The sequence below is a fragment of the Pseudocitrobacter vendiensis genome (assembly GCF_943590815.1).
Lineage (GTDB): Bacteria > Pseudomonadota > Gammaproteobacteria > Enterobacterales > Enterobacteriaceae > Pseudocitrobacter > Pseudocitrobacter vendiensis.
On the sequence record NZ_CALSBS010000001.1, the window covers coordinates 172,806 to 229,478 of the forward strand.

At 53.3% G+C, this 56,673-nt stretch carries 54 protein-coding genes, 7 tRNA genes and 1 other RNA gene (2 of these 62 running past the window's edge); 45 read left to right on the top strand and 17 right to left on the bottom strand.

Annotated elements, in window-relative coordinates; genetic code table 11:
* The 3 genes from NMC31_RS00800 to phrB all read left to right on the top strand — a co-directional run.
* Positions 1-72, top strand: the 3' portion of a protein-coding gene (locus NMC31_RS00800; protein ID WP_149464416.1) for a YbfA family protein. The gene continues 135 nt to the left of window position 1, outside the view; only the last 72 of its 207 coding nucleotides appear in the window; its start codon lies off the left edge, out of view; it ends in the stop codon at positions 70-72.
* Between the two features lie 108 nt (positions 73-180).
* The gene (locus tag NMC31_RS00805) at positions 181-1,137 is read left to right on the top strand and encodes a YbgA family protein (RefSeq protein ID WP_253896643.1); all 957 of its coding nucleotides are present in this window, start codon (positions 181-183) and stop codon (positions 1,135-1,137) included.
* Between the two features lie 12 nt (positions 1,138-1,149).
* Complete coding sequence (gene phrB, locus NMC31_RS00810) at positions 1,150-2,568, top strand: deoxyribodipyrimidine photo-lyase (RefSeq protein WP_253896644.1); 1,419 nt, start codon at positions 1,150-1,152, stop codon at positions 2,566-2,568.
* A gap of 142 nt (positions 2,569-2,710) precedes the next feature.
* Here phrB and dtpD read toward each other — a convergent pair whose 3' ends face one another.
* On the bottom strand, positions 2,711-4,186 hold the full coding sequence (dtpD, locus tag NMC31_RS00815) for a dipeptide permease DtpD (RefSeq protein WP_253896645.1): 1,476 nt from the start codon (positions 4,184-4,186) through the stop codon (positions 2,711-2,713).
* A gap of 278 nt (positions 4,187-4,464) precedes the next feature.
* On the opposite strand from dtpD, the gene NMC31_RS00820 reads away from it, so the two are divergent.
* From NMC31_RS00820 to nei, 8 genes are read left to right on the top strand one after another with little or no spacing between them, the layout of a single operon-like run.
* Positions 4,465-5,208, top strand: a complete 744-nt coding sequence (locus NMC31_RS00820) for a type 2 GTP cyclohydrolase I (protein WP_149464557.1) — start codon at positions 4,465-4,467, stop codon at positions 5,206-5,208.
* Positions 5,209-5,224: 16 nt separating this feature from the next.
* A complete protein-coding gene (gene pxpB, locus NMC31_RS00825; protein ID WP_253896646.1) occupies positions 5,225-5,881 on the top strand; it encodes a 5-oxoprolinase subunit PxpB in 657 nt (218 codons plus the stop codon).
* Positions 5,875-6,807 (top strand): 5-oxoprolinase subunit PxpC, encoded by a 933-nt coding sequence (gene pxpC, locus NMC31_RS00830; RefSeq protein WP_253896647.1) that lies wholly within the window; start codon positions 5,875-5,877, stop codon positions 6,805-6,807. Before pxpB ends, pxpC begins: the two co-directional genes overlap by 7 nt.
* A complete protein-coding gene (gene pxpA / locus NMC31_RS00835; protein ID WP_253896648.1) occupies positions 6,797-7,531 on the top strand; it encodes a 5-oxoprolinase subunit PxpA in 735 nt (244 codons plus the stop codon). The genes pxpC and pxpA overlap by 11 nt, the downstream gene beginning before the upstream one ends.
* A 57-nt stretch (positions 7,532-7,588) precedes the next feature.
* The gene (locus tag NMC31_RS00840; RefSeq protein WP_149464423.1) at positions 7,589-8,311 is read left to right on the top strand and encodes a DUF969 domain-containing protein; all 723 of its coding nucleotides are present in this window, start codon (positions 7,589-7,591) and stop codon (positions 8,309-8,311) included.
* Positions 8,311-9,306 (top strand): DUF979 domain-containing protein, encoded by a 996-nt coding sequence (locus NMC31_RS00845; protein ID WP_015965326.1) that lies wholly within the window; start codon positions 8,311-8,313, stop codon positions 9,304-9,306. The genes NMC31_RS00840 and NMC31_RS00845 overlap by 1 nt, the downstream gene beginning before the upstream one ends.
* Before the next feature lie 9 nt (positions 9,307-9,315).
* A complete protein-coding gene (gene pcp / locus NMC31_RS00850) occupies positions 9,316-9,960 on the top strand; it encodes a pyroglutamyl-peptidase I (RefSeq protein WP_253896649.1) in 645 nt (214 codons plus the stop codon).
* Between the two features lie 14 nt (positions 9,961-9,974).
* A complete protein-coding gene (gene nei / locus NMC31_RS00855) occupies positions 9,975-10,766 on the top strand; it encodes an endonuclease VIII (protein ID WP_149464425.1) in 792 nt (263 codons plus the stop codon).
* A gap of 55 nt (positions 10,767-10,821) precedes the next feature.
* On the opposite strand, the gene NMC31_RS00860 is transcribed toward nei, so the two are convergent.
* The 5 genes from NMC31_RS00860 to NMC31_RS26245 all read right to left on the bottom strand — a co-directional run bounded on the left by NMC31_RS00860 (position 10,822) and on the right by NMC31_RS26245 (position 15,056).
* Positions 10,822-11,100 (bottom strand): bacteriocin immunity protein, encoded by a 279-nt coding sequence (locus NMC31_RS00860; RefSeq protein WP_253896650.1) that lies wholly within the window; start codon positions 11,098-11,100, stop codon positions 10,822-10,824.
* 98 nt (positions 11,101-11,198) lie between these two features.
* The gene (locus tag NMC31_RS00865; RefSeq protein ID WP_253896651.1) at positions 11,199-11,477 is read right to left on the bottom strand and encodes a bacteriocin immunity protein; all 279 of its coding nucleotides are present in this window, start codon (positions 11,475-11,477) and stop codon (positions 11,199-11,201) included.
* An 11-nt stretch (positions 11,478-11,488) separates the two neighbouring features.
* Positions 11,489-13,249 carry a type VI secretion system tube protein TssD gene (gene tssD, locus NMC31_RS00870; protein WP_253896652.1) on the bottom strand — a complete coding sequence of 587 codons (1,761 nt, stop codon included), beginning with the start codon at positions 13,247-13,249 and terminating at the stop codon, positions 11,489-11,491.
* Between the two features lie 210 nt (positions 13,250-13,459).
* Positions 13,460-14,743: a citrate synthase gene (locus NMC31_RS00875; RefSeq protein ID WP_149464427.1), complete on the bottom strand. Its 1,284-nt coding sequence runs from the start codon at positions 14,741-14,743 to the stop codon at positions 13,460-13,462.
* 172 nt (positions 14,744-14,915) lie between these two features.
* Positions 14,916-15,056 (bottom strand): hypothetical protein, encoded by a 141-nt coding sequence (locus NMC31_RS26245; protein ID WP_436649128.1) that lies wholly within the window; start codon positions 15,054-15,056, stop codon positions 14,916-14,918.
* 326 nt (positions 15,057-15,382) lie between these two features.
* On the opposite strand from NMC31_RS26245, the gene sdhC reads away from it, so the two are divergent.
* The 10 genes from sdhC to NMC31_RS00925 all read left to right on the top strand — a co-directional run bounded on the left by sdhC (position 15,383) and on the right by NMC31_RS00925 (position 26,534).
* The gene (sdhC, locus tag NMC31_RS00880; protein ID WP_015965319.1) at positions 15,383-15,787 is read left to right on the top strand and encodes a succinate dehydrogenase cytochrome b556 subunit; all 405 of its coding nucleotides are present in this window, start codon (positions 15,383-15,385) and stop codon (positions 15,785-15,787) included.
* Positions 15,781-16,128 (top strand): succinate dehydrogenase membrane anchor subunit, encoded by a 348-nt coding sequence (gene sdhD / locus NMC31_RS00885; RefSeq protein WP_015965318.1) that lies wholly within the window; start codon positions 15,781-15,783, stop codon positions 16,126-16,128. The genes sdhC and sdhD overlap by 7 nt, the downstream gene beginning before the upstream one ends.
* Complete coding sequence (gene sdhA, locus NMC31_RS00890; RefSeq protein ID WP_149464429.1) at positions 16,128-17,894, top strand: succinate dehydrogenase flavoprotein subunit; 1,767 nt, start codon at positions 16,128-16,130, stop codon at positions 17,892-17,894. Before sdhD ends, sdhA begins: the two co-directional genes overlap by 1 nt.
* Before the next feature lie 15 nt (positions 17,895-17,909).
* Entirely contained in the window at positions 17,910-18,626 is a 717-nt protein-coding gene (sdhB, locus tag NMC31_RS00895) for a succinate dehydrogenase iron-sulfur subunit SdhB (protein ID WP_015965316.1), read from the top strand.
* A gap of 282 nt (positions 18,627-18,908) precedes the next feature.
* Positions 18,909-21,710 carry a 2-oxoglutarate dehydrogenase E1 component gene (gene sucA / locus NMC31_RS00900; protein WP_253896653.1) on the top strand — a complete coding sequence of 934 codons (2,802 nt, stop codon included), beginning with the start codon at positions 18,909-18,911 and terminating at the stop codon, positions 21,708-21,710.
* Positions 21,711-21,724: 14 nt separating this feature from the next.
* The gene (gene odhB, locus NMC31_RS00905) at positions 21,725-22,939 is read left to right on the top strand and encodes a 2-oxoglutarate dehydrogenase complex dihydrolipoyllysine-residue succinyltransferase (RefSeq protein WP_253896654.1); all 1,215 of its coding nucleotides are present in this window, start codon (positions 21,725-21,727) and stop codon (positions 22,937-22,939) included.
* Between the two features lie 133 nt (positions 22,940-23,072).
* Positions 23,073-24,239 (top strand): ADP-forming succinate--CoA ligase subunit beta, encoded by a 1,167-nt coding sequence (gene sucC, locus NMC31_RS00910; protein WP_108473876.1) that lies wholly within the window; start codon positions 23,073-23,075, stop codon positions 24,237-24,239.
* Positions 24,239-25,108 carry a succinate--CoA ligase subunit alpha gene (gene sucD, locus NMC31_RS00915; protein ID WP_015965312.1) on the top strand — a complete coding sequence of 290 codons (870 nt, stop codon included), beginning with the start codon at positions 24,239-24,241 and terminating at the stop codon, positions 25,106-25,108. Before sucC ends, sucD begins: the two co-directional genes overlap by 1 nt.
* A 55-nt stretch (positions 25,109-25,163) precedes the next feature.
* Positions 25,164-25,316 (top strand): hypothetical protein, encoded by a 153-nt coding sequence (locus tag NMC31_RS00920; protein ID WP_253896655.1) that lies wholly within the window; start codon positions 25,164-25,166, stop codon positions 25,314-25,316.
* A gap of 12 nt (positions 25,317-25,328) precedes the next feature.
* Entirely contained in the window at positions 25,329-26,534 is a 1,206-nt protein-coding gene (locus NMC31_RS00925) for a tetratricopeptide repeat protein (protein ID WP_253896656.1), read from the top strand.
* A gap of 77 nt (positions 26,535-26,611) precedes the next feature.
* Here NMC31_RS00925 and NMC31_RS00930 read toward each other — a convergent pair whose 3' ends face one another.
* Together NMC31_RS00930 and NMC31_RS00935 are read right to left on the bottom strand one after the other, a co-directional pair.
* Positions 26,612-27,385, bottom strand: coding sequence for a hypothetical protein (locus tag NMC31_RS00930; protein ID WP_253896657.1), 774 nt, complete (start codon positions 27,383-27,385; stop codon positions 26,612-26,614).
* Between the two features lie 196 nt (positions 27,386-27,581).
* A complete protein-coding gene (locus NMC31_RS00935; RefSeq protein WP_253896658.1) occupies positions 27,582-28,298 on the bottom strand; it encodes a GntR family transcriptional regulator in 717 nt (238 codons plus the stop codon).
* Between the two features lie 201 nt (positions 28,299-28,499).
* Between NMC31_RS00935 and mngA the strand changes: the two genes are divergently transcribed.
* The 23 genes from mngA (at position 28,500) to pnuC (ending at position 46,127) form a co-directional block, all read left to right on the top strand.
* Complete coding sequence (gene mngA / locus NMC31_RS00940) at positions 28,500-30,413, top strand: PTS 2-O-a-mannosyl-D-glycerate transporter subunit IIABC (protein WP_253896810.1); 1,914 nt, start codon at positions 28,500-28,502, stop codon at positions 30,411-30,413.
* A gap of 26 nt (positions 30,414-30,439) precedes the next feature.
* A complete protein-coding gene (gene mngB / locus NMC31_RS00945; RefSeq protein WP_253896659.1) occupies positions 30,440-33,082 on the top strand; it encodes a mannosylglycerate hydrolase in 2,643 nt (880 codons plus the stop codon).
* Positions 33,083-33,762: 680 nt separating this feature from the next.
* On the top strand, positions 33,763-35,331 hold the full coding sequence (gene cydA, locus NMC31_RS00950) for a cytochrome ubiquinol oxidase subunit I (protein ID WP_149464558.1): 1,569 nt from the start codon (positions 33,763-33,765) through the stop codon (positions 35,329-35,331).
* Positions 35,332-35,346: 15 nt separating this feature from the next.
* Complete coding sequence (cydB, locus tag NMC31_RS00955; RefSeq protein WP_149464437.1) at positions 35,347-36,486, top strand: cytochrome d ubiquinol oxidase subunit II; 1,140 nt, start codon at positions 35,347-35,349, stop codon at positions 36,484-36,486.
* A gap of 14 nt (positions 36,487-36,500) precedes the next feature.
* Positions 36,501-36,611, top strand: coding sequence for a cytochrome bd-I oxidase subunit CydX (gene cydX, locus NMC31_RS00960; RefSeq protein ID WP_015965304.1), 111 nt, complete (start codon positions 36,501-36,503; stop codon positions 36,609-36,611).
* Positions 36,612-36,613: 2 nt separating this feature from the next.
* Positions 36,614-36,904: a cyd operon protein YbgE gene (ybgE, locus tag NMC31_RS00965; RefSeq protein WP_108473870.1), complete on the top strand. Its 291-nt coding sequence runs from the start codon at positions 36,614-36,616 to the stop codon at positions 36,902-36,904.
* 272 nt (positions 36,905-37,176) lie between these two features.
* Positions 37,177-37,581: a tol-pal system-associated acyl-CoA thioesterase gene (ybgC, locus tag NMC31_RS00970; protein ID WP_015965302.1), complete on the top strand. Its 405-nt coding sequence runs from the start codon at positions 37,177-37,179 to the stop codon at positions 37,579-37,581.
* Positions 37,578-38,270, top strand: a complete 693-nt coding sequence (gene tolQ / locus NMC31_RS00975; protein ID WP_015965301.1) for a Tol-Pal system protein TolQ — start codon at positions 37,578-37,580, stop codon at positions 38,268-38,270. The genes ybgC and tolQ overlap by 4 nt, the downstream gene beginning before the upstream one ends.
* A gap of 3 nt (positions 38,271-38,273) precedes the next feature.
* The gene (gene tolR, locus NMC31_RS00980; protein WP_149464438.1) at positions 38,274-38,702 is read left to right on the top strand and encodes a colicin uptake protein TolR; all 429 of its coding nucleotides are present in this window, start codon (positions 38,274-38,276) and stop codon (positions 38,700-38,702) included.
* Between the two features lie 82 nt (positions 38,703-38,784).
* Positions 38,785-40,071 carry a cell envelope integrity protein TolA gene (tolA, locus tag NMC31_RS00985; protein WP_253896660.1) on the top strand — a complete coding sequence of 429 codons (1,287 nt, stop codon included), beginning with the start codon at positions 38,785-38,787 and terminating at the stop codon, positions 40,069-40,071.
* Positions 40,072-40,203: 132 nt separating this feature from the next.
* Positions 40,204-41,496 (top strand): Tol-Pal system beta propeller repeat protein TolB, encoded by a 1,293-nt coding sequence (gene tolB / locus NMC31_RS00990; RefSeq protein ID WP_253896811.1) that lies wholly within the window; start codon positions 40,204-40,206, stop codon positions 41,494-41,496.
* Between the two features lie 35 nt (positions 41,497-41,531).
* The gene (gene pal, locus NMC31_RS00995; protein ID WP_015965297.1) at positions 41,532-42,056 is read left to right on the top strand and encodes a peptidoglycan-associated lipoprotein Pal; all 525 of its coding nucleotides are present in this window, start codon (positions 41,532-41,534) and stop codon (positions 42,054-42,056) included.
* A gap of 9 nt (positions 42,057-42,065) precedes the next feature.
* Positions 42,066-42,860 (top strand): cell division protein CpoB, encoded by a 795-nt coding sequence (gene cpoB, locus NMC31_RS01000; protein WP_253896661.1) that lies wholly within the window; start codon positions 42,066-42,068, stop codon positions 42,858-42,860.
* A gap of 164 nt (positions 42,861-43,024) precedes the next feature.
* Positions 43,025-43,100, top strand: a tRNA-Lys gene (locus NMC31_RS01005).
* Between the two features lie 36 nt (positions 43,101-43,136).
* Positions 43,137-43,212 (top strand) — tRNA-Val (locus NMC31_RS01010).
* Positions 43,213-43,214: 2 nt separating this feature from the next.
* Positions 43,215-43,290: transfer RNA gene (locus tag NMC31_RS01015), tRNA-Lys, on the top strand.
* A 139-nt stretch (positions 43,291-43,429) separates the two neighbouring features.
* Positions 43,430-43,505 (top strand) — tRNA-Val (locus tag NMC31_RS01020).
* 3 nt (positions 43,506-43,508) lie between these two features.
* Positions 43,509-43,584: transfer RNA gene (locus NMC31_RS01025), tRNA-Lys, on the top strand.
* Between the two features lie 47 nt (positions 43,585-43,631).
* Positions 43,632-43,707: transfer RNA gene (locus NMC31_RS01030), tRNA-Lys, on the top strand.
* A 132-nt stretch (positions 43,708-43,839) separates the two neighbouring features.
* Positions 43,840-43,915, top strand: a tRNA-Lys gene (locus tag NMC31_RS01035).
* 24 nt (positions 43,916-43,939) lie between these two features.
* Positions 43,940-44,071, top strand: a non-coding RNA gene (locus NMC31_RS01040) — RtT sRNA.
* A gap of 269 nt (positions 44,072-44,340) precedes the next feature.
* Positions 44,341-45,384 carry a quinolinate synthase NadA gene (nadA, locus tag NMC31_RS01045; RefSeq protein ID WP_253896812.1) on the top strand — a complete coding sequence of 348 codons (1,044 nt, stop codon included), beginning with the start codon at positions 44,341-44,343 and terminating at the stop codon, positions 45,382-45,384.
* A 23-nt stretch (positions 45,385-45,407) separates the two neighbouring features.
* Positions 45,408-46,127: a nicotinamide riboside transporter PnuC gene (pnuC, locus tag NMC31_RS01050; protein WP_253896662.1), complete on the top strand. Its 720-nt coding sequence runs from the start codon at positions 45,408-45,410 to the stop codon at positions 46,125-46,127.
* On the opposite strand, the gene zitB is transcribed toward pnuC, so the two are convergent.
* Positions 46,124-47,068, bottom strand: a complete 945-nt coding sequence (gene zitB / locus NMC31_RS01055) for a CDF family zinc transporter ZitB (protein ID WP_149464443.1) — start codon at positions 47,066-47,068, stop codon at positions 46,124-46,126. The genes pnuC and zitB overlap by 4 nt on opposite strands.
* A 110-nt stretch (positions 47,069-47,178) precedes the next feature.
* Positions 47,179-47,559 carry a YbgS-like family protein gene (locus tag NMC31_RS01060; protein ID WP_253896663.1) on the bottom strand — a complete coding sequence of 127 codons (381 nt, stop codon included), beginning with the start codon at positions 47,557-47,559 and terminating at the stop codon, positions 47,179-47,181.
* A 317-nt stretch (positions 47,560-47,876) separates the two neighbouring features.
* Between NMC31_RS01060 and aroG the strand changes: the two genes are divergently transcribed.
* Positions 47,877-48,929 (top strand): 3-deoxy-7-phosphoheptulonate synthase AroG, encoded by a 1,053-nt coding sequence (gene aroG / locus NMC31_RS01065; RefSeq protein ID WP_253896664.1) that lies wholly within the window; start codon positions 47,877-47,879, stop codon positions 48,927-48,929.
* 147 nt (positions 48,930-49,076) lie between these two features.
* Here the strand turns inward: aroG and gpmA are convergent, their stop codons facing one another.
* The 7 genes from gpmA to modF form a co-directional block, all read right to left on the bottom strand.
* Entirely contained in the window at positions 49,077-49,829 is a 753-nt protein-coding gene (gpmA, locus tag NMC31_RS01070; RefSeq protein ID WP_015965286.1) for a 2,3-diphosphoglycerate-dependent phosphoglycerate mutase, read from the bottom strand.
* 219 nt (positions 49,830-50,048) lie between these two features.
* Positions 50,049-51,089 carry a galactose-1-epimerase gene (gene galM, locus NMC31_RS01075; protein WP_149464449.1) on the bottom strand — a complete coding sequence of 347 codons (1,041 nt, stop codon included), beginning with the start codon at positions 51,087-51,089 and terminating at the stop codon, positions 50,049-50,051.
* Entirely contained in the window at positions 51,083-52,231 is a 1,149-nt protein-coding gene (galK, locus tag NMC31_RS01080) for a galactokinase (protein WP_253896665.1), read from the bottom strand. Before galK ends, galM begins: the two co-directional genes overlap by 7 nt.
* Before the next feature lie 2 nt (positions 52,232-52,233).
* Positions 52,234-53,280, bottom strand: coding sequence for a galactose-1-phosphate uridylyltransferase (galT, locus tag NMC31_RS01085; protein ID WP_149464451.1), 1,047 nt, complete (start codon positions 53,278-53,280; stop codon positions 52,234-52,236).
* 9 nt (positions 53,281-53,289) lie between these two features.
* The gene (galE, locus tag NMC31_RS01090; RefSeq protein ID WP_149464452.1) at positions 53,290-54,306 is read right to left on the bottom strand and encodes a UDP-glucose 4-epimerase GalE; all 1,017 of its coding nucleotides are present in this window, start codon (positions 54,304-54,306) and stop codon (positions 53,290-53,292) included.
* Positions 54,307-54,556: 250 nt separating this feature from the next.
* Positions 54,557-55,474, bottom strand: a complete 918-nt coding sequence (locus tag NMC31_RS01095) for a DUF2167 domain-containing protein (RefSeq protein ID WP_149464453.1) — start codon at positions 55,472-55,474, stop codon at positions 54,557-54,559.
* Between the two features lie 166 nt (positions 55,475-55,640).
* On the bottom strand, positions 55,641-56,673 hold the 3' portion of the coding sequence (modF, locus tag NMC31_RS01100) for a molybdate ABC transporter ATP-binding protein ModF (RefSeq protein WP_253896666.1). The gene runs 437 nt beyond the window's last position; only the last 1,033 of its 1,470 coding nucleotides appear in the window; the start codon falls outside the window, past its right edge — the gene reads right to left on this strand; it ends in the stop codon at positions 55,641-55,643.

The following is a 56,673-nucleotide window of genomic DNA, read 5'->3' on the forward strand; positions in this document are numbered from 1 at the left end:
GTCTGGTCGAAAACCAGCGATAAGCCGGTGTGGATGGATCAGGCCGAAAAAGCAGCGAGCGACTTCTACTAATCGCTGCACAGCCTGTAAATAAGACTTTTCAACGAGAACCGCCGTCATTTGACGGCGGTTTTTTTATGCCAGCTGGCTACACTTACAGAAAGGATGTAAGGAGTCAGTATGCAAAAGAAAATCCCCGTTGGCATCAGCGCCTGTCTGTTAGGTGAGCCCGTCCGTTTTGACGGCGGCCATAAGCGTTTGCCCTTTGCGGTGGAAGAGTTATCGCCGTGGGTGCGTTTCGAGCCGGTTTGCCCGGAGATGGCAATAGGCTTACCTGTGCCGCGCCCGGCGTTACGGCTGGTGAAGGCGGCGCAAGACGAGGTTGCACTGCGTTTTAGTGATGGCAGGGAAGGTGATTTAACCCAGGCTATGCGCGACTTCAGCGCGCAACGCATAGAATCTTTCGATAGGCTTTGTGGCTATATCGTCTGCGCAAAATCACCCAGCTGCGGTATGGAGCGAGTGCGTATTTACGAGGCGGACGGCAAAAACAACCGTAAAGCCGGGCGCGGTATTTACACCGAAGCGCTGATGGCGCGCTTTCCGTGGCTACCCGTGGAGGAGGATGGGCGGTTGCACGATCCGGTGTTGCGCGAAAACTTTGTCGAGCGCATATACGCGCTGCATGAACTGAACAGCCTGCGCGAAGAAGGCCTCACGCGCGGCAAACTGATTGCTTATCACAGCCGCTACAAACTCTCACTGTTGGCCCATTCACAGCCTGATTACCGCGAACTGGGCCGTTTTGTCGCCACGTTACATGAGTGGGAATCGCTCGACGCGTGGTTTATTGCTTATCGCCAGCGGCTGATGAACCTGCTTTCTATTCCGGCCACCCGGCGTAATCACACCAATGTGCTGATGCACGTGCAGGGTTATTTCCGTAAACGGCTTAACAGCCGCCAGCGCCAGGAGCTTTCAAGCCTGATTGAGGGCTACCGTCTGGCCACGCAGCCGCTGCTTGCGCCCGTTACGCTGCTCAAACACTATATGGCAGAATTTCCCGATACTTATCTCGCCACACAACGCTATTTCGACCCCTGGCCGGAGGCCCTTCGTTTACGTTATGGATCTTAATGCAGGAGCGCTATGCCCACCCATCTGATGTGGTTTCGCCACGATTTACGCCTGAATGACAATCTTGCGCTATCTGCTGCCTGTCGCTCTGCCGATGCGACGGTGATAGCGCTGTATATCGCCACGCCAAAGCAGTGGCAGCAACATGCGATGTCCCCCAGACAGGCGGCATATATTCATGCCCACCTCACTGCGCTGCGCGGGTCGCTGGAAGAGAAGGGTATTCCGCTGGCGTTTGTGGAAGTCGATGACTTCGCTGCAAGCGTAGAGGCGTTAAAAGCCTTTTGCGATGAGCAAGAGGTGAGCTCTCTTTTCTACAATTATCAATATGAAGTGAACGAACGTCAGCGCGATGCCGCGGTAGAAAAAACGCTGGACGGGGTGCGTTGTCAGGGATTTGATGACAGCGTGATCCTGCCGCCGGGCGCGGTGATGACCGGCAATCATGAGATGTACAAAGTGTTCACACCGTTTAAAAAAGCGTGGCTGACGCGCCTGAATGACGGCATGCCTGAGTGCGTCGCGGCCCCCGCGAAGCGGAAAAACGCGGCGCACAACGTAACCCTTGCGCCGATTACGTTCAGCTATCCGCAGCAGGATTTTGATGCATCGCTTTTTGCCGCCGATGAAAAAAGCGCGATTCGCCAGCTACGGCAGTTCTGCCAGCAGGGCGCGGGCGAGTACGCGTCTGCACGTGATTTCCCGGCGATTGAGGGCACCAGTCGTTTGTCTGCGGCGCTTGCTATCGGGGCCATATCTCCGCGCCAGTGTCTGCATCGCCTGCTGACCGAACAGCCAAAAACACTGCATGACGGGCCGGGAAGCGTCTGGCTTAATGAGCTAATCTGGCGTGAATTTTACCGTCATCTGATGACCTATAACCCGGCGTTGTGTAAACATCGCCCGTTTATCGGCTGGACGGAACGGGTGAAATGGCGCGTCTCGCCTGAGCATCTGAAAGCCTGGCAGGAAGGGCAAACGGGCTACCCGATTGTCGATGCGGCGATGCGGCAGCTTAACGCCACGGGCTGGATGCATAACCGCCTGCGGATGATCACCGCCAGTTTTCTGGTGAAAGATCTGCTTATCGACTGGCGCGAAGGTGAACGTTACTTCATGTCGCAGTTGATTGATGGCGACCTGGCGGCGAACAACGGCGGCTGGCAGTGGGCGGCATCGACAGGGACTGACGCTGCGCCGTACTTCCGCATTTTTAACCCGACGACGCAGGGTGAGCGATTTGACAAGGCGGGCGAGTTTATTCGCCAGTGGGTGAGTGAGTTAGCGGAGGTTCCGCAAAAGGCGATTCATGAACCCTGGAAGTGGGCGGATAAACAGGGCGTTACGCTTGCGTATCCGCGCCCGATTGTCGATCACAAACAGGCGCGGAGTGAAACCCTTGCTGCCTATGAGGCGGCGCGGAAAGCGTGAGCCCATTGGGCATTTGAGAGTGATCTCAAACGCAACATTGCCTGATGCGCTACGCTTATCAGGCCTACAAGGTTTCTGCAATATATTGAATTTGCGTCATTTTGTAGGCCGGATAAGGCGTTTACGCCGCATCCGGCAGCTGTCAGGCTTCAACGGCAATCCGACGGGCGCGGAATTTCAGCGCCTGATAGAGCCAAATGACCAGCACTGCACCCACGCAGGCCAGCGCGCCCCAGGTTATCTCGCTAAAGACGTCAATATAGGCGTCTATAGCGTAGTTCACCGCCCCCGCCGCATCGAAGGCGCTTTGTGAGGTCTGGTCGGCAATCACGCCCGCCAGATAGTTGGCAATCGCCCCTGACAGCAGCATGTAGATGCCGGTCAGGACGCCGGTCACGCCGGGAATTTCAATACGCGTAATTTGCGACATGGCGACCGGGTCGATGAACAGTTCGGCAAAGCCCATTACCGCCATCCCCAGCACCATCAGCGGCAAAGAGGAGTGACCGTAGGCCGCTGACCAGCGTGCGCTGAGGGTAAGAATGCAAAAACCTGCGCTCATCAACCCTAAACCCAGGGCAAATTTGCCCCAGATACGCACGGTACGGTTGCCGCTCACCCCTTCTTTAATCAGCCACGCCAGCACCACGCCGCACAGCATTACCGCAAAGCCGTTCACCGACTGGAACATGGCGGTAGGGACTTCATATCCGAAGATATCACGGTTTACGAAGCGGTCGATGTACAGGCTAATGGAGCTGCCGCCCTGCTGCGCGAAGGCCCAGAACAGCATGCTGAAGAAGGTCAGCACCACAATCAGCCCCAGCTCTTTACGCTGTTTGCTGTTTTCCGCTTTGATGTAGATTTTTGCCAGCACGCCAAGTCCAATCACCGTGGCGACAATCAGCGCATACACCGACCACTCTTTCCAGAACAAAACGGTGATCAGCAGTGGCGTGGCAACCAGCAGTACCAGCAGCCAGCCCCAGTTTGGCAGACCAAACTGGCGTGCATGCAGCGCCGCTTTATTGACACCCGCCGTATGGGTGAAGTGGCGATTACCGCACAGGAAAATTACCAGCCCGGCCAGCATACCAATGGCCGCCAGCGCAAAGCCCATTGCCCAGCTATACTCCTGCTGCACGTAGCCGCAAGCGATGGGGGCGACAATTGAACCGATGTTTCCGGCGGCGTACAGCAGTGAGAATCCCCCGTCACGACGCGGATCTTCCGGATGATATAGCTCGCCGAGCAGGCAACTGACGTTAGATTTAAACAACCCATAACCGCAGACAATAATTGCCAGCGACAGGTAGAGGAACACCGGCGCTATTTCGCTGGCACCCAGCACCAGGTGACCGACCACCATCAGGAACGCGCCGATCATGACGGCCATACGATTTCCCAATAACTTGTCTGCGAGGAAGCCGCCGAGGATAGGGGTCACGTAAACCAGTGAACAGTAGGCGCTGAACAGTGCATAGGCGTGGTTATCGTCGTACTTAAGCTGGTTGGTGAGATACAGAATCAGCAGCGCGCGCATGCCGTAAAAGCTGAAGTATTCCCAAATTTGCAGGGCGACAACGTAGTAGATCGCTCGCGGCTGTGACGTGTTCATAGTGCTTTAACCTCGGTTCTGTCCAGCATCTCAGCGCCGGATAGATTTGTTTTCGTGATGTATTTTTGCGAAGCAGCTCAAAATATTTATGTAATATGCTGTCTGTTTGCATAAATATACAGGATATCGTTCAGGTAAAGAAAAGTAATTTGTGTGATTAAATGTTGATAGGGCTCGTTTGACGCACGATTTCGACTACAAAGAATGGGTTATCGACGTCAGGCGAAGAGGACGCTATTTTAGTCTGTGATACGACATTCGCGCACAACGGAGCGATGATGAAAAATACCGAGCTGGAACAACTGATTAACGAAAAACTCGGCAGCGCCGCCTTCAGCGACTATGCGCCAAATGGCTTACAGGTCGAGGGTCGTGAAGAGATTCAAAAAATTGTTACCGGGGTGACCGCCAGCCAGGCGTTGATTGACGAAGCAGTTCGCCAGCAGGCGGATGCTGTTATCGTTCATCACGGTTACTTCTGGAAAGGTGAATCACCGGTGATTCGTGGCATGAAGCGCAACCGCCTGAAAGCGTTGCTCAGCAATGACATTAACCTTTTTGGCTGGCATTTACCGCTGGACGCGCACCCGGAGTTGGGCAACAACGTGCAGCTGGCGCAGTTGCTGGGCATCAATGTGATGGGCGAAATCGAGCCGCTGGTGCCCTGGGGCGAGCTCTCCATGCCGGTTTCCGGGCTTGAGCTTGCTTCATGGATTGAAGCGCGTCTGGGACGCAAACCGCTGTGGAGCGGCGATACCGGACCGGATAAAGTCAGCCGCGTAGCGTGGTGCACCGGCGGTGGACAAGGCTTTATCGATAGCGCCGCCCGTTTTGGGGTGGATGCGTTTATCACCGGCGAAGTGTCCGAACAAACCATCCACTCCGCCCGTGAACAGGGGCTGCATTTTTATGCGGCAGGGCATCACGCCACTGAACGTGGCGGCATTCGCGCATTAAGCGAATGGCTGAATGAAACAACCGATCTGGATGTGACCTTTGTCGACATCCCTAACCCGGCCTGATTAAAGAGGGTAAAGAGTGCAGCGAGCGCGTTGTTATCTATTGGGGGAAACAGCGGTGGTGCTCGAACTCGAGCCGCCGGTCACCCTGACGAGCCAGAAAAGAATCTGGCGATTAACTCAGCGTCTGGCTGAGCAACCGGAAGTGGTGGAAGCCATTCCGGGTATGAATAACATTACGGTGATTTTGCGTAACCCGCAGGATCTGGCCCTTGATGCCATTGAGCGTTTACAGCGATGGTGGGAGGAGAGTGACGCGCTGGAGCCGGAATCCCGCTATATCGAAATTCCGGTGATTTACGGCGGTGAGCAGGGGCCCGATCTCAATGAGGTCGCGCAACATAGCGGTCTGACGCCAAAGCAGGTCGTTGAACTGCACTCATCGGTGGATTACGTGGTGTGGTTCCTCGGTTTCCAGCCGGGCTTCCCGTACCTTGGCGGCCTGCCGGAACAACTCGCCATGCCGCGTCGCGCCGAACCGCGTTTGTTGGTTCCGGCGGGATCGGTGGGGATCGGCGGCGCGCAAACCGGGATCTACCCGCTCGCGACGCCGGGTGGCTGGCAGCTAATTGGTCTCACCTCACAGCCGTTGTTTGATCCACATAAAGACGATCCGGTGCTGTTACGTCCCGGGGATACCTTGCGCTTTGTGCCGCAAAAGGAGGGCGTATGCTAAAACTCATTCGCGCCGGGCTTTATACCTCGGTACAGGACTGCGGGCGAGAAGGACTGAGGCAGTCGGGGATCAGCCGCTGCGGTGCGCTGGATAAACCCGCGTTGATCACTGCTAACCTGCTGGTGGGCAATGACGCCAACGCCGCGGCGCTGGAAATCACCCTCGGCCAGGTCAGCGTTGAATTTACCCGCGACGGCTGGTTTGCCTTAACCGGCGCAGGCTGCGATGCACAACTGGATGATAAACCGGTCTGGAGCGGCTGGCGACAGTGGGCAAAAGCCGGGCAGCAGTTGGTTCTTAAGCGCCCCGTTCACGGCATTCGTAGCTATCTTGCGGTAGCGGGCGGAATTGATGTCCCGCTGGTGCTGGGGTCGCGCAGTACGGATCTGAAAGTGGGCGTTGGCGGTCTGGAAGGGCGGCGATTGCAGGATGGCGATACGCTGCCGCTGGGTGAAGCGTTGCGCCCGTTCGACGGGCCGCAGGGGGTGAAACAGTTACAGCACAGCAACCGCATCCGTGCGCTGCCGGGGCCGGAATATCATGAGTTCGATAAAGCGTCACAGGACGCGTTCTGGCGTTCACCGTGGCAGTTGAGCCCACAAAGTAACCGCATGGGTTATCGCCTGCAAGGGCAACCACTGATGCGCCAGACCGATCGCGAAATGTATTCGCACGGCCTGCTGCCGGGTGTGGTGCAGGTGCCGCATAACGGCCAGCCGATTGTGCTGATGAACGACGCGCAAACCACCGGCGGCTATCCGCGCATAGCCTGTATTATCGAAGCCGATATGTATCAACTGGCGCAAATTCCCCTCGGGCAACCGATTCACTTCGTTCCCTGTACGCTGGAGGAGGCGCTAAAGGCGCGCCACGATCAGCAGCGTTATCTGGAACAACTGGCATGGCGACTCAACGATGCACATTGATTTAAATGCTGATTTAGGTGAAGGCTGCGGCAGCGATGCCGCCCTGTTACAACTGGTCTCTTCCGCCAATATCGCCTGCGGCTTCCACGCGGGCGATGCGCAAACCATGGTTGAAAGCGTGCGTGAGGCGCTGAAAAACGGCGTGGCGATTGGCGCGCATCCCAGCTTCCCTGACCGCGAAAACTTTGGCCGCACAGCAATGCAGCTGCCGCCGGAAACGGTCTACGCCCAGACGCTGTATCAAATTGGCGCGCTGGATACCATCACTCGTGCGCAGGGCGGCATTCTGCGCCATGTAAAACCGCACGGCATGCTCTATAACCAGGCGGCCAAAGATCCACAACTGGCGGATGCCATCGCCCGTGCGGTGCATGATTGCTCGTCATCGCTGATTTTAGTGGGCCTGGCGGGTAGCGAGTTGATTCGCGCAGGCGAACATTACGGGCTGGTTACGCGGCAGGAAGTGTTTGCCGACCGAGGTTATCAGGACGATGGTAGCCTGGTGCCACGCAGCCAGCCGGGCGCACTCATCAGCGATGAAGAGCAGGCGCTGGCGCAAACGCTGGAGATGGTGGAATCAGGGCAGGTGAAAAGTATTAACGGTGTCTGGACGCCGGTAATTGCACAAACGGTATGTCTGCATGGCGACGGGGAACACGCACTCCTTTTCGCGCGCCGTTTGCGTCGCGCGTTTGACGAGCGCAGTATAAAAATTAGCGCATAAGCGCATATAACTAGATGTTTTACAACAACATAACATAACGAAAACAGGGTGGAGAGTATGGGAGAGATAGTATCTCTCTGGCCGCTGATGGGTATCGCCGTCATTGTGGCTGGATTTTTATTGCGTTTTAACCCGGTACTGGTGGTGATTGCCGCTGGTATCGTCACCGGTCTGGCGGCGCATATGCCGCTGCTGACTATCCTCGAAAAGCTCGGCGAGGGCTTTCTCAACACGCGTAACCTGCCGTTTATCCTTCTGGTGCCGCTGGCGGTTATCGGCCTTCTTGAACGTCACGGGCTGAAAGAGCGCGCCCAGGCATGGATTGCCAAAATTCACAGTGCGACCGCCGGGCGCTTGCTGGTGGTCTATCTCTTTGTGCGGGAAGCCACGGCGGCACTGGGGCTGACCAGCCTCGGTGGTCATCCGCAAATGGTGCGTCCGTTGCTGGCGCCGATGGCGGAAGGCGCGGCGGAGAAGACGCACGGTGAATTGCCGGGGGCGGTGCGTTATCGCCTGCGCGCGATGTCGGCGGCGACCGATAACGTCGGGCTGTTCTTTGGTGAAGATATCTTCGTAGCCTTCGGCGCGGTGATCTTCATGCATAACTTTATGCTGGAGTCGGGCGGTATTCAGACCGAACCGCTGCACATCGCCCTGTGGGGTATCCCTACCGCATTGTGTGCGTTCCTGATCCACGGCGCCCGGATGTGGCGGCTGGATAATTACCTGCAACGCGAAGTGGCGAAAGCCCATGCTGCGGCAGCCAGGGGAGACGCATAATGCATTTTCAACAAAGTTACCTCTACTGGCTGGCGGGGATTGTGCTGCTGATTGTGGCGCTGATGTCCTGGGGCGACAAAGCTAACCCGCGTCGCCTGACGACGGGCCTTTTCTGGGGCGTCTACGGCCTGCTGTTTTTACTCGGCGACTGGGCTTATGAACTGGTTGGCGACAAACGCACGGTGCATATCGCCGTTGGCGTGGCGGTGGTACTGATGGCGCTGATTGCCGGATTCGGCGGTGTACGTTTGGGGAGCTATTCTCAGCGCACGCAGAAACAGCGTGAAGAGAGCGCCAGCCGTCTGGGAAACCGTCTTTTCTATCCGGCGCTGGCGATCCCGGTGGTGACCGTTATCGGCGTGCTGCTGTTTAACAACGTGCCGGGCTTACAGACTTCGCTGTTTGGCGAAGGCAATCACTCCACGCTGGTCACGCTTTTCTCGATGACCGTCGGCACGCTGATTGGTCTGGCAATGGCAATTAAAATGACCCACGAGCGCGTGCATCAACCGATTCAGGAGGCGCGTCGCCTGCTGGACTCCATCGGCTGGGCGTTTATTCTGCCGCAGATCCTGGCGACCCTCGGCCTGCTGTTTACCGCCGCAGGTGTGGGAGAAGGGATATCGTGGCTGACCAAAACCTATCTTGCGGTCGACAGCCGATTCATTGCCGTGGCGGTGTATACCATCGGCATGGCCTTGTTAACGATGGTGATGGGCAACGCCTTTGCGGCCTTCCCGATTGTCACGGCGGGGATAGGGATCCCGATTCTGGTGTTGCAGCACGGCGGCAACCCGGCGGTGATGGCGGCGATTGGCATGTTCTCAGGCTACTGCGGTACGCTGATGACGCCGATGGCGGCGAACTTCAACATCGTTCCGGCAGCATTGCTGGAACTGCCGGATAAAAACGCGGTGATCAAAGCGCAGGTGCCGACGGGCGTGCTGTTGCTGCTGGTTAACGTTTTCCTGCTCTATTTCCTGATGTTCCTGTAAGGAGTGAAAATGCGCACAGTGTTAATCACCGGGTTTGAACCGTTTGATGGCGAAGCGGTTAACCCTTCATGGGAAGTCGTTTCGCGTCTTGATAATGCTATCATCGGTGGGGGCCGCGTGGTGGCACGTCAGCTGCCGTGCGTCTTTGGGGAGGCGCTGATTGAACTGAACGCGGCCATCGATTCGCTCTCGCCCACGCTTGTTCTGAGCGTCGGGCAGGCCGGGGGGCGCACGGATATCAGCGTTGAGCGCGTGGCGATTAACGTTGATGACGCCCGCATTCCTGACAACCGGGGCAATCAGCCGGTCGATACGCCGATTGTGGCCAATGGCCCGGCGGCGTGGTTTAGTTCGCTGCCGATCAAAGCCATCGTCAGCGCGCTGCGTGATGCGGGTGTTCCCGCGTCAGTGTCGCAAACGGCGGGCACTTTTGTGTGTAATCACGTGATGTATGGTCTGCTGCATAAACTGAGCGGTATACCGGAAGCGAAGGGCGGTTTTATCCATATTCCGTATTTGCCGCAGCAGGCGGCGGCGCATCCTGGTGCACCGAGCATGGCGGCGGAAACCGTGCGTCAGGGACTGGAACTGGCGATTGCCACTGCCTTGCAGGTGGAAAACGACATTCCGATTACTGGCGGCGCAACGCATTAACAAAGGACGACACTATGCCTGAAGGCCCGGAGATCCGCCGTGCGGCGGATAGCCTGGAGGCAGCTGTTAAAGGCAAACCGCTCACTGAGGTGGGGTTTGCCTTCGAACAACTGAAACCTTATGAATCCCAACTGGTGGGGCAGTGCATTACCCATATCGAAACGCGCGGTAAAGCGCTTCTCACCCATTTTTCTAACGGTTTGACGCTCTACAGCCATAATCAGCTTTACGGCGTGTGGCGGGTGGTAAAGGCGAATTCCGTGCCGCAAACCACGCGTGTATTGCGCGTGAAGCTGCAAACGGCGGACAAAGCGATTCTGCTCTACAGCGCTTCAGACATCGAAATGTTGACGCCCGAGCAACTGACCACGCACCCGTTTTTACAACGCGTGGGCCCGGACGTGCTCGACCTTAAGCTGACGGAAGCCGATGTTAAAGCGCGTTTGTTGTCGCCGCGTTTTCGCAATCGTCAGTTTTCCGGATTGTTACTTGACCAGGCGTTTCTCGCCGGGTTAGGCAATTACCTGCGCGTTGAGATTCTCTGGCAGACGCAGCTTGCCCCGCAGCGTAAAGCCTCGCAGCTTTCTGATGCACAGCTTGATGCGCTGGCACAGGCGTTGCTGGCGATCCCGCGGCTGTCATACAACACGCGCGGGCGGGTGGATGAGAATAAACATCACGGCGCATTGTTCCGCTTTAAGGTTTTTCATCGCGAGGGTGAAGCTTGCGAGCGCTGTGGGGGCGTGATTGAAAAGACGAGTATGTCGTCGAGGCCGTTTTACTGGTGCCCGAATTGCCAGAAGTAGGGTGGTTTTGGCCGGATGAGGGTTTACATCATCCGGCCCTGTATAGTGGGCATATTTATTCGCTGTCTTTGAACAGCGGGAGCCCCTGGGATTTCCGCCAGCGTTTGATTTCTTTAACGATACCTTCAGGGCTATCTTCTCTATCTTTGGGTGGGTAAAACAACAGTCCATTTCCTTCCGGATGTGTTACGATTTGGTCAAAATATTCTACTAATGAATCAATGTATGACTCTCGTTCTTTGCCTTTGAGATTCTTGGGGTTTTTGAAAAATTCATTAAGGAAGTCAATGAATTCAGATTCTGTATAATCTTCAATGTATTGTTTTAGTTCCATTTATACTCTTTCAAATTGTTTTTGAACATTTTTATGATGTTATACGTCGAGCTGGATGATGGTTTTCATCGTCATCCGGCCCTACACGTTGGGAATATTTATTCGCTGTCTTTGAATAACGGAAGTCCCTGGGATTTACGCCAGCGTTTGATTTCTTGCAAAATGCCTTCAGGACTGTCTTCTCTATCATCTGGAGGGTAATAAATGAGACCGTTACCTTCGGGGTGAGTTACTATTTTATCAAAATGCTCCAATAAACAATCAATGTGTTTTTCAAACTCATCGCCTTTAAGATGCTTAGTGTTGATGAAAAATTCATTAAGAAATTCAAGAAACTCTTCTTCTGTGTAATCTTCAATAGCTGGTTTAATCAACATCTTGAAACCCTTTATTTACTGTGAATATTAATGTGATTTTCAGGCGTGTTTACGCGCATGTTATCTATGTCATAAACCTCACCTTTATTCTTTATGTAAATGACATGGTGGATCTCGAATCTTTTTCGATCACCTACCTGTTCCGAAGTCTGACAGGAAGGGGCTCGCCCATTGGAAATATTTGCCCGGTTTGCTTTATTAAACTGTAACATTAATTCTGGAAATGCTGACACAGCAAGCCAAAATTCTTCCCTGAAGTGATCAAAATCCCTGAACTCCCTTCCTCTTAACTTATCCGCCACCTGTGCAGGTATCGGTGCGCCGATTCCGGAGCTTGCCGCCTCAAGCCAGCGTACATTATCGGGGATGACTTGCCCATTTCCTGTGGCAACACCGGGTTCATCTCTGGCTGTTTTAAGATAAACATAAATGGGTTTAATTCCCGAACCAGCGGGAAAGACCAGAATGTAATCATTAAAGTCAGTGATATCCGGAACCGGATAAGGTGGTGTTGTGTAGTCGTCTTTCCCGTCAGGGATAGGCGTAACCAGTATGGTCGGCTGATCAAGCGTGGGAGCATTATTTCCGGTGTGTCCTGGTGCATTGCCATTTTCGGGATGTTCGGGCGTCCAGGTGATCAGCGGGCCATCGACGCCGTTTGCGGGGGTAAATTCGTAGCGACCCGTTGTTGTGTTCCACACCATATTGGCAACGCGCACATTTTCATAGGGCGTCCCTTCACCCGTATGTACCCCGTAGACCTGAGGATTACCGTGAATATCGTTTCGCCAGAAAAAACGCACGCGAGTGGTGGCTGTGCCGCCTATGGCGGCCTTTTGTCGGAGGATATCGTCGTACCAGTACTCATCGTGCCCGGGGACACGCGCGCTTCCTTCTCCCGCCGCTGGAATGTAGAGTGCTGATGCCAGCGCGCCTATCCATGGCACGCTTTCGGCGGCACCCAGAAGGCCTCCCAACGACTTTGAGCCCCATACCCAGTTCATTGCCACTGGCAGCGCCAGTACTATGGAAGAAGCTTCCGCGGGGACTGCAGAGTGTTTACTGGCCGGCTTATGATCATATCCGCAACAATCATCGACGTCAGTTCTGGCGAAAATCGCCATTTCGCCGAAATGTTCTGCGGGCTCTTCAGTATCCCCCGCATCCGTGCATCCCGTTTCTTTCAGACAGGATTTCGCGTATACCGGTGTGACTTTTTCCGGGGTAGGAGATGGGGTTTTAACCTCATTATTCTTGAGAGGGACTTTAGGAGAAGCCGTTTTAGGTTGGGGAAAAAATAGGTTGTTATATTCAGCCGGAATATTTAAATAGCTATATTCAGTGTTAGTAATGAGATGCTTGCAGAGAATGTAGTCATAAATAACAGAAATGTGTTCGTAAGGAAGACGCTTGATATTAATGTCTATATCAATTTTTGTTACGGAAGCATTCCTTAGCTGAATATAATAATAGCGTTCCCAGTGACCGGTGCGGTTTATGCGATAAAAATCAATTTCGATAAATAATCGTTCATTGTTATTGATAGCATTGCTGAGTAATGGGCTGCTTTTATCGATAGTTTTTGTGAATTCCAGCGCTTGAAAGTGACATCCTCTACCGATATTGGCTACGTCGTGTCGAAGTGAAAATGCGAATATTTCGTCCGTATGATTCTGTTGCCAGCGGTTACCGATTGACGCCTCACTCCCGCAATCAGCGGAAATATTACCCTGCTGCTCACCTGTAATTCTCAGATAAATAATATTGCTCATTCCATTAGCATCTTTATTTTAAAGTATGTAATTAGATGCTGAGCAAAAAGAGTGCGCAAGTCTGAGATAAGCAATTCGTGCGGAGGGCGTCAGTTAGGGGGGGTATTTAGAAGAAATAAATAGAAATGATAAATAAATACACAAAGAAATATTGAAAAAGAAAATGATTTAAAGAGAGGGAAGCTGCCGGTTTCCCGGCAGCCTGGCAGATTAATGCTTCAGGTCTGATTTAAAATCGCGTTTTTCGTAGCCGGTGTACAGCTGACGAGGACGGGCGATTTTCATGCCTTCGCTGTGCATTTCATTCCAGTGCGCAATCCAGCCCACGGTACGCGCCATCGCGAAGATAACGGTAAACATGGAAGACGGAATGCCCATCGCTTTCAGAATGATGCCGGAGTAGAAGTCTACGTTCGGGTAGAGCTTCTTCTCGATGAAGTACGGGTCGTTCAGCGCGATGTGTTCCAGCTCCATCGCCACTTCCAGCAGGTCATCTTTGGTGCCCAGCTCTTTCAGCACTTCATGGCAGGTCTCACGCATCACCGTCGCGCGCGGGTCATAGTTTTTATAAACACGGTGACCGAAGCCCATCAGGCGGAAAGAATCATTCTTGTCTTTCGCACGACGCACGAATTCCGGAATGTGTTCAACAGAGCTGATCTCTTCCAGCATCTTCAGGGCAGCTTCGTTGGCGCCGCCGTGTGCCGGCCCCCACAGGGATGCAATACCGGCCGCGATGCAGGCAAACGGGTTCGCGCCGGAGGAGCCTGCGGTACGCACGGTAGAGGTCGAGGCGTTCTGTTCGTGGTCAGCGTGCAGGATCAGAATACGGTCCATTGCGCGTTCCAGAATCGGGTTCACTTCGTACGGTTCGCACGGCGTGGAGAACATCATGTTCAGGAAGTTGCCCGCGTAGGAGAGGTCATTGCGCGGGTAAACAAACGGCTGGCCGATAGAATATTTGTAACACATCGCCGCCATGGTCGGCATTTTAGACAGCAGGCGGAATGCAGCGATATCGCGATGACGCGGGTTATTCACATCCAGCGAGTCGTGGTAGAACGCCGCTAAGGCACCGGTGATCCCGCACATTACCGCCATTGGGTGAGAATCGCGGCGGAACGCGTGGAACAGACGAGTGATCTGCTCGTGAATCATGGTGTGGCGGGTAACGGTGGTTTTGAATTCGTCATACTCTGCCTGCGTTGGTTTTTCACCGTGCAGCAGGATGTAGCACACTTCGAGGTAGTTAGATTCAGTGGCTAACTGGTCAATCGGGAAACCGCGGTGCAGCAGGATGCCTTCATCACCATCAATAAATGTGATTTTGGATTCGCAGGATGCGGTAGAGGTGAAACCAGGGTCAAAAGTAAAAATGCCTTTCGAACCCAAACTACGGATATCAATAACATCCTCACCGAGCGTGCCTTTTAGCACATCCAGTTCAATAGGAGTGTCACCACCGAGGGTGATTTTTGCCTTTGTATCAGCCATTTACGGTCTCCTTAGCGCCTTATTGCTTAAGGCTGCCGGCTACCTGGTTTGCATTCAAATGATAGTTTAACGTGACCAGTTTGTTATTTGGCTCAAGGCTCTGCTGCAGAGGTGATACCAGGGTACAGAGCAAATGGCGCTTGACGGTACGCGTTTAATCTACAGTGAAACATCAGCAAATCAGGACATTAGCAGCCCGAATAGTCAAAACCTGTCTATCACTAATATCTTTCCTGATAACTTTGGTCAATAGCAGGACACTGTTACATAACTTATTATCAGGTGAAAGAGTGACCCCATAACTTTTGCGCATTATATGCTTTTTCAGGTGATGGTTGTAACAATAATGTTTAATATTTGTCAAATCACGTGATTAATTTTTAAAATATTGTTGTAATCGTGATGTTGATCACTGTTCAGCATAAAACCCGACAAACTATATGTAGGTTAATTGTAATGATTTTGTGAACAGCCTATACTGCCGCCAGGTCTCCGGAACACCCTGCAATCCCGAGCCACCCAGCGTTGTAACGTGTCGTTTTAGCATCTGGAAGCAGAGTTTTATATGACGCGAAGTTATAGATAAGGACGCTGTCTGACCCGCAAGCAGACCGGAGGAAAGGAAACAATAAGAACAGCATGTGGGCGTTATTCATGATAAGAAATGTGAAAAAACAAAGACCTGTCAACCTGGATCTGCAAACGATCCGGTTCCCAATCACGGCGATAGCGTCCATTCTCCATCGCGTCTCCGGAGTCATAACGTTTGTGGCTGTCGGTATTCTGCTTTGGTTGCTGGGCACCAGTCTCTCCTCTCCGGAAGGCTTCCTTTATGCGTCCTCCATCATGGGCAGCTTCTTCGTTAAATTTATTATGTGGGGCATTCTCACCGCGCTGGCGTATCACGCCATCGTAGGGATCCGCCATCTGCTGATGGATTTTGGCTATCTGGAAGAAACCCTCGAAGCAGGTAAGCGCTCCGCCAAAATTTCTTTTGTTATTACTGTCGTGCTTTCAATTCTTGCAGGAGTCCTCGTATGGTAAGCAACGCCTCAGCATTAGGACGCAACGGCGTACATGACTTCATCCTGGTACGTGCCACCGCCATCGTCCTGACTCTGTACATTATCTACATGGTTGGTTTTTTCGCGACGAGCGGCGACCTCACCTGGGAAGTCTGGAGTGGTTTCTTCTCCTCTGCGTTCACCAAAGTGTTCACCTTGTTGGCCCTGTTTTCTATCCTGATTCATGCCTGGATTGGCATGTGGCAGGTGCTGACCGACTACGTTAAACCGCTGGCACTGCGCATGGTGCTGCAACTGGCAATCGTTGTTGCGCTGGTGGTTTACGTCATTTATGGATTTGTTGTGGTGTGGGGTGTGTAATGAAACTGCCAGTAAGAGAATTTGATGCTGTTGTGATTGGTGCCGGTGGCGCGGGTATGCGTGCGGCACTGCAAATTTCCCAGAGCGGCCAGACCTGTGCGCTGCTCTCTAAAGTTTTCCCAACCCGTTCGCACACCGTTTCCGCGCAGGGCGGTATTACCGTCGCGCTGGGTAACACCCATGAAGATAACTGGGAATGGCACATGTACGACACCGTAAAAGGGTCGGACTACATTGGTGACCAGGACGCTATCGAATATATGTGTAAAACCGGCCCGGAAGCGATTCTGGAGCTGGAACACATGGGCCTGCCGTTCTCCCGTCTGGATGATGGTCGTATCTATCAACGTCCGTTTGGCGGCCAGTCGAAAAACTTCGGCGGCGAGCAGGCGGCACGTACTGCGGCGGCGGCTGACCGTACCGGTCACGCATTGCTGCACACCCTTTATCAGCAGAACCTGAAAAACCACACCACTATTTTCTCTGAGTGGTACGCGTTGGATCTGGTGAAAAACGCCGATGGCGCAGTGGTCGGTTGTACCGCCCTGTGTATCGAAACCGGTGAAGTCGTTTACTTCAAAGCTAACGCCACCGTGTTGGCGACCGGTGGCGCAGGCCGTATTTATCAGTCCACCACTAACGCGCATATCAACACCGGTGACGGCGTCGGTATGGCCCTGCGTGCCGGTGTGCCGGTGCAGGATATGGAAATGTGGCAGTTCCACCCAACCGGTATCGCCGGTGCGGGCGTGCTGGTGACAGAAGGCTGCCGTGGTGAAGGTGGTTACTTGCTGAATAAACACGGCGAGCGCTTCATGGAGCGTTATGCGCCGAATGCGAAAGACCTGGCGGGTCGTGACGTGGTGGCGCGTTCCATCATGATCGAAATCCGTGAAGGTCGTGGCTGTGACGGTCCCTGGGGCCCACACGCGAAACTGAAACTCGACCACCTGGGTAAAGAAGTTCTTGAATCCCGTCTGCCGGGCATCCTGGAGCTTTCTCGCACCTTCGCCCACGTCGACCCGGTAAAAGAGCCGATTCCGGTCATTCCTACCTGCCACTACATGATGGGCGGCATCCCGACCAAAGTAACCGGCCAGGCGCTGACCGTAAACGAGCAGGGCGAAGATGTGGTGATTCCGGGGCTGTTTGCGGTAGGCGAAATCGCCTGCGTATCGGTTCACGGCGCCAACCGTCTGGGCGGCAACTCGCTGCTGGATCTGGTGGTATTTGGCCGTGCGGCGGGCTTGCATCTGCAGGAATCTATCGCTGAGCAGGGCGCACTGCGCGATGCCACCGAAGAAGAGATTGACGCTTCTCTGGAACGTCTGAATCGCTGGAACGGTAACCGTGACGGTGAAGATCCGGTCGAAATTCGTAAAGCGCTTCAGGAATGTATGCAGCACAACTTCTCGGTATTCCGTGAAGGTGATGCGATGGCGAAAGGTCTTGAGCAACTGAAAGCCATTCGTGAGCGTCTGAAAAATGCCCGTCTGGACGACACTTCCAGCGAATTTAACACCCAGCGCGTTGAGTGCCTGGAGCTGGATAACCTGATGGAAACCGCTTACGCGACTGCTGTTTCCGCGAACTTCCGCACCGAGAGCCGTGGCGCGCATAGCCGCTTCGACTATCCGGATCGTGATGACGCAAACTGGCTGTGCCACTCCCTGTATCTGCCAGAGTCTGAGTCCATGACGCGTCGTAGCGTCAATATGGAACCAAAACTGCGTCCGGCGTTCCCGCCGAAGATTCGTACTTATTAATGCGGAGACAGGTCAATGAAACTCGAATTTTCAATTTATCGTTATAACCCGGATGTCGATGACGCTCCGCGCATGCAGGAATATACCCTGGAAGGCGAAGAAGGGCGCGACATGATGCTGCTGGATGCCCTCATCCAGTTGAAAGAGAAAGACCCAAGTCTGTCGTTCCGCCGCTCCTGCCGTGAAGGGGTATGTGGTTCCGATGGCCTGAACATGAACGGCAAAAACGGTCTGGCCTGCATCACGCCCATTTCGGCGCTGGGCAATGGCAAGCAGAAGATTGTCATCCGTCCGCTGCCTGGTTTACCGGTCATTCGTGATTTGGTGGTAGACATGGGGCAATTCTATGCACAATATGAGAAGATTAAGCCTTACTTGTTGAATAATGGGCAAAATCCTCCTGCTCGTGAGCACCTCCAGGGGCCAGAGCAGCGTGAAAAACTCGATGGGTTGTACGAGTGTATCCTGTGTGCATGTTGCTCGACGTCCTGCCCATCATTCTGGTGGAACCCGGATAAGTTTATCGGCCCGGCAGGTCTGTTGGCAGCGTACCGCTTCCTGATTGACAGCCGTGATACCGAAACCGACAGCCGCCTTGATGGCCTGAGTGACGCTTTCAGCGTATTCCGCTGCCATAGCATCATGAACTGCGTCAGTGTATGTCCGAAGGGGCTGAACCCGACGCGTGCGATTGGTCATATTAAGTCGATGTTGTTACAGCGCAGCGCGTAAGTAAAAACGCCTTGTCCGGTGCACAGTGCCGGATGCGGCGTAAACGCCTTATCCGGCCTACAAGTAAGCACCCGTAGGCCTGATAAGCGAAGCGCCATCAGGCGCAACAAAGATATGCAGGAAACCTCTAAAAACTGCCCCTTATTATGTTCGACAGTTTTTAAAGGTTCCTTCGCGAGCCACTACTTAGACAAGAGCTCGCAGGTGAACCCCGGCACGTACAGCCAATGTACGTGGTAGTATCCACGGCGAAGTAAGCATAAAAATGCTTAAGGGATCACGATGCAGAACAGCGCTTTGAAAGCCTGGTTGGACTCTTCTTACCTCTCTGGCTCGAACCAGAGCTGGATAGAACAGCTCTATGAAGACTTCTTGACCGACCCTGACTCGGTAGACGCTAACTGGCGTTCGACGTTCCAGCAGTTACCTGGCACCGGAGTCAAACCGGATCAACTCCATTCCACCACGCGTGAATATTTCCGTCGTCTGGCGAAGGATGCCTCACGTTACTCTTCTTCGATTTCCGACCCTGACACCAATGCGAAGCAGGTTAAAGTCCTGCAGCTCATTAACGCTTATCGCTTCCGTGGTCACCAACAGGCCAATCTCGACCCGTTAGGACTGTGGCAGCAAGATAAAGTGGCAGACTTAGATCCGTCTTTCCACGATCTGACCGAGGCCGATTTCCAGGAAAGCTTTAACGTAGGCTCGTTTGCTATCGGCAAAGAGACGATGAAGCTGGGCGATCTGCTTGAAGCACTCAAGCAAACCTACTGTGGCTCCATCGGTGCGGAATATATGCACATCACCAGCACCGAAGAAAAACGCTGGATTCAGCAGCGCTTCGAGGCCGGGCATGCCACCTTTACGGCGGAAGAGAAAAAACGCTTCCTGAGCGAACTCACCGCGGCGGAAGGTCTGGAACGCTACCTGGGTGCGAAATTCCCGGGCGCGAAACGCTTCTCGCTGGAAGGTGGGGATGCGTTAATTCCGATGTTAAAAGAGATGATTCGTCACGCGGGTAACAACGGTACGCGTGAAGTGGTGCTGGGTATGGCGCACCGCGGTCGTCTGAACGTACTGATTAACGTGCTGGGTAAAAAATCTCAAGACCTGTTTGACGAGTTTTCCGGCAAACACAAAGAGCACCTTGGCACCGGTGACGTGAAGTATCACATGGGCTTCTCGTCTGACTTTGAAACCGACGGCGGCCTGGTACACCTGGCGCTGGCGTTTAACCCGTCACACCTGGAAATTGTCAGCCCGGTGGTTATCGGCTCCGTGCGTGCGCGTCTGGATCGTCTGGATAACCCGAGCAGCAACATGGTGCTGCCAATCACCATTCACGGTGATGCGGCGGTTGCAGGGCAGGGCGTAGTTCAGGAAACCCTGAACATGTCGAAAGCGCGTGGTTACGAAGTGGGCGGTACCGTTCGCATCGTCATTAACAACCAGGTTGGCTTTACGACTTCAAACCCGCTGGATGCGCGTTCCACACCGTACTGTACCGATATCGGTAAGATGGTGATGGCGCCGATTTTCCACGTGAATGCGGATGACCCGGAAGCGGTTGCGTTTGTCACCCGTCTGGCGCTGGACTTCCGTAACACCTTTAAACGTGATGTCTTCATCGACCTGGTATGCTACCGCCGTCACGGCCATAACGAAGCCGACGAGCCGAGCGCAACCCAGCCGCTGATGTATCAGAAAATCAAGAAACACCCGACTCCGCGTAAGATCTATGCTGACAAACTTGAGCAGCAGAAAGTCGCCACGCTGGAAGATGCCACCGAAATGGTCAACCTGTACCGTGACGCGCTGGACGCGGGCGAGTGCGTGGTGAAAGAGTGGCGTCAGATGAACCTGCACTCCTTTACCTGGTCGCCGTACCTCAACCATGAGTGGGATGAAAGCTATCCGAACAAGGTTGAGATGAAGCGCTTGCAGGAGCTGGCTAACCGTATCAGTACGGTGCCGGATGCGGTTGAAATGCAGTCTCGCGTCGCGAAGATTTATGGCGATCGTCAGTCCATGGCCGCAGGCGAGAAACTGTTCGACTGGGGTGGTGCAGAAAACCTGGCCTACGCCACGCTGGTTGATGAAGGCGTTTCCGTCCGTCTGTCTGGTGAAGACTCCGGTCGCGGGACCTTCTTCCACCGCCACGCGGTCATTCACAACCAGGCGAACGGCTCTACTTATACCCCGTTGCAGCACGTTCACAACGGTCAGGGCGAGTTCAAAGTGTGGGACTCCGTGCTGTCTGAAGAAGCGGTGCTGGCGTTTGAATACGGTTATGCCACTGCAGAGCCGCGCACGCTGACCATCTGGGAAGCGCAGTTCGGCGACTTCGCCAACGGCGCACAGGTAGTTATCGACCAGTTCATCTCCTCTGGCGAGCAGAAATGGGGGCGTATGTGTGGCCTGGTGATGCTGCTGCCGCACGGTTATGAAGGACAGGGTCCGGAGCACTCTTCTGCGCGTCTGGAACGTTACCTGCAGCTTTGTGCTGAACAAAACATGCAGGTTTGCGTACCGACCACCCCGGCACAGGTTTACCACATGCTGCGTCGTCAGGCGCTGCGCGGAATGCGTCGTCCGCTGGTTGTTATGTCACCGAAATCCCTGCTGCGCCACCCGCTGGCGGTCTCCAGCCTGGATGAACTGGCAAACGGCACCTTTATGCCGGCAATTGGCGAAATCGACGAACTGGATCCGAAAGCGGTGAAACGCGTCGTGCTCTGTTCGGGTAAAGTTTATTTCGACCTGCTTGAGCAGCGTCGTAAGAACGAGCAGAAAGATGTCGCCATCGTGCGTATTGAGCAGCTCTATCCGTTCCCGCATCAGGCGATGCAGGAAGTGCTTAAGCCGTTCGCCCACGTGCATGATTTCGTCTGGTGTCAGGAAGAGCCGCTTAACCAGGGCGCCTGGTACTGTAGCCAGCACCATTTCCGTGAAGTCATTCCCTTTGGAGCGTCTCTGCGTTACGCAGGTCGCCCGGCCTCCGCTTCACCTGCGGTAGGATACATGTCCGTTCACCAGAAACAGCAACAAGATCTGGTCAATGACGCGCTGAACGTCGATTAATTAAAGGATACACAATGAGTAGCGTAGATATTCTGGTCCCTGACCTGCCTGAATCCGTAGCAGATGCCACCGTCGCAACCTGGCATAAAAAACCTGGCGACGCGGTTGTTCGTGATGAAGTGCTGGTAGAAATCGAAACTGACAAAGTGGTACTGGAAGTACCGGCGTCGGCAGACGGCATTCTGGATGCAGTCCTGGAAGACGAAGGCACGACCGTAACCTCTCGTCAGCTGCTGGGTCGCCTGCGTGAAGGCAACAGCGCCGGGAAAGAAACCAGCGCCAAGTCTGAAGCAAAAGATTCTACTCCGGCGCAGCGTCAGCAGGCGTCTCTGGAAGAGCAAAACAACGATGCGCTCAGCCCGGCGATTCGCCGTCTGCTGGGTGAACACAACCTCGAAGCCAGCGCCATTAAAGGCACGGGCGTCGGTGGTCGCATCACCCGTGAAGACGTAGAAAAACACCTGGCGAAAGCGCCGGCTAAAGCGGAAGCGCCAGCCGCTGCTGCAGCACCGGTTGCACCGCTGGCTGGCCGTAGCGAAAAACGCGTCCCAATGACTCGCCTGCGTAAGCGTGTGGCAGAGCGTCTGCTGGAAGCGAAAAACTCCACCGCCATGCTGACCACGTTCAACGAAGTCAACATGAAACCGATTATGGATCTGCGTAAGCAGTACGGTGAAGTGTTTGAGAAGCGTCACGGTATTCGTCTGGGCTTCATGTCCTTCTACGTGAAAGCGGTTGTTGAAGCGCTGAAACGCTATCCGGAAGTGAACGCCTCTATTGATGGCGAAGATGTGGTTTATCACAACTACTTCGACGTGAGCATGGCAGTGTCTACGCCGCGCGGCCTGGTGACCCCGGTTCTGCGTGATGTCGATTCTCTGGGCATGGCTGACATCGAAAAACGCATTAAAGAGCTGGCGCTGAAAGGGCGTGATGGCAAATTGACAGTAGAAGATCTTACCGGCGGCAACTTTACCATTACAAATGGGGGTGTTTTCGGTTCTCTGATGTCTACCCCTATCATCAACCCGCCGCAGAGCGCTATCCTGGGCATGCACGCCATTAAAGATCGCCCGATGGCTGTGGATGGTAAGGTAGAAATTCTGCCGATGATGTACCTGGCTCTCTCTTACGACCACCGTCTGATCGATGGCCGTGAGTCGGTTGGTTTCCTGGTGGCGATTAAAGAGCTGCTGGAAGACCCGACTCGCCTGCTGCTGGACGTGTAGTCACTTTGTCCGGCGCGCGTCGCCGGACAGGAGCATCACCTGTAGGCCGGAGAGCGTTAGGCACTCCGGCGAAACAAAGAAAGTCAGGATGAATATAGCCTGGCGATGATTACCTGAAGGATGGATAGAACACATGAACTTACATGAATATCAGGCAAAACAACTTTTTGCCCGCTATGGCTTACCGGCTCCGGTGGGTTATGCCTGTACTACTCCGCGTGAAGCAGAAGAAGCCGCTTCAAAAATCGGTGCAGGTCCGTGGGTAGTAAAATGTCAGGTTCACGCTGGTGGCCGCGGTAAAGCGGGCGGTGTGAAAGTCGTGAAGAGCAAAGAAGAAATTCGCGCTTTTGCTGAGCACTGGCTGGGTAAACGTCTGGTGACCTACCAAACGGATGCGCACGGTCAACCGGTTAACCAGATTTTGGTTGAAGCAGCGACGGATATTGATAAAGAACTCTATCTGGGCGCGGTAGTCGATCGTTCCTCTCGTCGCGTGGTCTTCATGGCGTCTACCGAAGGCGGCGTGGAAATCGAGAAAGTGGCGGAAGAAACCCCGCACCTGATCCACAAAGTCGCACTGGATCCGCTGGCGGGCCCGATGCCGTATCAGGGGCGCGAACTGGCATTCAAACTGGGTCTGGAAGGTAAGCAGGTTCAGCAGTTCACTAAAATTTTCATGGGTCTGGCGACCATCTTCCTTGAGCGCGACCTGGCGCTGATTGAAATCAACCCGCTGGTTATCACCAAGCAGGGCGACCTGATCTGCCTCGATGGCAAACTGGGCGCTGACGGTAACGCACTGTTCCGCCAGGCTGACCTGCGCGAAATGCGTGACCAGTCTCAGGAAGATCCGCGTGAAGCGCAGGCTGCACAGTGGGAACTGAACTACGTTGCGCTGGACGGTAACATTGGTTGCATGGTTAACGGTGCGGGCCTGGCAATGGGCACCATGGACATCGTTAAACTGCACGGCGGCGAACCGGCTAACTTCCTCGATGTTGGCGGCGGCGCAACCAAAGAGCGCGTGACCGAAGCATTCAAAATCATCCTTTCCGATGACAAAGTGAAAGCCGTTCTGGTTAACATCTTCGGCGGTATCGTCCGTTGCGACCTGATCGCTGACGGCATTATCGGCGCGGTAGAAGAAGTTGGCGTAAACGTACCGGTTGTTGTTCGTCTGGAAGGTAACAACGCCGAACTCGGCGCGAAGAAACTGGCTGATAGTGGCCTGAATATTATTGCAGCGAAAGGTCTGACGGATGCAGCAGTACAAGTTGTTGCAGCAGTGGAGGGGAAATAATGTCCATTTTAATTGATAAAAACACCAAGGTTATCTGTCAGGGCTTCACCGGTAGCCAGGGGACTTTCCACTCCGAGCAGGCGATTGCTTACGGTACGCAGATGGTTGGCGGCGTAACGCCAGGTAAAGGCGGCACCACGCATCTGGGTCTGCCAGTATTTAACACCGTGCGCGAAGCTGTAGAAGCCACCGGCGCTACCGCATCGGTTATCTACGTTCCGGCACCGTTCTGCAAAGATTCCATTCTGGAAGCTATTGATGCAGGCATCAAACTGATTATCACCATCACCGAAGGTATCCCGACTCTGGATATGCTGACCGTGAAAGTGAAGCTGGACGAAGCAGGCGTGCGCATGATTGGCCCGAACTGCCCAGGCGTTATCACCCCGGGCGCGTGCAAAATCGGTATCCAGCCAGGCCACATTCATAAGCCGGGTAAAGTGGGCATCGTTTCCCGTTCCGGTACCCTGACTTATGAAGCGGTTAAACAGACCACCGACTACGGCTTTGGCCAGTCCACCTGTGTGGGCATCGGCGGTGACCCGATTCCGGGCTCTAACTTCATCGATATCCTGAAAATGTTCCAGGAAGATCCGCAGACTGAAGCGATCGTGATGATCGGTGAGATCGGCGGCAGCGCGGAAGAAGAAGCGGCGGCGTACATTAAAGATCACGTCACTAAACCGGTTGTTGGTTACATCGCGGGCGTTACTGCGCCGAAAGGCAAACGTATGGGCCATGCTGGCGCCATCATCGCGGGCGGTAAAGGTACGGCAGACGAGAAGTTTGCTGCACTGGAAGCGGCTGGCGTTCGTACCGTTCGCAGCCTGGCCGATATCGGCGAAGCGCTGAAAGTGGTACTGGGATAAAAATCCTCTCAGCTCCCCGGTAAGCTTCAAGAAATATGGAGCAGGGGAGCCTTATATGTTCGATTTCGACATGGTTGGCCATCGTATGATGGCCTTTTTTATTTATCGTAACTTCTGCCGGGCGCAATTCTCAAAATTGCCTGTCGCTCTGTTCTTTGCCTCCCTTTCCGTAATAATGCTGCCAGATTTTCTGTTCTCATATCGTTAAAAGGACTTATTGATGAAAAAAGTGGCATTGGCGATGGCATTCGCATCATTAGGGATGAGTTGTGGCATTCAGGCTTCTCCCATCAACGTCGATATATTAAGTGCAACGGTTAAGGATAAACATATCGACGGCGCATCGGTGACTTTGCAGCGCAATGGCGCGCAGTCGGTGACGGGGGTAACTAATGCATCCGGTCGCGTTGAACTGGCATCGACATTCTCTGACGATCAGGACGCGTTATTGATCGTAAAAAAAGAGGGTTATTCTAACCTGGTTGTTAAATGTCCTTGCGCTGGGATGACTTACGCCATTAGTCCGGTGATGACCAACCTTGATGGAATGCGTGTGGTACTGAACTGGGGGAATACGCCCTATGATCTTGATTCGCATCTCATGTTCCCGGGTGGACATGTCTTTTTTAGGCATAAAGAAGGCGTTGATGCGAATCTTGACGTTGATGATACGGACAGCTATGGTCCTGAAACCGTTACTATCAGCAAAAAGCATTTCGGTGATAGCTACATCTATGCGGTTCAGGACTTTAGCAATAACGCACGCCCTGAAAGCGACCGGCTTTCCGCCAGCAGTGCGAAAGTCTTTGTTTATGTAGGCAGTTCTCTGGTGCGCAGTTATAGCGTTCCCGTGGGAAAAACAGGGAATATCTGGACGGTATTTAAGCTCAATCCCAACGGCGAGTTTGAAGATATCAACACCATAACGGGTGCCAACTTTGGCGATCGCCCTCAGGGAGTAGGTGACTTACCCAACGTGTTAGCGTCTGCAACAATGGCCGCAACGTCAGCCCCTGTAGTACAACATAGTGGTGATATTACGCTGGCAAAACAGTATAACCGCGAAGGTGAGGCTATCTATAAAAATGGTCAGCTTGAGCAGGCTATTGGCTATTTCCAGCGAGCAACTGAATTAGATGGTAATTACGGCCAGGCCTTCAGTAATCTTGGGCTGGCTTATCAGAAAAATGGCCAAATTGCGGAAGCGATCTGGGCTAATCGCAAAGCTATTTCACTGGCGAGTGGGGCTAATGCGGCAACAACGCGGGCTAACTCGTATTATAACATCGCGAAAATTTATGAAAATGCCGGGCAAAATGCAGACGCATTAAGGCATTATCAACTGGCAAATGCAGAAAAAAACAAACCCACTTATGAAGAGGCGATTGCGCGCGTAAAAGCGAAAAATAGAATGCAATTTCAATGAATTGCACATATTTTGTAGGCCTGATAAGCGAAGCGCATCAGGCAATGCCTACAGCGAGCGCGTTGCCAGCAGAAGGCTTATTTCAGCATCACGCTGAACCCCGCATAAAGCGTGAACTGCGGCTGATAATCCCCTCTGTGGGCGACGGTCCACTGCGGCTCCACAAAGCTATTGACGATATACCCGCCAATCGGCATCGCACGCCCCACACCTAATCCCACCGGAACATAGTAATCATCGTTTTTGATGTTGTACGTCCAGATGCCGCTGGAGCGCATATACCAGCCCTTTGACATTTTGTAGATAACAAACGGCTGGAAGGTGGCGGTTTCAACATGGCTACGGTCATCATCGCCGGCGAAACTTTTTTGCCATTGCACCAGCGCCACTTTTAACCATTGAGGTGATGTATCGACGGCGACTGCCGCCAGCCCGGTCTGCCACTGCCCGGTCCCCAGTTCATCACTCGATGCGGCATTGGCGGTTATCAGTGGCCCGACGCCCAGCATCACGCCTTTTTGCTTGAGCAGAAAAATATCGAACAGGTTGATATCACCCAGCCCGGTGTCATAACCACCGGAAACCTGCGGGCGCGTGGCGATGGGCGCCGTTAAGCGCAGAATTTGCGGCACCGGAATGAGATTGCCTGCGGCAACAGGCATGGTGGCACGCAGTAGCGTATCGTTGGTGTGCTGATCGCTGTCGTAGAGGTTTGGGGTGTAGTAGTCCTGAACGGACAATGATGTTGCCAGATGTAGCGGGTTGTTGGCTTTATCGACGGTATCTTCGGCCCAGGCGTGCAACGTGCAGCACAGTAACGCGGGCGACAGCAGATATTTTACATGAACCATAGCGTATCCCTTCCTGAATTCCCTGTGTAAGTGCGCATAAATTGCACCCAGTTAGCGGCGCGATTATAAAAACAGCCGTGAGCCAGGGAAAATGAGAAAGATGTAATTCATTGTAAAATAAGAAAAAACTATAAATTTCGCGGAATGAAATGGCTGATATTTATTCAGTGCTCTGATTTATCGAACCGCAGCTCATTTAATGCTGACGGCGGGCAACCAGCGTAAAGCGGTAATCGTCGCTTTTAAAAGCATTGCGGCTGTATTCGAAGATCCGCCCATCGCTCAGAAAACCGCGCGAGATTTTCTCCAGGATGGGTTTACCGGGCGCAAGCTCCAGGGCATCAATTGTTTCCGCGTCAGGAAGAAGGGGGATCACTTCCTGCTCGCTGCGATCAATCACCAGCTTTTTGGTCTCTTCGATAAAATGGTACTTCGACCCTTCCATTACGCTCCAGGTGAGATCGGGAAACAGCGATAGCGGCATCCACGTCTCTTCCAGCGCCATTGGTTTTTGTTTCAGAAAACGCACGCGTTTGATGTGCCAGACTTTCTCGCCAGCCTGGAGTTGAAGTCTATCTTGCAGGAACTCATCCGCAGTAATCACTTCGAACACGCGTACTTCACTGTGTGTTTGCACATGGCGATCAGCAATTTTCTCGTAAAAGCCGGTGAGTTGATAGATATCATAATTAACCCGTTCCTCTTTTACGTAGCTGCCGCTGCCCTGAATGCTCTCAATCACCTTTTGCTCGGTGAGCTGTTTAAGCGCCTGGCGCACGGTTACCCGGCTGACGCCATATTCTGTCTGAAGAGCGGCTTCCGTAGGCAGGGCATCTCCCGCTTTTAACTCTCCGCGCTCAATTCGCTGGCGAATGGCATCGGCAATCTGACGATAGAGAGGTTTTTGACTCATAACGATTCCGTTCAGTGACAGAACAAAAATAAGATGATTTCGGCTAATTATGCGCAGTTACGGAACATTGTAAACAATACAAATTAAATACAAATTATCACTATGAAGTGAAATTGATCACATAATGGTATTAATTTCCTGGGCAAAATGCGTACTTTCTGCGCAGTGGTGCGCAGGTTTTATGACACAGGAAGGAACGTGATGAATTTATTGGCGTTGACACATCCCAGTGCAATTTGCCTTAACGCCCGGTTTAACAGCCGGGATGAGGCAATTTGCGAACTGGCGAAGCGGCTGGCTGAGCTGGGTAAAATCGATGATCCCCAAACCTATTTACAGGAAGTTTTTCATCGTGAAAGCATCGGGCCGACTGCGCTTGGTGAAGGTCTGGCGGTGCCGCATGGTAAAAGCGCTGCGGTAAAAGAAGCGGCGTTCGCCGTGGCGACGTTAGCCGAGCCATTGCAGTGGGAAGGCGTGGACGGCCCGGAGAGCGTCAATCTTATTTTTCTGCTGGCGATTCCGCCATCCGAGGCGGGCTCAACGCATATTGAAATCCTTACCCAACTTACCAGCGCGTTAGTTGATGACACTGTGCGCGCGGCGGTGATGAATGCGACGACACCGCAGGCGTTATTGTCTGCGCTCTCCCTGACCACGCCAGAGAAGACGTCCTCTCTATCTGACGATACGCCTTTGATTGTCTGCGTGACGGCTTGCCCGGCAGGGATTGTACATACCTATATGGCTGCAGAATATCTGGAAAAGGCCGGACACAAACTGGGCGTGCGTGTGGTGGTTGAAAAGCAGGGGGCGAATGGCATTGAAGGCCGATTGACTTCAGATCAACTGGCAACCGCCCAGGCGGCTATTTTCGCAGCAGAAGTCGCGATTAAAGATACAGAGCGGTTTCGCGGTATTCCTTCGCTAAGCGTACCGGTTGCCGAGCCGATTAAGCATGCGGAAAGGCTGATAAAGCAGGCGCTGGCGCTGGAACCGGTCAATGAAACGCGGACGACGGTCGTTCAGGAGACGACCCGACTCGGTTTTAAAACGGAATTAAAACAGGCGCTGCTTAGCGGCATTTCTTTTGCCGTACCCTTGATTGTCGCGGGGGGGACCGTACTGGCAGTGGCGGTGTTGCTCGCGCAGATGTTTGATTTACAGCACCTGTTTAACGAGGAGAACTCGTGGCTGTGGCTTTACCGTAAACTCGGCGGAGGCATGCTTGGGATCCTGATGGTGCCTGTGCTGGCGGCCTACACGGCGTATTCACTGGCCGATAAACCGGCGCTGGCTCCGGGATTTGCGGCAGGGCTTGCCGCCAACATGATTGGTTCAGGATTTTTAGGGGCGATTGCCGGTGGTTTGATCGCCGGCTATCTGATGCGTTGGGTGAAAAACCACATCCGCCTGAGCAGCCGCTTTAACGGTTTCCTGACGTTCTATCTCTACCCGGTCATTGGCACGCTGACTGCGGGCAGCCTGATGTTGTTTGTTATTGGTGAGCCTGTCGCCTGGATCAACAACAGCCTTACAGCCTGGTTGAATGGTTTATCGGGCAGTAATGCGTTGATGCTTGGCGCCATTATTGGCGTTATGTGCTCGTTTGACCTCGGCGGGCCGGTAAATAAAGCCGCTTATGCCTTCTGTCTCGGGGCGATGGCAAATGGTGTGTACGGCCCGTACGCCATCTTCGCTTCCGTCAAAATGGTCTCCGCGTTTACCGTCACCGCATCCACGATGATTGCTCCCCGACTATTTAAATCGTTTGAGATCGAAACAGGTAAATCCACCTGGCTGTTGGGTCTTGCAGGGATCACCGAAGGGGCGATCCCGATGGCGATTGAAGATCCGCTACGGGTGATCGGTTCGTTTGTGATCGGTTCGATGGCGACGGGCGCGATCGTCGGTGCGATGAACATCGGTCTGCAAACGCCGGGCGCGGGTATTTTCTCTCTCTTTTTATTACAGGATGGCGGGCTGGGGCGCGTGATGGCTGCGGCTGGCTGGTTCGGCGCGGCGTTGATAGGTACCGCAATTTCTACCTGCATTCTGGTGCTGTGGCGCCGTCAGGCGATTCAGGCCGGAACCTACAACACACAAGCCATTGACTAACCTTTTGACTGATTCGGGAAACGAAGATGAAAGCTGTATCTCGCGTTCACATTACACCGCATATGCACTGGGACAGAGAGTGGTACTTCACCACTGAAGAGTCGCGAATTTTACTGGTTAACAATATGGCGGAAATCCTGACCCGGCTGGAGCAGGATGATGAGTATAAATATTACGTGCTGGATGGGCAGACGGCGATTCTTGAAGATTACTTTGCTGTGGTGCCGGAAAACCGCGAGCGCGTCAAAGCGCTGGTTCAGGCGGGTAAACTGATTATCGGCCCGTGGTATACGCAAACCGATACGACCCTTGTCGCGGGGGAATCTATCGTCCGCAACCTGATGTATGGGATGCGCGACTGTCTCGCGTTTGGTGAGCCGATGAAAATCGGTTACCTGCCGGATTCCTTCGGAATGTCCGGGCAACTACCGCATATCTACAACGGTTTTGGGATTAAACGGGCGATGTTCTGGCGTGGCTGCTCGGAGCGCCATGGCAGCGATAAAACCGAATTTCTCTGGCAAAGCCAGGATGGCAGCGAAGTGGTGGCGCAGGTGTTGCCGCTGGGTTATGCCATAGGTAAGTACTTACCTGACGATGAGGCGGGGCTGCGTAAACGTCTTGATAACTACTTTACCGTTCTGGAGAACGCCTCAATCACCAAAGAGATTCTGCTGCCTAACGGTCACGATCAGATGCCGCTTCAGCAGAATATCTTTGCGGTGATGGACACACTGCGAGAAATTTATCCACAACGTGAATTTGTGATGAGCCGCTTCGAAACGGTTTTTGAACAAATCGAAGCGCAGCGCGCGCAGCTGGCGACGCAGACAGGTGAATTTAACGACGGTAAATATATGCGCGTGCATCGCACCATTGGCTCGACGCGCATGGATATCAAAATTGCGCACGCGCGTATTGAAAACAAAATCGTCAATATCCTTGAACCACTGGCCGCGATGGCCTGGTCACTGGGCTTTGACTATCACCATGGCCTGCTGGAGAAAATGTGGAAGGAGATCCTCAAAAACCACGCCCATGACAGCATTGGTTGCTGCTGTAGCGACAACGTTCATCAGGAAATTGCCGCGCGTTTCTGGCTGGCGGAAGACATGGCCGATAACCTGATTCGCTTTTATCTGCGTAAAGTTGTCGACAATATGCCCGCCTGTGAAGGTGACCGACTGGGGTTATTCAACCTGATGCCGTGGCCGCGCGATGAAGTTATCGACACCACGATTCGTCTGCGCGCCAGCCAGTTCCGGCTGGTGGATGAGCAGGGTGAGGCGGTGCCGTACTTTATTCGCGCCAGCCGTGAAATCGACCCGGGCCTGATTGACCGGCAAATTGTCCACTACGGAAATTATGAACCGTTTATGGAGTATGACATCCAGCTGCGGCGGGTGCTTCCGGCGATGGGGTACATTTCGCTGCGGGTGATTGCAGGCGAAACGGGCGAGGTGAAAAATGTCCCTCCTACGGCGAATTCGATGCTGGAAAATACGGCATGGCGTATCTCGCTCAACGCCGACGGAACGCTCAGAATGGAAGATAAAGAGAGCGGGCTGGTCTACGACCGGGCGCTGGAGTTCGAAGAGAGCGGTGATGATGGCGATGAATATGACTATTCGCCGCCGAGAGAGGACTGGGTATTAACGTCTGCTGCGTATCCGCATAACGTAGAGATCGTGCAGGAAGGCTGGCGCACCAAAGCGATTTTACGCAGTACGCTAGCCGTTCCACGCAATCTGGCCGAGCGCGCCGCACGAAAATGTAGTGGGCATGTGGAGATCGAAACCATCATTATGCTGAGCGACAACAGTAAGCGCATTGATTTTGATGTGCGGGTCGTTAATCAGGCTGACGATCATCGTCTACGTGTTCGCCTGCCTGTACCGTATCGTGCGCAAACGGTGCTGACCGATACCCAGTTTGGTTCGATGATGCGCCCGGTTAAGGATGAGGCCATGCGCGACTGGGAACAGGAAGGCTGGAAAGAAGCCCCGATACCGGTCTGGAATTTCCTTAACTATGCTGTTTTACAGCATGGGGTTAACGGTATCGCGTTATTCAGCGAAGGGCTGCGTGAGGTTGAAATCATCGGTGAAGATAACAGCGCGTTCGCATTAACGCTGTTGCGTGGCGTTGGGCTTCTGGGAAAAGAGGATCTGCTCCTGCGGCCTGGCCGCCCTTCGGGAATCAAAATGCCAGTACCGGATTCACAGCTGCGCGGCACGCTGCACTGCCGCTTCAGTCTGTGGACGTTTAGCGGAACGCCATTGAATGCGGGCGTGGCGCAACAGGCGCGAAGCTGGCTCACGCCCGTTCAGTGCTATAACAAAATTCCCTGGAATGCGATGAAGCTTAATCGCGCGGCCATTACCGTGCCGGAGCACTATAGCCTTCTCACTCTCTCGTCCGTCGGCTGTTCGCTCAGCGCGCTGAAGAAAGCAGAAGACAGGCCTGAACTGATTCTTCGGCTCTATAACCCGTCGGCGACGGAGTGCTCGGACGCGCAGATTACGTTCAATCAACATCCGGTGAAGAGTGCTGAAACGGGGATGGATGAACGACCACGTTTCGGTGCAGAGGGGGGGGATATTTGTCAAGAGTCGGTGTGGTTCCGCCCTTGTCAATCGCGCACCTTTAGCATCACGCGCGTAAAATAAGTCTGTAGAGAGGCAAAACCTGACCTGGTCGATTTTGCCTCTTTTTTTGAATAATAAAGGAGTGGTGTTAATTTTGTCGGCATTTCAAGTGAATAAAATGTAATTATTCAAAAATGGTTCAGGTTTCCTGGCAAAATACTGTGAGTCGGCTAACATTAACTATTCGGTATAACTTCGTACTTGAAATTTTCTCTTCGGTTAAAAAATCTCGTCTTTTTTTTCGCATTACCCCTTTATGAAAATTCTCCAAGATAATTTTTAAACATATGCTTAACATGCCATTCACTGATCACATCTAATAAAAACAATATTAACAAAAATAGATAATATTGATTTATATCAATACGTAAAAACTGGATATGCTCCATAAAAGTGGTTAAATTGTCCTGGATCAAAGTGGCTGCAACCCGCCTGATTAGCTATAAATTGATCACTGTCGAAAATCGTAAATCTAATACAATAAAAACCTGTTTATTGTAAGGATATTACAGAGTAATATATTTTAGGGATCAATTGAGTTGTTTTTTAACGTATTTGTAACCTTTACACACCACTGATATCGGCTAACGCGAACGGTCAGCAGTGGGGGAGGGCGCAAATAAATTTGTATTGGGGCATGTGTATGAACCCTGTCCGCAGGTTCATTCTCGGAGTCTTCATGCGATGAGCAAGGAGTCATGATGTTAGATATAGTCGAACTGTCGCGCTTACAGTTTGCCTTGACCGCGATGTACCACTTCCTTTTTGTGCCACTGACGCTCGGTATGGCGTTCCTGCTGGCCATCATGGAAACGGTTTACGTCCTTTCCGGCAAACAGATTTATAAAGATATGACCAAGTTCTGGGGCAAGTTGTTTGGTATCAACTTCGCACTGGGCGTGGCCACCGGCCTGACCATGGAGTTCCAGTTCGGGACTAACTGGTCTTACTACTCCCACTACGTGGGCGATATCTTCGGTGCGCCGCTGGCCATTGAAGGTCTGATGGCCTTCTTCCTCGAATCCACCTTTGTAGGTCTGTTCTTCTTCGGTTGGGATCGCCTGGGTAAAGTGCAGCACATGGCGGTGACCTGGCTGGTTGCGCTGGGTTCAAACCTGTCCGCATTGTGGATCCTGGTGGCAAACGGTTGGATGCAAAACCCAATCGCTTCCGACTTCAACTTTGAAACCATGCGTATGGAGATGGTGAGCTTCTCCGAGCTGGTACTGAACCCGGTAGCCCAGGTGAAATTCGTTCACACCGTGGCTTCAGGTTACGTCACCGGCGCGATGTTCGTGCTCGCTATCAGCTCCTGGTACATGCTTAAAGGTCGTGACTTCGCGTTCGCTAAGCGTTCCTTTGCTATCGCAGCAAGCTTCGGTATGGCGGCGATTCTTTCCGTTATCGTTCTGGGTGATGAATCCGGCTACGAAATGGGCGACGTACAGAAAACCAAACTGGCGGCCATCGAAGCAGAATGGGAAACTCAGCCTGCTCCGGCGTCGTTCACGCTGTTTGGTATTCCTGATCAGGATAAGCAGGAAAACCACCTTTCTATTCAGATTCCTTACGCACTGGGCATCATCGCGACCCGTTCTGTTGATAAACAGGTTACCGGTCTGAAAGATTTGATGGTGCAGCACGAAGAGCGTATCCGTAACGGGATGAAAGCTTACTCGCTGCTCGAACAGCTGCGTTCTGGCGCAACCGATCCGGCTGTGCGTGAACAGTTTAACGATGTGAAGAAAGATCTGGGTTATGGCCTGTTGCTGAAACGCTATACGCCGAACGTGGCGGATGCGACGGAAGAGCAGATTGCCAAAGCGACCAAAGACTCTATCCCACGCGTTGCGCCGCTGTACTTTGCCTTCCGTATCATGGTGGCGTGCGGTGTGCTGATGCTGCTGATTATCGGCGCCTCCTTCTGGACCGTTATTCGTAACCGTATTGGTGAGAAAAAATGGCTTCTGCGCGCGGCATTCTACGGCTTACCGCTGCCATGGATTGCTGTGGAAGCGGGCTGGTTTGTCGCCGAGTATGGTCGTCAACCGTGGGCAATTGGTGAAGTCTTGCCAACCGCTGTGGCGAACTCGTCGCTGACAGCAGGCGATCTTATCTTCTCAATGGTGCTGATTTGCGGTCTTTACACACTGTTCCTGGTGGCCGAACTGTTCCTGATGTTCAAGTTCGCACGCAAAGGGCCAAGCAGCCTGAAAACCGGTCGCTATCACTTTGAGCAGTCCTCTGCGACTACTCAGCCGGCACGCTAAGACAGGAGTCGTCAAATGATCGATTATGAAGTATTGCGTTTTATCTGGTGGCTGCTAATTGGCATCTTGCTGATTGGTTTCGCAGTCGCTGACGGCTTCGACATGGGGGTGGGCATGCTCACCCGTTTCCTCGGTCGTAATGACACCGAGCGTCGAATCATGATCAACTCCATCGCGCCACACTGGGACGGAAACCAGGTATGGCTCATCACGGCCGGCGGCGCGCTGTTTGCTGCCTGGCCGATGGTGTACGCCGCCGCGTTCTCCGGCTTCTATGTCGCGATGATTCTGGTGCTGGCGTCTTTATTCTTCCGTCCGGTGGGCTTCGACTACCGTTCGAAAATTGAAGACACCCGCTGGCGCAACATGTGGGACTGGGGCATCTTTGTGGGTAGCTTCGTTCCGCCGCTGGTGATTGGCGTAGCGTTCGGTAACCTGCTGCAGGGCGTACCGTTCCATGTTGATGAGTATCTGCGTCTTTACTACACCGGTAACTTCTTCCAGCTGCTGAACCCGTTTGGTCTGCTGGCAGGTGTGGTGAGCGTAGGGATGATCCTGACCCAGGGCGCAACTTACCTGCAAATGCGCACGGTAGGTGAACTACATCTGCGTACCCGCACCACCTCTCAGGTGGCGGCACTGGTGACGCTGGTGTGCTTCGCGCTGGCAGGCGTTTGGGTCTACTACGGCATCGACGGCTATGTGGTGAAATCGGTAATGGATCACACCGCTGCCTCTAACCCGCTGACCAAAGAAGTCGCACATGAAGCGGGCGCGTGGATGACCAACTTTAACAACATGCCTGCGCTGTGGGCGATTCCGGTACTGGGTGTGGTGCTTCCGCTGCTGACTATCCTGATGACCCGTCTGGATAAAGGCGCATGGGCGTTCCTGTTCTCCTCACTGACGCTGGCGTGCATTATCCTGACCGCCGGTATCGCCATGTTCCCGTTCATCATGCCGTCCAGCACGATGTTTAACGCGAGCCTGACCATGTGGGATGCAACGTCCAGCCAGCTGACGCTGAGCGTGATGACTTATGTCGCTGCGGTATTCGTACCTATCATTCTGCTGTACACCACCTGGTGCTACTGGAAAATGTTTGGTCGTATCACCAAAGAAGACATTGAACGCAACACCCACTCTCTGTACTAAGTAAGGAGCTTAAAATGTGGTATTTCGCATGGATTTTAGGAACGCTTCTTGCCTGTGCCTTTGGGATAATCACTGCACTGGCGCTTGAACACGTCGAAGCGACCAAAGCAGGTGAAGAAAAATAGTGATGAAAATTATCGCAACGCTGTACGCGATAATGGATAAGCGCCCCTTGAGGGCGCTTTCCCTTGTTATGGCCCTGCTGCTGGCAGGTTGCATCTTCTGGGACCCGACGCGTTTTGCGGCGAAGACCAGCGAGCTTGAAATCTGGCACGGTTTTCTGCTGATGTGGGCTGTTTGTGCAGGCGTCATTCATGGCGTGGGTTTCCGCCCTCGCGCGCTCCACTGGCAAGGGATTTTCTGCCCGCTTATCGCCGATTTAGTCCTTCTTGCAGGTCTGATTTTTTTCTTCCTGTAACCAGGAAACATCCGCAAATATTAATGGGCTTGCAATAGCCCATAAAAATTTACTCTCCGTTTACCTCTCCCCATTCCAAACCACGATTACCGCGCGTATAGTAGCGAAGTTCAAAAGCTCAAAATTTTTTGCATTACCGGGATGTAAAGTGAATACAACGCTATATACCACGTCATTCATGCTGCATCGAGGCGGCAAATCCGCGAATCCCCGGGAGCTTACACCAGTAAGTGAGCGGGGTGAGGGATGCAGCCAACGAAGAGGCAGTACGAATGAATAAGTATATATTTCGATGGCCGGTTCGGGTCTATTATGAAGACACCGACGCCGGTGGTGTGGTTTATCACGCCAGCTATGTCGCTTTCTATGAGAGAGCACGCACAGAGATGCTGCGTCATCATCATTTCAGCCAACAAGTGTTGCTGGAAGAGCGCGTCGCGTTTGTGGTGCGTAAAATGACGCTGGAGTATTTTGCGCCGGCAAGGCTCGACGATATGCTCGAAGTCCAGACGGAAATTACATCAATGCGCGGCACGTCACTCGTGTTCACGCAGCGGATTGTCAACGCTGAGAATAAAGTGCTGAACGAAGCTGAAGTACTGATTGTCTGTGTTGATCCACTCATCATGAAGCCTCGTGCGCTTCCCAAGTCTATTGTCGCGGAGTTTAAGCAGTGACTGACATGAATATCCTTGATTTGTTCCTGAAGGCGAGCCTTCTGGTTAAACTTATCATGTTGATTTTGATTGGTTTTTCAATCGCATCCTGGGCCATCATCATCCAGCGGACCCGTATTCTTAACGCGGCAGCGCGTGAAGCTGAAACGTTTGAGGATAAATTCTGGTCTGGAATCGAACTTTCTCGCCTTTATCAGGAGAGTCAGGGACGCCGCGATAGTCTGGCCGGTTCGGAACAAATCTTCTACAGCGGGTTCAAAGAGTTTGCCCGTCTGCACCGTGCGAACAGTCATGCGCCGGAAGCCGTGGTTGAAGGGGCGTCGCGTGCGATGCGTATCTCCATGAACCGCGAACTGGAAACGCTGGAAACGCATATTCCGTTCCTCGGGACCGTCGGTTCCATTAGCCCGTATATTGGGCTGTTCGGTACCGTTTGGGGGATCATGCACGCCTTTATCGCGCTGGGCGCGGTGAAACAGGCGACGCTGCAAATGGTTGCGCCGGGTATCGCAGAAGCGTTGATTGCCACGGCTATTGGTCTGTTTGCCGCCATCCCTGCGGTTATGGCTTACAACCGTCTGAACCAGCGCGTCAACAAACTGGAGCTGAACTACGACAACTTTATGGAAGAGTTCACCGCCATTCTGCACCGTCAGGCGTTTACCGTTAGCGAGAGCAACAAGGGGTAAGCCATGGCCAGAGCACGTGGACGCGGACGTCGCGAACTGAAGTCCGAAATTAACATCGTTCCGCTGCTGGATGTGTTGTTGGTGCTGTTGCTGATCTTTATGGCGACGGCGCCGATCATCACACAGAGCGTGGAGGTTGATCTGCCGGATGCAACCGAATCGCAGGCCGTTAGCAGCAACGATGATCCGCCGGTGATCATTGAAGTTTCGGGTATTGGGCAGTACAGCGTAGTGGTTGAAAAGGATCGCTCCGATCAACTGCCGCCAGAGCAGGTTATCGCTGAAGCGAGAAGCCGCCTGCAGGCCAATCCGAAAACGGTCTTCTTAATTGGGGGCGCGAAAAACGTGCCTTACGATGAAATAATTAAAGCGCTAAACCTGTTACACAGCGCCGGTGTTAAATCTGTCGGGTTAATGACCCAACCGATCTAACCTTTGCGTGTGGTCTGTAAGCGTTGCATGCATATTGGCAACGCTTACAGGCTGACGGGCGAGCAGTTTTTGGGAACCGAGAGTGTCAAAGGCAACCGAACAAAACGACAAGCTTAAACGAGCGATAATTATTTCAGCTGTGCTGCACGTTATCCTGTTTGCAGCACTCATCTGGAGTTCGTTCGATGAGCACATGGATGCTGCGGCCGGTGGCGGCGGTGGTTCGGCCATCGATGCTGTGATGGTCGACCCAGGTGCCGTGGTTGAAAATTACCAGGCGCAGAAGCAATCCAGCGCTAAACAGCAGGCCGATAACGCCGCGAAGAAAGCGCAGCAGCAGAAAGAAAAAGAAGCCAAAGAAGCTGCCGAAAAAGCAGCGGCTGAAGCGAAAGAAAAAGCAGACGCTCAGGCGAAAGAGGCTGCAAAAGAAGCCGCCGAAGCGGCGAAGAAAGCCGAAGCTGACGCGCAGAAACAGGCTGAAGAAGCCGCGAAAGCGGCAGCAGAAGCCGCGAAGAAAGCGCAAGCCGATGCAGCCAAAGCGGCGGCTGACGCGCAGAAACAAGCTGAAGCGGAAGCGGCCAAAAAAGCCGCTGCTGCTGCGAAGAAAGCGGCAGAAGCGGAAGCGGCCAAAGCGGCGGCCGCCGCGAAAAAAGTAGCCGAAGCAGAAGCGGCGAAAGCGGCAGCTGAAGCGGCGAAAAAAGCCGAAGCCGAGGCTGCGAAGAAAGCGCAAGCAGAGGCTGATAAGAAAGCCGCTGCCGCTGAAAAAGCAGCAGCGGAAAAAGCTGCCGCCGCCGAGAAAGCGGCAGCAGACAAGAAAGCTGCGGCTGAGAAAGCGGCTGCTGATAAGAAAGCAGCAGCAGAAAAAGCGGCTGCCGATAAAGCCGCTGCAGCGAAGAAAGCCGCAGCGGATAAAGCAGCTGCCGACAAAGCGGCTGCGGCAAAGAAAGCAGCAGCAGATAAAGCAGCTGCCGCTTCCGGCGTTGACGACCTGCTGGGCGATCTCAGCTCAGGTAAGAATGCGCCGAAAGGTAACACCAGTGGTACCGCTGGGGGCTCATCTCCTGCTAAAGGTAATAAGCCGGGGCAGGGTGGTGCGTCTCAGGCAGAAATCGCGTCCTATATCGCACAGGTTCAGGCCGCGATCCGTGGGCATCTCTATGACTGGGATACCTACAAAGGTAAAACCTGTACGCTACGTGTAAACCTGGCGCAGGATGGAACTGTATTGACCGTTAAACAGGAAGGCGGCGATCCGGCGTTTTGTCAGCAGATGCTGTCAGCAACCAGTCGGATGACCAAATTCCCCAAACCGCCTTCACAGGCTGTCTGGGAAACGTTCAAAAATGCACCACTGGACTTCAAACCTTAAGTTATATTTCCCCCATGCAAATGGGGAAAATAAAGGCAGTGCGGTCGCAGGGTTTTGGTAGTTTTGTGTATTTGAGTTTGTTAACATTCTGCTAAATTATCGTGGGCTTTTCGTCCAGATAAGGGAGATATGATGAAGCAGGCATTACGAGTAGCATTTGGTTTCTTAATGCTGTGGGCGGCGGTGCTGCACGCAGAAGTACGTATCGAGATCACCCAAGGGGTCGATTCGGCACGTCCAATTGGTGTGGTTCCCTTCCAGTGGGCCGGACCGGGCGCAGCACCTGAAGATATCGGCGGTATCGTCGGTGCAGATCTGCGTAACAGCGGTAAATTTAACCCGTTAGACAGAGCCAAGCTGCCGCAGCAGCCAGGCTCCGCGCAGGAAGTTCAACCTGCGGCATGGTCTGCGCTGGGTATTGATGCGGTTGTCGTCGGTCAGGTCTCGCCTAACGCTGATGGCAGCTATACTGTTGCCTACCAGTTGGTCGATACTGGCGGTGCGCCGGGTACCGTTCTGGCACAGAACTCTTACAAAGTGAACAAGCAGTGGCTGCGTTATGCGGGCCATACTGCCAGTGACGAAGTGTTCGAGAAGCTGACCAGCATCAAAGGCGCGTTCCGTACACGTATCGCCTACGTTGTGCAGACTAACGGCGGTCAGTTCCCGTATGAACTGCGCGTGTCTGACTATGATGGCTACAATCAGTTCGTGGTTCACCGTTCACCACAGCCGTTGATGTCTCCGGCGTGGTCTCCGGACGGATCTAAACTGGCTTACGTTACCTTCGAAAGCGGCCGTTCTGCGCTGGTTATCCAGACGCTGTCCAACGGTGCGGTTCGTCAGGTAGCGTCGTTCCCGCGTCACAACGGTGCACCAGCGTTCTCTCCGGATGGCAGCAAACTGGCGTTTGCCCTGTCTAAAACCGGTAGCCTGAACCTGTACGTGATGGATATCGGCTCGGGCCAGATCCGTCAGGTAACCGATGGTCGCAGCAACAACACCGAACCAACCTGGTTCCCGGACAGCCAGAATCTGGCCTTTACCTCTGACCAGGCCGGTCGTCCGCAGGTGTATAAAGTGAATGTTAACGGCGGTGCTCCGCAGCGTATCACCTGGGAAGGTTCTCAGAACCAGGATGCGGATGTGAGCAGCGACGGTAAGTTTATGGTAATGGTCAGCTCCAATAGTGGTCAGCAGCACATTGCCAAACAAGATCTGGTAGCGGGTGGCGTACAAGTGTTGTCGTCAACGTTCCTGGACGAAACGCCAAGTCTGGCACCTAACGGCACTATGGTAATCTACAGCTCTTCTCAGGGGATGGGATCCGTGCTGAATCTGGTTTCTACAGATGGGCGTTTCAAAGCGCGTCTTCCGGCAACTGATGGACAGGTCAAATTCCCTGCCTGGTCGCCGTATCTGTAATAATAAATAATTGAATTATTAAAGGAATCAAAGAAATGCAACTGAACAAAGTGCTGAAAGGACTGATGCTGGCTCTGCCGGTAATGGCGATCGCGGCGTGTTCTTCTAACAAGAATGCAAGCAACGATGGCAGCGAAGGCGGCATGCTGAACGGCGCTGGCACTGGTATGGATGCAAACGGCAGCGGCAACATGTCCTCCGAAGAGCAGGCTCGTCTGCAGATGCAACAGCTGCAGCAGAACAACATCGTATACTTCGATCTGGACAAATACGATATCCGTTCTGACTTCGCTGCAATGCTGGATGCGCACGCTAACTTCCTGCGTAGCAACCCGTCTTACAAAGTCACCGTAGAAGGTCACGCGGACGAACGTGGTACTCCTGAGTACAACATTTCCCTGGGCGAACGTCGTGCAAACGCTGTTAAAATGTACCTGCAGGGTAAAGGCGTTTCTGCTGACCAGATCTCCATCGTTTCTTACGGTAAAGAAAAACCTGCAGTACTGGGTCATGACGAAGCGGCTTACTCCAAAAACCGTCGTGCCGTACTGGTTTACTAAGAGAATTGCATGAGCAGTAACTTCAGACATCACATGTTGAGTCTGTCGTTACTGGTTGGCATAGCGGCCCCCTGGGCCGCTAATGCTCAGGCGCCAATCAGTAGTGTCGGCTCAGGCTCGGTCGAAGACCGTGTCACCTCCCTTGAGCGTATTTCTAATGCTCACAGTCAACTTTTGACCCAACTCCAGCAACAACTCTCTGACAACCAATCTGATATCGACTCCCTGCGTGGTCAAATCCAGGAAAGTCAATACCAGATGAACCAGATTGTTGAGCGCCAGAAGCAGATCCTGTTGCAGATTGACAGTCTGACGAGCGGCGGCGCTGGCGCACAGACGCAACAGGCGTCCGGTGAGCAGGGCGGCAGCGCGACGGCAACGCCAGCACCGGCAGCCGACGCAGCGGCCTCTGGCGTGCCTGCGCAGACGGGTGACGCCAATACGGACTACAACGCAGCGATTGCACTGGTGAAGGATTCCTCTCGCCAGGACGACGCAATGGCGGCGTTTCAGAACTTCGTCAAAAAATATCCTGATTCAACGTATCAACCGAATGCCAATTACTGGCTCGGTCAGTTGAATTACAACAAGGGTAAAAAAGACGATGCGGCGTACTATTTTGCCTCCGTGGTGAAAAACTACCCGAAATCACCGAAAGCGGCTGACGCGATGTTTAAGGTCGGGGTGATCATGCAGGACAAAGGGGATACTGCTAAGGCGAAGGCAGTGTACCAGCAGGTGGTTGCGAAGTACCCAGGCACCGATGGGGCTAAACAGGCTCAGAAACGCCTTAATGGGATGTAATGCCTGAAGCATGACCAGGAATCGCGTTATTTCTGGTCATGCCGCATGAAACATAAGCACTTAAGTGATCTTCGTCGAAATATTTGTTGCGCTCAATTCTGAAATCAGTAATATATGCCGCCGTTGCAACGGGATATTAAACATCTCGAAAACAACGTAAAAGTGGGTCGTTAGCTCAGTTGGTAGAGCAGTTGACTTTTAATCAATTGGTCGCAGGTTCGAATCCTGCACGACCCACCACTAACTCTGTTAGTAAGCAGTATCCAGCGCAGTATCGGGTGATTAGCTCAGCTGGGAGAGCACCTCCCTTACAAGGAGGGGGTCGGCGGTTCGATCCCGTCATCACCCACCACCGGGTCGTTAGCTCAGTTGGTAGAGCAGTTGACTTTTAATCAATTGGTCGCAGGTTCGAATCCTGCACGACCCACCACTTTAACATCGAATGACGATGTTAACCGTGTAGGATAACGTTGCGTAGCAACGGCCCGTAGGGCGAGGCGAAGCCGAGTCATCCTGCACGACCCACCATCATTTTGGTGGAAGCAGTTTGTAGTATCCAGCGCAGTATCGGGTGATTAGCTCAGCTGGGAGAGCACCTCCCTTACAAGGAGGGGGTCGGCGGTTCGATCCCGTCATCACCCACCACTCGGGTCGTTAGCTCAGTTGGTAGAGCAGTTGACTTTTAATCAATTGGTCGCAGGTTCGAATCCTGCACGACCCACCAATTTTAAATTGGTAACCGAGTAAAAATCTTTCAGGCAACACCCGAATGGGTCGTTAGCTCAGTTGGTAGAGCAGTTGACTTTTAATCAATTGGTCGCAGGTTCGAATCCTGCACGACCCACCAATTTAAAGGTGGTTACTGGTAGAGAACGTGAAGGATAACGTTGCGTCAGCAACGGCCCGAAGGGCGAGACGAAGTCGAGTCATCCTGCACGACCCACCATCCTGAATGATTTAAGTAGTAAAATCCCGCAAGGGGTCGTTAGCTCAGTTGGTAGAGCAGTTGACTTTTAATCAATTGGTCGCAGGTTCGAATCCTGCACGACCCACCAGTGTAAAAAGGCGCCCTAAAGGCGCCTTTTTGCTATCTGCGGTTTATACGATTCGAACCTGCAGCAGGTTCGGTGTTGAGCGAAGCGAAACAACGGAGCCGCTTGCGGCGACGACCCGAAGGGCGAGCGAAGCGAGTCATCCTGCACGACCCACCAGTGTAAAAAGGCGCCCTAAAGGCGCCTTTTTGCTATCTACGGTTTGGGAAATTGCCTGATGGCGCTTCGCTTATCAGGCCTATACCTCGCATTGCCTTGTAGGTCGGGTAAGCGCAGCGCCACCCGACAACCACCCGTACTAAAATCTCCACGACTTTTCCCCTCATTTCAGCTATCTTGTTTAGCATATAAAACACCGGTGCCCGATTGATGCGTTTTATACGCCTGTTATCGGCAATATCGTTAAGTTAGTAAAACGAGACAGCATGATGAGCGTGATGTTTGACCCAGAAGCCGCAATTTACCCCTTCCCGCCGAAACCGGTGGCCCTCAGCGTGGATGAAAAACAGTTCTACCGCGAGAAAATCAAACGCCTGTTGAAAGAACGCAATGCGGTGATGGTGGCGCATTACTACACCGACCCGGAAATTCAGCAACTGGCCGAAGAGACAGGGGGATGCATCTCGGACTCTCTGGAGATGGCGCGCTTTGGCGCAAAGCATCCGGCAACAACGTTACTGGTCGCAGGCGTTCGTTTTATGGGCGAGACGGCGAAAATCCTTAGCCCTGAGAAAACCATTCTCATGCCCACTCTGCATGCAGAGTGTTCGCTTGATCTTGGCTGCCCCATTGAAGCGTTTAACGCCTTCTGCGATGCGCATCCCGATCGCACCGTTGTTGTCTATGCCAATACTTCCGCCGCGGTAAAAGCGCGTGCGGATTGGGTGGTGACGTCCAGTATCGCAGTCGAACTCATTGAGCATCTTGATAGTTTGGGTGAAAAAATCATCTGGGCGCCGGATCGCCACCTCGGCAGTTATGTCCAGAAACAGACTGGCGCAGATGTGCTGTGCTGGAATGGCGCCTGTATCGTACATGATGAATTCAAAACCCAGGCGCTCGCGCGTATGAAAGCGTTGTATCCCCAGGCGGCTATTCTGGTACACCCGGAGTCACCACAAGCGATTGTCGATATGGCTGATGCCGTAGGTTCAACCAGCCAGCTCATCAACGCCGCCAAAACCCTGCCGCACCCACAGCTGATCGTCGCGACCGACCGTGGTATTTTTTACAAGATGCAGCAGGCCGTACCAGAAAAAGAACTGCTGGAGGCGCCGACGGCGGGGGAAGGCGCCACCTGTCGCACCTGCGCACATTGCCCGTGGATGGCAATGAATGGCCTGAAAGCCATTGCTGAAGGGCTGGAGCAGGGCGGTGCCGCGCATGAAATTCACGTTGACGAGACGCAGCGTCAGGGCGCGCTGGTGCCACTGAACCGCATGCTTGATTTTGCGGCTACACTTCGGGGATAACGTGATAACCCTCTGGAGATAAAATGGATTTCTTTAGTACGCAAAACATTCTGGTGCACATCCCTATCGGCGCGGGCGGTTATGACCTCTCCTGGATTGAAGCCGTCGGTACCGTGGCGGGATTACTGTGTATCTGGCTGGCAAGCCTGGAAAAAATCGTGAACTACTTTTTCGGGCTGGTTAACGTCACCCTGTTCGCGATTATTTTCTTCCAGATTCAGCTCTACGCCAGCCTGCTGCTGCAACTGTTCTTCTTTGCGGCAAATATTTATGGCTGGTATGCGTGGTCGCGACAAACCCAGCAACATGAAGCCGAACTGCAAATCCGCTGGCTACCGAAGCCGAAAGCGCTCGGTTGGCTGGCAGCCTGTGTGGTGGCGATTGGCCTGATGACGGTTTACATCGACCCGGTGTTTGCTTTCCTGACGCGCGTGGCGGTGAACGTGATGCAGTTCTTTGGCCTGAACGTCACGCAGCCCACGCTGCAGCCTGACGCGTTCCCGTTCTGGGATTCCTGCATGATGGTGTTGTCGATTGTGGCGATGGTGCTAATGACGCGCAAATACGTGGAGAACTGGCTGCTGTGGGTGATAATCAACCTTATCAGCGTGGTGATTTTTGCCCTTCAGGGCGTGTACGCCATGTCGCTGGAATACCTGATCCTGACCTTTATCGCGCTTAACGGTAGTCGAATGTGGATGAACAGCGCGCGTGAGCGAGGCTCTCGCGCGTTTTCTCATTAATGATGGTGATGATGCCCGTGTCCGGCTGTCGTCTCGTTGAGATGGCATTCCGGGCCGCTACAGGGCTGATACTCCATCTGGATGGTAGCGTGCTCAATCTGATAATGATGTTCAAGAAAGTGCTGAATACTGTCGAGTAGCGCATCATGATCGTGCGGCGGCACCACCTGAACATGCAGCGTCATGAGCGGTTTTTCGCCCACCAGCCAGACGTGAACGTGGTGCACGTCGCGGACTTCGGGAATGGCTCTGCGCAGATCGCGTTTCAGCGCCGTGACATCCATAGTGCGCGGCGCGCCTTCCAGTAGTTCATTAACGCTTTCTTTCAGCAGCGACCACGCGCTACGCAGCACCAGGCACGAGACCAGCACTGACAGAATCGGATCGATAGGCGTCCAGCCCGTCATCATGATCACCACCGCGGCGGCAATCGCGCCCACCGATCCCAGTAGATCGCCCATTACATGCAGTGCCGCGGCGCGTACATTCAGGTTTTTTTCATCGCTACCGCGGTGGAGGATCCAGAACGAAAGAATATTGGCAATTAACCCTGCGACGGCAATGATCATCATGGTTGCCCCAGCGATGGGCTGCGGATGGTAGAAGCGCTGGATTGCTTCCCAGACGATCAGAATGGTAATGACCACCAGTGCGATGGCGTTAACAAACGCAGCGAGGGTGGTGAGGCGCAGCCAACCAAAGGTATGACGGGCATTTGGTGGACGACGCGCAAAGTGGACGGCCAGTAGCGCAAACAGCAGCGCGGCGGAGTCGGTCAGCATATGTCCGGCATCGGCCAGCAGCGCCAGCGAACCAGAAATAATCCCACCGATGGTCTCCACCACCATAAATCCAGCAGTGATGATAAACGCCAGCAGCAATCGGCGGGCGTTTTTGTCTTCGGGAAGATGGGGGGAAGCATGTGAGTGTGAGTGCGCCATAATGTCATCCGTTTTATGCTTTTGTTAACTGTATGACATCATACCTTTTTTACGCCAACAAAATAAAAAAGGAGAGCATAAGCTCTCCCGTTATCGACATGTTTCAAACATTACTGAGTGGTGCCATCAGTTTTACTCGCGGGATCATTCTTGGTGCCATTTCCGTTTTCAACTTTTTTGTTGATATCCGGGCAGCGACCATCTTTGCACATCGAATTTTTATGCACTTCATCCTTAGTCATCCCGTCATGATGGGTGGCGGAACCTTGTTGATGATGCATTGTGCTGCCAGAACCCGTATTGATATTGCTATTATCAACACCGTTCGGTGCAACATTTTCTTTCGCATCAGGGGCTACCTGGCCGGCATCAGCAGCGGCATTCGCCTGACCATTGTTACTTTGCGCGCCCGTATCTGCGGCCAGAGCCGCGCCGCTGGCGAGAGTGAGCGTAGCGGTAAGGAGAAGTGTGCTCAGTTTAGTCGTTTTCATAAGGTGCTCCTGTTATGTCTTCAGTACCGGATAGCATCTTCCGACGTACTTATGCCAACGAGGGTGGCAGGCAATGGTTAAAGATGTCGCCACAGGCCAATCAAGCCAGTAGAGAATCTCGAAAAAATAATAAAACAGAGTCGTTACAGTTAAAAATTGTAGGTTAGATCTCGTTATTCGCTACTTTCTGGCGTTTTTTAGGCTAATTCCAGGATTATTCCGCGCAAGGTGTAAAACCCAGTTTACACTTTCTGACGAAAGATATAGATTGAGGGGATTGCATTCAATCATATAAGTATGGCAACACTGGAACGAACATGAATTATCAGAACGACGATTTACGTATCAAAGAGATCAACGAGTTATTGCCTCCGGTCGCACTCCTTGAGAAATTCCCCGCCACAGAAAACGCTGCTAATACGGTTTCCCGTGCGCGCAAAGCGATTCACAAAATCCTGAAAGGCAACGACGATCGTCTTCTGGTGGTGATTGGCCCATGTTCTATCCACGATCCAGCCGCGGCGAAAGAGTACGCATCACGCCTGCTGGCGATGCGTGAAGAACTTAGTGATTCGCTCGAAATCGTCATGCGCGTCTATTTTGAAAAACCGCGTACCACGGTGGGCTGGAAGGGGCTGATTAACGATCCGCACATGGATCACAGCTACCAAATCAACGATGGCCTGCGCATCGCGCGTAAGTTGCTGCTCGATATCAACGACACCGGCCTGCCGGCAGCGGGCGAGTTCCTTGATATGATAACCCCACAATACCTGGCCGATTTAATGAGCTGGGGTGCAATTGGTGCGCGTACGACCGAATCTCAGGTGCACCGCGAACTGGCCTCGGGCCTTTCCTGCCCGGTCGGTTTTAAAAACGGGACGGATGGCACCATGAAAGTGGCTATTGACGCCATCAATGCGGCAGGTGCGCCACACTGTTTCCTTTCTGTCACCAAATGGGGGCATTCCGCTATCGTTAACACCAGCGGTAACGGTGACTGCCACATCATTCTGCGCGGTGGCAAAGAGCCGAACTACAGTGCCGCACACGTGGCCAGCGTAAAAGAATCGTTGAAAAAAGCCGACCTTCCCGCTCAGGTGATGATCGATTTCAGTCACGCAAACTCCAGTAAGCAATTCAAAAAACAGATGGAAGTGGGCGCGGACGTCTGCCAGCAAATTGCGGGCGGTGAGCAGGCGATTATTGGCGTGATGATTGAAAGCCACCTGGTGGAAGGCAATCAGAACCCGGACAACGGTGAACCACTGGTTTACGGCAAGAGCATTACCGATGCCTGCATCGGTTGGGAAGATACGGAAACCATCCTGCGTCAGTTGGCGAATGCGGTAAAAGCACGTCGCGGATAAGGCGCCTGATGCGCTACGCTTATCAGGCCTACATAACTTGTGCGATGTTTTGTAGGCTGGATAAGGCGTTTACGCCGCACCCGGCAAGAACAAATCGCATAATGTCAGCAATTTGAACGGGTAGCTTGCGCTACCCGTTTTTCATGATTACTTCGCTTTACCCTGGTTTGCCACGGCAGCTGCTTTTGCAGCGATTTCGTCAGCATTGCCCAGATAGTAATGTTTGATAGGCTTGAAGTTTTCGTCGAACTCATACACCAGCGGCACGCCGGTTGGGATGTTCAGGTCGATAATCTCTTCTTCGCCCATGTTATCCAGGTATTTCACCAGCGCACGCAGAGAGTTACCGTGAGCGGCGATGATCACGCGTTCACCGCTTTTAATGCGTGGCAGAATGGTTTCGTTCCAGTACGGCACGACGCGATCGATGGTCAGCGCCAGGCTTTCGGTAACCGGCAGCTCTTTATCGGTCAGTTTGGCATAACGCGGGTCGTGGCCCGGGTAGCGCTCGTCATCTTTGGTCAGCTCTGGCGGGGTGATGGCAAAACCACGACGCCACTGTTTCACCTGGTCGTCACCGTATTTTGCTGCGGTTTCCGCTTTGTTCAGACCCTGAAGCGCACCGTAATGACGTTCGTTCAGTTTCCAGGATTTCTCAACCGGCAGCCACGCTTGATCCAGCTCGTCCAGCACATTCCACAGCGTATGGATGGCACGTTTCAGCACGGAGGTATAAGCAAAATCGAAGGTGTAGCCTTCAGCCTTCAGCAGTTTACCGGCCGCTTTCGCTTCGCCAACGCCTTTCTCTGACAGGTCCACGTCATACCAACCCGTAAAGCGGTTTTCGTTGTTCCACTGACTTTCACCGTGACGAACCAGTACCAGCTTAGTTACAGCCATACTCTCACTCCTCAAGCTTTATTTGAATGATAACAATTCTCATTATATTGCCGCGATCGGCTCGACGGCAACGCTTATGCATAACCATAGCGAAAATAGCGGCTGAGTGTAAGGTGGTTGTGAATGCAGGGTTGTGAATTTGTCGATAATTGACGCTAAATTCAGCAAAGTGCGCAAAAAAAATGACCGGATGTCAGAAGGACATCCGGTCGATGGGCATTACTCGGCAATAAACTGATATTCCGTCAAACTGACATACTCTTCGCCTGGCCGTAGCACGCAGTCAGGTTGCGGCCATTCCGGGTGGTTCGGGCTATCGGGCAGGAACTCGCTTTCCAGCGCCAGACCTTGCCATGCGGTATAAGGTTCGCTGCCGCGAGACGGTGTACCGTCGAGGAAGTTGCCGGAGTAAAATTGCAGGGCAGGGGCTGAGGTAAAGACCTTCATCTGCAATTTCTCATCCTGCGACCACACGCGGGCGACAACCTGAGAAGCATCGCCTTTCGCCTGTAACAGAAAAGCGTGATCGTAACCTTTTACTTTCTGCTGATCGCCGTCGGCCAGAAAATCGGTGGAAATCGCCTTCGGCTGGCGGAAATCGAAGCTGGTGCCAGTCACGTCTTTCAGGCCGTCATGGGGAATCCCCATTTCATCCACCGGCAGGTAGGCATCTGCCAGAAGTTGCAGTTTGTGGCTACGCACGTCACTCTGCTCGCCATTGAGGTTGAAGTAGACGTGGTTGGTCATATTCACCGGACAGGCTTTATCGACGGTTGCGCGATATTCGATAGAGATGCGGTTATCGTCCGTCAGGTGATAACGCGCTGAGGCGTTGAGCGTGCCCGGAAAACCCTGGTCGCCATCGTCGGACGTCAGGGTGAACAACACCTGGGTGTCGTTCTGGTTGCTGATGGCCCAGCGACGTTTATCAAACCCTTCGCTGCCGCCGTGCAGCTGATTTTCGCCCTGGCTTGGGGTCAACGCATAGGTTTTGCCATCCAGCGTAAAGCGGCTTTTGGCGATACGGTTGGCGTAACGGCCAATGGATGCGCCAAAGTAGGCGGCCTGCTGGCTGTACTGTTCCGGTGAGGCGCAGCCCAGCAGCGCTTCGCGAATAGAACCATCCGCCAGTGGAATACGTGCGGAGAGCAGCGTCGCGCCCCAGTCCATGAGTGTCACCACCACGCCCTGCGCATTACGCAGAGTGACCAGGCGATACGGAAGGCCATCGGGGGCCAGGGTTGGCGTTTCGGTTAGCACTGTCCAGCTCCTTGTGAAGGTTTGCAAACGTAGAATGTCTCTTTGATGCCGGTTTTAGCTTCATACTGGTCAGCCACGGCCTGCTGTACGGCATCCACCATCTCTTCCGGCACCAGCGCCACGATACAGCCGCCGAAGCCGCCACCGGTCATACGTACGCCACCCTTGTCGCCAATCGTGGTTTTCACGATCTCAACCAGCGTGTCGATTTGTGGCACGGTGATTTCGAAATCATCACGCATAGAGGCATGAGATTCCGCCATCAGTTTACCCATGTGTTTAAGGTCGCCTTTTTCCAGCGCCTCAGCGGCTTCTACGGTACGGGCGTTTTCGGTCAGCACGTGACGTACGCGTTTAGCCACGATGGGGTCAAGCTGGCTGGCAACCGCGTTGAATTGATCCAGCGTGACATCACGCAGGGCAGGTTGTTGGAAGAAGCGCGCGCCGGTTTCGCACTGCTCGCGACGCGTGTTGTACTCGCTGCCGACCAGCGTGCGTTTGAAGTTACTGTTAATGATCACCACCGCTACGCCCTTCGGCATAGAGACCGCTTTGGTGCCCAGCGTGCGGCAGTCGATCAGTAACGCATGATCTTTCTTGCCCAGCGCGGAAATCAGCTGATCCATGATGCCGCAGTTACACCCCACGAACTGGTTCTCGGCTTCCTGACCGTTCAGCGCAATCTGCGCGCCATCCAGCGGCAGATGATACAGCTGCTGGAACACGGTGCCGACGGCGACTTCCAGCGAGGCGGAAGAGCTGAGGCCCGCGCCCTGCGGCACATTACCGCTGATTACCAGATCCGCGCCGCCGAAGTCTGCGTTGCGTTTTTGCAGATGTTTCACCACGCCGCGTACATAGTTAGACCACTGCTGCGTGCCATGTGTCACGATAGGCGCATCGAGGGAGAATTCATCGGTCTGGTTATCGTAATCGGCGGCAATCACGCGAACGGTACGATCCTGACGCGGCGCGCAGCTGATCACCGTCTGGTAATCAATGGCGCAGGGCAGCACAAAACCGTCGTTATAGTCGGTATGTTCGCCGATCAGGTTAACGCGGCCTGGTGCCTGAATAATGTGGGTAGCAGGGTAGCCAAATTTTTCAGCAAACAGGGATTGTGTTCTTTCTTTCAGACTCATTGTTATTCTCCGGACTCGCGAAAATGAATATCACTGACCGCGCGCAGGCGCTCGGCGGCTTGTTCTGCCGTCAGGTCGCGCTGGGTTTCTGCCAGCATTTCATAGCCAACCATAAATTTACGCACGGTAGCGGAACGCAGCAGCGGCGGGTAGAAGTGCGCGTGCAACTGCCAGTGTGCGTTTTCTTCACCATTAAACGGCGCGCCGTGCCAGCCCATTGAATAGGGGAAGGAGCACTGGAACAGATTATCGTAGCGGCTGGTCAGTTTTTTCAGCGCCAGCGCCAAATCGTCACGCTGAGCATCCGATAAGTCGGTGATGCGCAGGACATGCGTTTTGGGCAGCAGCAGCGTTTCGAACGGCCATGCCGCCCAATAAGGGACAACTGCCAGCCAATGTTCGGTTTCCACGACGGTACGGCTGCCGTCTGCCAGCTCGCGCTGGACGTAATCGACCAGCATCGGAGAACCCTGCTCGGCAAAATAGGCGCGTTGCAGGCGATCTTCGCGTTCGATTTCATTTGGCAGGAAGCTGTTGGCCCACACCTGACCATGCGGATGTGGGTTGGAGCAGCCCATCGCCGCGCCTTTGTTTTCAAAGACCTGTACCCATGGATAGCGTTGACCCAGTTCGGCGGTCTGTTCCTGCCAGGTTTTCACTACCTCCTGCAACGCGGGGAGCGTTAATTCGGGCAGCGTTTTGCTGTGATCCGGCGAGAAGCAGATCACGCGGCTGGTACCGCGGGCACTCATGCAACGCATTAATGGATCGTCGCTTTCCGGCGCATCTGGGGTGTCGGTCATCAGCGCGGCGAAGTCATTAGTAAAAACATAAGTGCTGGTGTAGTCGGGGTTTTTGTCACCCGTCACCCGGGTGTTGCCCGGGCATAAAAAGCAGTCCGGATCGTGCGCGGGCAGCGTCTGTTTTGACGGTGTCTCTTGCGCCCCTTGCCAGGGGCGTTTTGCGCGATGCGGTGAAACTAAAATCCACTGCCCGGTTAAAGGGTTATAACGGCGGTGGGGATGATCGACGGGGTTAAATTGCGTCATCAGAAATCCTTAGTCTGGATATCCCTGAGGATGACGGGACTGCCAGTGCCAGGTGTCCTGCGCCATTTCATCGAGATTACGGGTTACGCGCCAGTTCAGATCCTTGTCAGCTTTGGAGGCATCGGCCCAGTAGGCCGGAAGGTCGCCATCACGACGGGGAGCGAAATGGTAGTTAATCGGTTTGCCGCAGGCTTTGCTAAAGGCGTTCACCACGTCAAGCACGCTGCTGCCTACGCCAGCACCGAGGTTATAAATATGCACACCGGCTTTGTTCGCCAGTTTTTCCATTGCCGCAACGTGACCGTCGGCGAGGTCCATCACGTGGATGTAGTCGCGCACGCCGGTGCCGTCAGGCGTAGGGTAATCGTTGCCGAAAATCGCCAGCGATTCGCGGCGGCCAACCGCAACCTGAGCGATATACGGCATCAGATTGTTTGGGATGCCCTGCGGATCTTCACCCATGTCGCCAGAGGCATGGGCGCCCACCGGGTTGAAGTAACGTAGCAGCGAAATGCTCCATTCCGGCTGTGCTTTTTGCAGGTCGGTCAGGATTTGTTCGACCATCAGTTTGCTTTTGCCGTACGGGCTTTGCGGGGTACCGGTTGGGAAGCTTTCAACGTAAGGGATTTTTGGCTGGTCGCCATACACGGTAGCGGAGGAGCTGAAAATGAAGTTTTTGACATTCGCGGCACGCATGGCGGAAACCAGTCGTAGTGTTCCGTTAACGTTATTGTCATAATACTCCAGCGGTTTTTGCACCGACTCGCCAACTGCCTTCAGTCCCGCGAAGTGAATCACCGCCTCGATGGCGTGATCGGTCAGGATTGTGGTCATCAATGCTTCATCGCGAATATCGCCTTCCACGAACGTGGCTTTTTTCCCGCCCAGACGTTCGATTACCGGTAAGACGCTGCGTTTGCTGTTACACAGGTTGTCGAGAATGATGACCTCGTGGCCCTGTTGCAGCAACTGCACGCAGGTATGACTCCCGATGTAACCGCTACCACCCGTAACCAGTACTCTCATTTTTCGCTCCATTAGGCTTATGGTATGTAATGAAGATAGCATACCAGAGAAGGTAAAAGTGTGACATGGGATAAATTAGTGGAATCGTTTACACTAAATGCATAAACGTAGCTTTGATTTTAAATTCTTTATTTTCATACGGTTATGGGTAATCGTATAAATCTTAAAAATATGCGGTGAATTTTTATGTAATGGCGTGATGTTGCGCCAGCGCAGTAAAGCCACACCGGCGCAGCAGGGGAGAGGCGGGTTAGTCGTCAGATTTTTTACGGAACACCAGATGTTTCAGCCCGGCGCCGAAAGCAACCACCGCGATGGCGGCAAGCTTCCAGAATTTGAGCAGCGTGATGCCAATCATCGCCAGCAGACCAATTTTCTTCGCCGCAATCCCACCAATCAACGCCGCCAGACCATATTCAGCCAGTTTATCGGTTTTGGCGTTATAGTCGCTGTAACGCTGGCCTTCGTTAAAGTTAACCGCATTGAGCAGTGTTTTGGTCAAGGGTTTAGCCACCTCAACGCTGCCGCGATCGGTAATCAGGTTCAATTCGAAGTAACCTTCACGGCCCAGCAGATAGGTATTGTAGTTCACACCTTGCTCTTCCACAGGCACATTGCTGCCAATGTCTTTTAAGGCGGCAGACCAAATTAGGCGATGCGTGGCGGCATCGTAACTGGGTTTTTCCACCCAGCCAATCACCTCAATGGCCGGAATGCCTTTTTTCACACGATCTTTATTCCCTTCTTTTGTCCCTTCGCGTAGGCTGCTGAGTAATTCATCGGCGTCCCAGTCTTTCGCATCATCGTCCTTAATGTAACCGGAATCATCATAATCAATAGAAATAAAACCATCGATATTTTTATGGAAAATTAATCCATAAAAATTCGCATCATCGACGTAATTTCCCAATTCGGTCATAAATACAGACGACTCTTTTGCTGGAAAATAGACATAATCTTTGGGTAATTGAATCGTGGCTTTTTTGCCCAGAGGAACAGTCGCCGGACCGGGAACGGCCACGCGCTGCATCGCGGCAAAGGCAATTTCTGCGGGGTCTTCGGCCTGCTGCTGTTCCGATTGATTAGCTGCAAAAACCTGAAAAGATAATGCAAAAAGAAAACTGAGAAATACACATCGTGTACGGGGAAATCTAAACGAAAGATTCATATATTTTCCTGTAAATAACACAGCCGACTTCATTGTCAGCGCTAAAAAATAAACGAGCGCAGGGATTTTATTCCTGACGTTGCTTTTTCACTTTTTAGTTTTTTTTAATGCAGGATTAAGGTTCTCTTTATATATAATCAGGGCCCCTCAATGGGAGCCCTGATATTTATATTTTGCCTAACTGATAGCGGTATCCCTCGCCCTCGGCAATAAATTCCAGCCGATGGGTAATACAGTCTGGGGCATCTTCCGCATGGTGTGAGACAAACAGCAACTGCGTTTTTCCCTCGCTGATTAACACGTCGATAAAGCGGCGCACGACCTGACGGTTGAGCGGGTCAAGCCCTTGCAATGGTTCGTCGAGGATCAGCAGCGTAGGATGTTTGACCAGTGCGCGCACAATAAGGGCCAGCCGCTGCTGCCCCCATGACAGACTGTGGAATGGCGCATCGGCGGTACGCGTATCCATACCGAGAATATCAAGCCACCGCGCGACCAGTTTTCGTTGCTTATCGGATACCGCCTGGTAAATGCCGATGGAGTCAAAATAGCCGGAGAGAATAACGTTGCGCACTGTGGTGCTGACGCGATAATCCAGATGCAGGCTGCTGCTGACGTAGCCAATGTGCCTCTTGATATCCCAGATGGTTTCGCCGCTACCGCGACGTCGACCAAACAGCGTCAGGTCATTGCTGTAACCCTGGGGGTGGTCACCGGTTATCAGGCTTAACAGCGTGGATTTCCCCGCGCCATTAGGGCCCACAATCTGCCAGTGCTCGTTGGGCGCAACGGTCCAGCTCAGGTGGTTGATAATGGGCCGATCGTTATAGGAGACGACGCCATCGCGCAGCACAATGCGTGCTTCATCGTCGGCAAGGGATAACCGCGCAGAAGGGGCATCAGGCTCCGGTAAGGTCATGCCAGCCAGTTTTTCGCTGTGCGCCAACTGCGCGACCAGCGTTTGCGCCAGCAGCGCGTTTTTCTCGCCGGTTTCGGTAAGTGTACAATCGGCCAGCACTCCGACAAACGGCACAAAATCGGGAATATCATCGAAGCGGTTGAGGACCAGCATCAGGGTATAACCGGCCTCACTGAGTCTGGCGAGATGCTGCGCCAGCTGTTGGCGAGAGGCAACGTCGAGCCCGTCAAACGGTTCATCGAGGATCAATAAATCGGGCTCCGCCATCAGCGCCTGACAC

What these genes read in the sequence shown, in the direction of transcription:
- NMC31_RS00805 (WP_253896643.1), top strand. Translation starts at nt 181, where the DNA reads ATGCAAAAGAAAATCCCCGTTGGCATCAGCGCCTGTCTGTTAGGTGAG.
- phrB (WP_253896644.1), top strand. Translation starts at nt 1,150, where the DNA reads ATGCCCACCCATCTGATGTGGTTTCGCCACGATTTACGCCTGAATGAC.
- dtpD (WP_253896645.1), bottom strand. Translation starts at nt 4,186, where the DNA reads ATGAACACGTCACAGCCGCGAGCGATCTACTACGTTGTCGCCCTGCAA.
- NMC31_RS00820 (WP_149464557.1), top strand. Translation starts at nt 4,465, where the DNA reads ATGAAAAATACCGAGCTGGAACAACTGATTAACGAAAAACTCGGCAGC.
- pxpC (WP_253896647.1), top strand. Translation starts at nt 5,875, where the DNA reads ATGCTAAAACTCATTCGCGCCGGGCTTTATACCTCGGTACAGGACTGC.
- pxpA (WP_253896648.1), top strand. Translation starts at nt 6,797, where the DNA reads ATGCACATTGATTTAAATGCTGATTTAGGTGAAGGCTGCGGCAGCGAT.
- NMC31_RS00840 (WP_149464423.1), top strand. Translation starts at nt 7,589, where the DNA reads ATGGGAGAGATAGTATCTCTCTGGCCGCTGATGGGTATCGCCGTCATT.
- NMC31_RS00845 (WP_015965326.1), top strand. Translation starts at nt 8,311, where the DNA reads ATGCATTTTCAACAAAGTTACCTCTACTGGCTGGCGGGGATTGTGCTG.
- pcp (WP_253896649.1), top strand. Translation starts at nt 9,316, where the DNA reads ATGCGCACAGTGTTAATCACCGGGTTTGAACCGTTTGATGGCGAAGCG.
- nei (WP_149464425.1), top strand. Translation starts at nt 9,975, where the DNA reads ATGCCTGAAGGCCCGGAGATCCGCCGTGCGGCGGATAGCCTGGAGGCA.
- NMC31_RS00860 (WP_253896650.1), bottom strand. Translation starts at nt 11,100, where the DNA reads ATGGAACTAAAACAATACATTGAAGATTATACAGAATCTGAATTCATT.
- NMC31_RS00865 (WP_253896651.1), bottom strand. Translation starts at nt 11,477, where the DNA reads ATGTTGATTAAACCAGCTATTGAAGATTACACAGAAGAAGAGTTTCTT.
- tssD (WP_253896652.1), bottom strand. Translation starts at nt 13,249, where the DNA reads ATGAGCAATATTATTTATCTGAGAATTACAGGTGAGCAGCAGGGTAAT.
- NMC31_RS00875 (WP_149464427.1), bottom strand. Translation starts at nt 14,743, where the DNA reads ATGGCTGATACAAAGGCAAAAATCACCCTCGGTGGTGACACTCCTATT.
- NMC31_RS26245 (WP_436649128.1), bottom strand. Translation starts at nt 15,056, where the DNA reads ATGCGCAAAAGTTATGGGGTCACTCTTTCACCTGATAATAAGTTATGT.
- sdhC (WP_015965319.1), top strand. Translation starts at nt 15,383, where the DNA reads ATGTGGGCGTTATTCATGATAAGAAATGTGAAAAAACAAAGACCTGTC.
- sdhD (WP_015965318.1), top strand. Translation starts at nt 15,781, where the DNA reads ATGGTAAGCAACGCCTCAGCATTAGGACGCAACGGCGTACATGACTTC.
- sdhA (WP_149464429.1), top strand. Translation starts at nt 16,128, where the DNA reads ATGAAACTGCCAGTAAGAGAATTTGATGCTGTTGTGATTGGTGCCGGT.
- sdhB (WP_015965316.1), top strand. Translation starts at nt 17,910, where the DNA reads ATGAAACTCGAATTTTCAATTTATCGTTATAACCCGGATGTCGATGAC.
- sucA (WP_253896653.1), top strand. Translation starts at nt 18,909, where the DNA reads ATGCAGAACAGCGCTTTGAAAGCCTGGTTGGACTCTTCTTACCTCTCT.
- odhB (WP_253896654.1), top strand. Translation starts at nt 21,725, where the DNA reads ATGAGTAGCGTAGATATTCTGGTCCCTGACCTGCCTGAATCCGTAGCA.
- sucC (WP_108473876.1), top strand. Translation starts at nt 23,073, where the DNA reads ATGAACTTACATGAATATCAGGCAAAACAACTTTTTGCCCGCTATGGC.
- sucD (WP_015965312.1), top strand. Translation starts at nt 24,239, where the DNA reads ATGTCCATTTTAATTGATAAAAACACCAAGGTTATCTGTCAGGGCTTC.
- NMC31_RS00920 (WP_253896655.1), top strand. Translation starts at nt 25,164, where the DNA reads ATGTTCGATTTCGACATGGTTGGCCATCGTATGATGGCCTTTTTTATT.
- NMC31_RS00925 (WP_253896656.1), top strand. Translation starts at nt 25,329, where the DNA reads ATGAAAAAAGTGGCATTGGCGATGGCATTCGCATCATTAGGGATGAGT.
- NMC31_RS00930 (WP_253896657.1), bottom strand. Translation starts at nt 27,385, where the DNA reads ATGGTTCATGTAAAATATCTGCTGTCGCCCGCGTTACTGTGCTGCACG.
- NMC31_RS00935 (WP_253896658.1), bottom strand. Translation starts at nt 28,298, where the DNA reads ATGAGTCAAAAACCTCTCTATCGTCAGATTGCCGATGCCATTCGCCAG.
- mngA (WP_253896810.1), top strand. Translation starts at nt 28,500, where the DNA reads ATGAATTTATTGGCGTTGACACATCCCAGTGCAATTTGCCTTAACGCC.
- mngB (WP_253896659.1), top strand. Translation starts at nt 30,440, where the DNA reads ATGAAAGCTGTATCTCGCGTTCACATTACACCGCATATGCACTGGGAC.
- cydA (WP_149464558.1), top strand. Translation starts at nt 33,763, where the DNA reads ATGTTAGATATAGTCGAACTGTCGCGCTTACAGTTTGCCTTGACCGCG.
- cydB (WP_149464437.1), top strand. Translation starts at nt 35,347, where the DNA reads ATGATCGATTATGAAGTATTGCGTTTTATCTGGTGGCTGCTAATTGGC.
- cydX (WP_015965304.1), top strand. Translation starts at nt 36,501, where the DNA reads ATGTGGTATTTCGCATGGATTTTAGGAACGCTTCTTGCCTGTGCCTTT.
- ybgE (WP_108473870.1), top strand. Translation starts at nt 36,614, where the DNA reads ATGAAAATTATCGCAACGCTGTACGCGATAATGGATAAGCGCCCCTTG.
- ybgC (WP_015965302.1), top strand. Translation starts at nt 37,177, where the DNA reads ATGAATAAGTATATATTTCGATGGCCGGTTCGGGTCTATTATGAAGAC.
- tolR (WP_149464438.1), top strand. Translation starts at nt 38,274, where the DNA reads ATGGCCAGAGCACGTGGACGCGGACGTCGCGAACTGAAGTCCGAAATT.
- tolB (WP_253896811.1), top strand. Translation starts at nt 40,204, where the DNA reads ATGAAGCAGGCATTACGAGTAGCATTTGGTTTCTTAATGCTGTGGGCG.
- pal (WP_015965297.1), top strand. Translation starts at nt 41,532, where the DNA reads ATGCAACTGAACAAAGTGCTGAAAGGACTGATGCTGGCTCTGCCGGTA.
- cpoB (WP_253896661.1), top strand. Translation starts at nt 42,066, where the DNA reads ATGAGCAGTAACTTCAGACATCACATGTTGAGTCTGTCGTTACTGGTT.
- nadA (WP_253896812.1), top strand. Translation starts at nt 44,341, where the DNA reads ATGAGCGTGATGTTTGACCCAGAAGCCGCAATTTACCCCTTCCCGCCG.
- pnuC (WP_253896662.1), top strand. Translation starts at nt 45,408, where the DNA reads ATGGATTTCTTTAGTACGCAAAACATTCTGGTGCACATCCCTATCGGC.
- zitB (WP_149464443.1), bottom strand. Translation starts at nt 47,068, where the DNA reads ATGGCGCACTCACACTCACATGCTTCCCCCCATCTTCCCGAAGACAAA.
- NMC31_RS01060 (WP_253896663.1), bottom strand. Translation starts at nt 47,559, where the DNA reads ATGAAAACGACTAAACTGAGCACACTTCTCCTTACCGCTACGCTCACT.
- aroG (WP_253896664.1), top strand. Translation starts at nt 47,877, where the DNA reads ATGAATTATCAGAACGACGATTTACGTATCAAAGAGATCAACGAGTTA.
- gpmA (WP_015965286.1), bottom strand. Translation starts at nt 49,829, where the DNA reads ATGGCTGTAACTAAGCTGGTACTGGTTCGTCACGGTGAAAGTCAGTGG.
- galK (WP_253896665.1), bottom strand. Translation starts at nt 52,231, where the DNA reads ATGAGTCTGAAAGAAAGAACACAATCCCTGTTTGCTGAAAAATTTGGC.
- galT (WP_149464451.1), bottom strand. Translation starts at nt 53,280, where the DNA reads ATGACGCAATTTAACCCCGTCGATCATCCCCACCGCCGTTATAACCCT.
- galE (WP_149464452.1), bottom strand. Translation starts at nt 54,306, where the DNA reads ATGAGAGTACTGGTTACGGGTGGTAGCGGTTACATCGGGAGTCATACC.
- NMC31_RS01095 (WP_149464453.1), bottom strand. Translation starts at nt 55,474, where the DNA reads ATGAATCTTTCGTTTAGATTTCCCCGTACACGATGTGTATTTCTCAGT.